The organism is Thiomicrorhabdus sediminis (assembly GCF_005885815.1).
GTDB lineage: Bacteria > Pseudomonadota > Gammaproteobacteria > Thiomicrospirales > Thiomicrospiraceae > Thiomicrorhabdus > Thiomicrorhabdus sediminis.
Map to the genome: position 1 here is coordinate 2,306,859 of NZ_CP040602.1, position 53,142 is coordinate 2,360,000.

The 53,142-nt window shown below is 45.2% G+C and carries 53 protein-coding genes and 2 rRNA genes (2 of these 55 running past the window's edge); 24 read left to right on the top strand and 31 right to left on the bottom strand.

Annotation, left to right across the window (positions count from 1 at the left end):
• Positions 1–56, top strand: the 3' end of a protein-coding gene (mtnN, locus tag FE785_RS10450) for a 5'-methylthioadenosine/S-adenosylhomocysteine nucleosidase (RefSeq protein WP_138565685.1). The gene continues 640 nt to the left of window position 1, outside the view; only the last 56 of its 696 coding nucleotides appear in the window; the start codon falls outside the window, past its left edge; its stop codon occupies positions 54–56.
• A gap of 95 nt (positions 57–151) precedes the next feature.
• Here mtnN and FE785_RS10455 read toward each other — a convergent pair whose 3' ends face one another.
• Positions 152–808, bottom strand: coding sequence for a DUF2238 domain-containing protein (locus tag FE785_RS10455; RefSeq protein WP_238696267.1), 657 nt, complete (start codon positions 806–808; stop codon positions 152–154).
• Between the two features lie 61 nt (positions 809–869).
• Positions 870–2,357: a putative bifunctional diguanylate cyclase/phosphodiesterase gene (locus FE785_RS10460; protein WP_138565686.1), complete on the bottom strand. Its 1,488-nt coding sequence runs from the start codon at positions 2,355–2,357 to the stop codon at positions 870–872.
• 151 nt (positions 2,358–2,508) lie between these two features.
• On the opposite strand from FE785_RS10460, the gene purT reads away from it, so the two are divergent.
• The 3 genes from purT (at position 2,509) to rpoH (ending at position 5,541) form a co-directional block, all read left to right on the top strand.
• Positions 2,509–3,699 carry a formate-dependent phosphoribosylglycinamide formyltransferase gene (gene purT, locus FE785_RS10465; RefSeq protein WP_138565687.1) on the top strand — a complete coding sequence of 397 codons (1,191 nt, stop codon included), beginning with the start codon at positions 2,509–2,511 and terminating at the stop codon, positions 3,697–3,699.
• 296 nt (positions 3,700–3,995) lie between these two features.
• Complete coding sequence (locus tag FE785_RS10470; protein WP_138565688.1) at positions 3,996–4,430, top strand: flagellar export chaperone FliS; 435 nt, start codon at positions 3,996–3,998, stop codon at positions 4,428–4,430.
• A gap of 220 nt (positions 4,431–4,650) precedes the next feature.
• On the top strand, positions 4,651–5,541 hold the full coding sequence (gene rpoH / locus FE785_RS10475; protein ID WP_420856743.1) for an RNA polymerase sigma factor RpoH: 891 nt from the start codon (positions 4,651–4,653) through the stop codon (positions 5,539–5,541).
• Between the two features lie 38 nt (positions 5,542–5,579).
• Here rpoH and FE785_RS10480 read toward each other — a convergent pair whose 3' ends face one another.
• From FE785_RS10480 to aroK, 4 genes are all read right to left on the bottom strand, one after another.
• Positions 5,580–6,701 carry an HD-GYP domain-containing protein gene (locus FE785_RS10480; protein WP_138565689.1) on the bottom strand — a complete coding sequence of 374 codons (1,122 nt, stop codon included), beginning with the start codon at positions 6,699–6,701 and terminating at the stop codon, positions 5,580–5,582.
• A gap of 120 nt (positions 6,702–6,821) precedes the next feature.
• Positions 6,822–7,715: a D-hexose-6-phosphate mutarotase gene (locus FE785_RS10485; RefSeq protein WP_138565690.1), complete on the bottom strand. Its 894-nt coding sequence runs from the start codon at positions 7,713–7,715 to the stop codon at positions 6,822–6,824.
• A 48-nt stretch (positions 7,716–7,763) separates the two neighbouring features.
• Positions 7,764–8,846, bottom strand: coding sequence for a 3-dehydroquinate synthase (gene aroB / locus FE785_RS10490; RefSeq protein ID WP_138565691.1), 1,083 nt, complete (start codon positions 8,844–8,846; stop codon positions 7,764–7,766).
• Positions 8,847–8,876: 30 nt separating this feature from the next.
• Positions 8,877–9,401, bottom strand: a complete 525-nt coding sequence (gene aroK, locus FE785_RS10495; protein ID WP_138565692.1) for a shikimate kinase AroK — start codon at positions 9,399–9,401, stop codon at positions 8,877–8,879.
• Between the two features lie 136 nt (positions 9,402–9,537).
• On the opposite strand from aroK, the gene gmk reads away from it, so the two are divergent.
• From gmk to FE785_RS10535, 9 genes are all read left to right on the top strand, one after another.
• Positions 9,538–10,152: a guanylate kinase gene (gmk, locus tag FE785_RS10500; protein WP_138565693.1), complete on the top strand. Its 615-nt coding sequence runs from the start codon at positions 9,538–9,540 to the stop codon at positions 10,150–10,152.
• Positions 10,153–10,200: 48 nt separating this feature from the next.
• The gene (locus FE785_RS10505) at positions 10,201–11,388 is read left to right on the top strand and encodes a DegT/DnrJ/EryC1/StrS family aminotransferase (RefSeq protein ID WP_138565694.1); all 1,188 of its coding nucleotides are present in this window, start codon (positions 10,201–10,203) and stop codon (positions 11,386–11,388) included.
• A 28-nt stretch (positions 11,389–11,416) separates the two neighbouring features.
• Complete coding sequence (locus tag FE785_RS10510) at positions 11,417–12,502, top strand: iron-containing alcohol dehydrogenase family protein (protein ID WP_138565695.1); 1,086 nt, start codon at positions 11,417–11,419, stop codon at positions 12,500–12,502.
• Between the two features lie 185 nt (positions 12,503–12,687).
• Positions 12,688–13,434, top strand: a complete 747-nt coding sequence (kdsB, locus tag FE785_RS10515) for a 3-deoxy-manno-octulosonate cytidylyltransferase (RefSeq protein ID WP_138565696.1) — start codon at positions 12,688–12,690, stop codon at positions 13,432–13,434.
• Positions 13,435–13,450: 16 nt separating this feature from the next.
• Positions 13,451–14,689: a 3-deoxy-D-manno-octulosonic acid transferase gene (locus tag FE785_RS10520; protein WP_168188961.1), complete on the top strand. Its 1,239-nt coding sequence runs from the start codon at positions 13,451–13,453 to the stop codon at positions 14,687–14,689.
• Positions 14,690–14,863: 174 nt separating this feature from the next.
• Complete coding sequence (gene rpoZ / locus FE785_RS10525) at positions 14,864–15,088, top strand: DNA-directed RNA polymerase subunit omega (RefSeq protein WP_138565698.1); 225 nt, start codon at positions 14,864–14,866, stop codon at positions 15,086–15,088.
• Positions 15,089–15,131: 43 nt separating this feature from the next.
• On the top strand, positions 15,132–15,449 hold the full coding sequence (locus FE785_RS11035) for an HD domain-containing protein (protein ID WP_275115348.1): 318 nt from the start codon (positions 15,132–15,134) through the stop codon (positions 15,447–15,449).
• A complete protein-coding gene (locus FE785_RS10530) occupies positions 15,425–17,275 on the top strand; it encodes a RelA/SpoT family protein (RefSeq protein ID WP_275115361.1) in 1,851 nt (616 codons plus the stop codon). The genes FE785_RS11035 and FE785_RS10530 overlap by 25 nt, the downstream gene beginning before the upstream one ends.
• Positions 17,276–17,382: 107 nt before the next feature.
• Positions 17,383–17,769, top strand: a complete 387-nt coding sequence (locus tag FE785_RS10535; RefSeq protein ID WP_138565699.1) for a RidA family protein — start codon at positions 17,383–17,385, stop codon at positions 17,767–17,769.
• 24 nt (positions 17,770–17,793) lie between these two features.
• On the opposite strand, the gene FE785_RS10540 is transcribed toward FE785_RS10535, so the two are convergent.
• Entirely contained in the window at positions 17,794–18,675 is an 882-nt protein-coding gene (locus FE785_RS10540; protein ID WP_138565700.1) for an HDOD domain-containing protein, read from the bottom strand.
• A 238-nt stretch (positions 18,676–18,913) separates the two neighbouring features.
• Between FE785_RS10540 and recG the strand changes: the two genes are divergently transcribed.
• The 3 genes from recG to FE785_RS10555 all read left to right on the top strand — a co-directional run bounded on the left by recG (position 18,914) and on the right by FE785_RS10555 (position 24,112).
• On the top strand, positions 18,914–20,998 hold the full coding sequence (recG, locus tag FE785_RS10545; protein ID WP_138565701.1) for an ATP-dependent DNA helicase RecG: 2,085 nt from the start codon (positions 18,914–18,916) through the stop codon (positions 20,996–20,998).
• 32 nt (positions 20,999–21,030) lie between these two features.
• Entirely contained in the window at positions 21,031–23,418 is a 2,388-nt protein-coding gene (locus FE785_RS10900) for an HD-GYP domain-containing protein (RefSeq protein ID WP_138565702.1), read from the top strand.
• Positions 23,419–23,500: 82 nt separating this feature from the next.
• Complete coding sequence (locus FE785_RS10555; protein ID WP_138565703.1) at positions 23,501–24,112, top strand: chorismate--pyruvate lyase family protein; 612 nt, start codon at positions 23,501–23,503, stop codon at positions 24,110–24,112.
• A 55-nt stretch (positions 24,113–24,167) separates the two neighbouring features.
• On the opposite strand, the gene FE785_RS10560 is transcribed toward FE785_RS10555, so the two are convergent.
• Both FE785_RS10560 and FE785_RS10565 read right to left on the bottom strand, forming a co-directional pair.
• Positions 24,168–25,370 (bottom strand): methyl-accepting chemotaxis protein, encoded by a 1,203-nt coding sequence (locus FE785_RS10560; protein WP_238696268.1) that lies wholly within the window; start codon positions 25,368–25,370, stop codon positions 24,168–24,170.
• Between the two features lie 109 nt (positions 25,371–25,479).
• Positions 25,480–26,445 carry a hypothetical protein gene (locus tag FE785_RS10565; RefSeq protein ID WP_138565704.1) on the bottom strand — a complete coding sequence of 322 codons (966 nt, stop codon included), beginning with the start codon at positions 26,443–26,445 and terminating at the stop codon, positions 25,480–25,482.
• A gap of 66 nt (positions 26,446–26,511) precedes the next feature.
• On the opposite strand from FE785_RS10565, the gene FE785_RS10570 reads away from it, so the two are divergent.
• A complete protein-coding gene (locus tag FE785_RS10570) occupies positions 26,512–27,018 on the top strand; it encodes a hypothetical protein (protein WP_138565705.1) in 507 nt (168 codons plus the stop codon).
• Between the two features lie 18 nt (positions 27,019–27,036).
• Here FE785_RS10570 and ubiA read toward each other — a convergent pair whose 3' ends face one another.
• From ubiA to mnmG, 17 genes are all read right to left on the bottom strand, one after another.
• Positions 27,037–27,885 carry a 4-hydroxybenzoate octaprenyltransferase gene (ubiA, locus tag FE785_RS10575; RefSeq protein ID WP_138565706.1) on the bottom strand — a complete coding sequence of 283 codons (849 nt, stop codon included), beginning with the start codon at positions 27,883–27,885 and terminating at the stop codon, positions 27,037–27,039.
• 13 nt (positions 27,886–27,898) lie between these two features.
• Positions 27,899–28,159, bottom strand: a complete 261-nt coding sequence (locus tag FE785_RS10580; RefSeq protein ID WP_138565707.1) for a hypothetical protein — start codon at positions 28,157–28,159, stop codon at positions 27,899–27,901.
• Positions 28,160–28,166: 7 nt separating this feature from the next.
• Positions 28,167–29,534 carry a bifunctional UDP-N-acetylglucosamine diphosphorylase/glucosamine-1-phosphate N-acetyltransferase GlmU gene (gene glmU / locus FE785_RS10585; protein ID WP_138565708.1) on the bottom strand — a complete coding sequence of 456 codons (1,368 nt, stop codon included), beginning with the start codon at positions 29,532–29,534 and terminating at the stop codon, positions 28,167–28,169.
• Between the two features lie 356 nt (positions 29,535–29,890).
• Positions 29,891–30,325, bottom strand: a complete 435-nt coding sequence (locus tag FE785_RS10590; protein WP_138565709.1) for a F0F1 ATP synthase subunit epsilon — start codon at positions 30,323–30,325, stop codon at positions 29,891–29,893.
• A gap of 6 nt (positions 30,326–30,331) precedes the next feature.
• Entirely contained in the window at positions 30,332–31,714 is a 1,383-nt protein-coding gene (atpD, locus tag FE785_RS10595; RefSeq protein ID WP_202978355.1) for a F0F1 ATP synthase subunit beta, read from the bottom strand.
• A 28-nt stretch (positions 31,715–31,742) separates the two neighbouring features.
• Entirely contained in the window at positions 31,743–32,606 is an 864-nt protein-coding gene (gene atpG / locus FE785_RS10600; RefSeq protein ID WP_138565711.1) for a F0F1 ATP synthase subunit gamma, read from the bottom strand.
• A gap of 15 nt (positions 32,607–32,621) precedes the next feature.
• Complete coding sequence (gene atpA, locus FE785_RS10605; RefSeq protein WP_138565712.1) at positions 32,622–34,163, bottom strand: F0F1 ATP synthase subunit alpha; 1,542 nt, start codon at positions 34,161–34,163, stop codon at positions 32,622–32,624.
• 15 nt (positions 34,164–34,178) lie between these two features.
• Positions 34,179–34,715 (bottom strand): F0F1 ATP synthase subunit delta, encoded by a 537-nt coding sequence (locus tag FE785_RS10610; protein ID WP_138565713.1) that lies wholly within the window; start codon positions 34,713–34,715, stop codon positions 34,179–34,181.
• Positions 34,716–34,725: 10 nt separating this feature from the next.
• Complete coding sequence (locus tag FE785_RS10615) at positions 34,726–35,196, bottom strand: F0F1 ATP synthase subunit B (protein WP_138565714.1); 471 nt, start codon at positions 35,194–35,196, stop codon at positions 34,726–34,728.
• A 56-nt stretch (positions 35,197–35,252) separates the two neighbouring features.
• Positions 35,253–35,543: a F0F1 ATP synthase subunit C gene (gene atpE / locus FE785_RS10620; protein WP_028485619.1), complete on the bottom strand. Its 291-nt coding sequence runs from the start codon at positions 35,541–35,543 to the stop codon at positions 35,253–35,255.
• Positions 35,544–35,697: 154 nt separating this feature from the next.
• Positions 35,698–36,498 carry a F0F1 ATP synthase subunit A gene (gene atpB, locus FE785_RS10625; protein ID WP_138565920.1) on the bottom strand — a complete coding sequence of 267 codons (801 nt, stop codon included), beginning with the start codon at positions 36,496–36,498 and terminating at the stop codon, positions 35,698–35,700.
• 23 nt (positions 36,499–36,521) lie between these two features.
• Entirely contained in the window at positions 36,522–36,884 is a 363-nt protein-coding gene (locus FE785_RS10630; RefSeq protein WP_168188962.1) for an ATP synthase subunit I, read from the bottom strand.
• Positions 36,871–37,149 (bottom strand): AtpZ/AtpI family protein, encoded by a 279-nt coding sequence (locus FE785_RS10635; protein WP_138565716.1) that lies wholly within the window; start codon positions 37,147–37,149, stop codon positions 36,871–36,873. Before FE785_RS10635 ends, FE785_RS10630 begins: the two co-directional genes overlap by 14 nt.
• A gap of 254 nt (positions 37,150–37,403) precedes the next feature.
• Complete coding sequence (locus FE785_RS10640) at positions 37,404–38,273, bottom strand: ParB/RepB/Spo0J family partition protein (protein ID WP_238696269.1); 870 nt, start codon at positions 38,271–38,273, stop codon at positions 37,404–37,406.
• Positions 38,274–38,291: 18 nt separating this feature from the next.
• Entirely contained in the window at positions 38,292–39,059 is a 768-nt protein-coding gene (locus tag FE785_RS10645; protein WP_138565717.1) for a ParA family protein, read from the bottom strand.
• 51 nt (positions 39,060–39,110) lie between these two features.
• Entirely contained in the window at positions 39,111–39,749 is a 639-nt protein-coding gene (rsmG, locus tag FE785_RS10650; RefSeq protein ID WP_138565718.1) for a 16S rRNA (guanine(527)-N(7))-methyltransferase RsmG, read from the bottom strand.
• Entirely contained in the window at positions 39,750–41,645 is a 1,896-nt protein-coding gene (gene mnmG, locus FE785_RS10655; RefSeq protein WP_138565719.1) for a tRNA uridine-5-carboxymethylaminomethyl(34) synthesis enzyme MnmG, read from the bottom strand.
• A gap of 265 nt (positions 41,646–41,910) precedes the next feature.
• Between mnmG and FE785_RS10660 the strand changes: the two genes are divergently transcribed.
• From FE785_RS10660 to FE785_RS10685, 6 genes are all read left to right on the top strand, one after another.
• Positions 41,911–42,525: a hypothetical protein gene (locus tag FE785_RS10660; RefSeq protein ID WP_168188963.1), complete on the top strand. Its 615-nt coding sequence runs from the start codon at positions 41,911–41,913 to the stop codon at positions 42,523–42,525.
• A 190-nt stretch (positions 42,526–42,715) separates the two neighbouring features.
• On the top strand, positions 42,716–43,747 hold the full coding sequence (locus FE785_RS10665) for a porin (RefSeq protein WP_238696270.1): 1,032 nt from the start codon (positions 42,716–42,718) through the stop codon (positions 43,745–43,747).
• 10 nt (positions 43,748–43,757) lie between these two features.
• The gene (proV, locus tag FE785_RS10670) at positions 43,758–44,945 is read left to right on the top strand and encodes a glycine betaine/L-proline ABC transporter ATP-binding protein ProV (protein WP_138565721.1); all 1,188 of its coding nucleotides are present in this window, start codon (positions 43,758–43,760) and stop codon (positions 44,943–44,945) included.
• A gap of 21 nt (positions 44,946–44,966) precedes the next feature.
• Positions 44,967–46,094 (top strand): glycine betaine/L-proline ABC transporter permease ProW, encoded by a 1,128-nt coding sequence (proW, locus tag FE785_RS10675; protein WP_138565722.1) that lies wholly within the window; start codon positions 44,967–44,969, stop codon positions 46,092–46,094.
• Positions 46,095–46,098: 4 nt separating this feature from the next.
• The gene (gene proX, locus FE785_RS10680; RefSeq protein ID WP_138565723.1) at positions 46,099–47,079 is read left to right on the top strand and encodes a glycine betaine/L-proline ABC transporter substrate-binding protein ProX; all 981 of its coding nucleotides are present in this window, start codon (positions 46,099–46,101) and stop codon (positions 47,077–47,079) included.
• A gap of 163 nt (positions 47,080–47,242) precedes the next feature.
• Positions 47,243–47,866 carry a hypothetical protein gene (locus tag FE785_RS10685; protein ID WP_138565724.1) on the top strand — a complete coding sequence of 208 codons (624 nt, stop codon included), beginning with the start codon at positions 47,243–47,245 and terminating at the stop codon, positions 47,864–47,866.
• A gap of 79 nt (positions 47,867–47,945) precedes the next feature.
• Here the strand turns inward: FE785_RS10685 and FE785_RS10830 are convergent, their stop codons facing one another.
• The gene (locus FE785_RS10830) at positions 47,946–48,083 is read right to left on the bottom strand and encodes a hypothetical protein (RefSeq protein WP_168188964.1); all 138 of its coding nucleotides are present in this window, start codon (positions 48,081–48,083) and stop codon (positions 47,946–47,948) included.
• A gap of 270 nt (positions 48,084–48,353) precedes the next feature.
• Between FE785_RS10830 and FE785_RS10690 the strand changes: the two genes are divergently transcribed.
• Positions 48,354–49,247, top strand: coding sequence for a helix-turn-helix domain-containing protein (locus FE785_RS10690; protein WP_138565725.1), 894 nt, complete (start codon positions 48,354–48,356; stop codon positions 49,245–49,247).
• Between the two features lies 1 nt (position 49,248).
• Here the strand turns inward: FE785_RS10690 and queF are convergent, their stop codons facing one another.
• The 4 genes from queF to FE785_RS10710 form a co-directional block, all read right to left on the bottom strand.
• Positions 49,249–50,076 carry an NADPH-dependent 7-cyano-7-deazaguanine reductase QueF gene (gene queF, locus FE785_RS10695; RefSeq protein ID WP_138565726.1) on the bottom strand — a complete coding sequence of 276 codons (828 nt, stop codon included), beginning with the start codon at positions 50,074–50,076 and terminating at the stop codon, positions 49,249–49,251.
• A gap of 5 nt (positions 50,077–50,081) precedes the next feature.
• Complete coding sequence (locus FE785_RS10700) at positions 50,082–50,483, bottom strand: hypothetical protein (protein WP_138565727.1); 402 nt, start codon at positions 50,481–50,483, stop codon at positions 50,082–50,084.
• 240 nt (positions 50,484–50,723) lie between these two features.
• Positions 50,724–50,838, bottom strand: a 5S ribosomal RNA gene (gene rrf, locus FE785_RS10705).
• A gap of 133 nt (positions 50,839–50,971) precedes the next feature.
• Positions 50,972–53,142, bottom strand: a 23S ribosomal RNA gene (locus FE785_RS10710) (it continues 697 nt past the right edge of the window).

Sequence of the window (53,142 nt, forward strand, 5' to 3'; positions counted from 1 at the left end):
AGCAGGCAGCGACCCATTCCGCCAAAGTCATTATGGAAATGCTGAATCGCATCTAATGCAAATGCATTAATAAAAAGCCCGGTTTAAGCGGGCTTTTTTATAAACCCGCCAAAACTGTCTTGGTCACAGCCCAGACACTTCAAAGCGAACTTTAACGCTCGGCCAGATCACCTCGCTTTAATTGCTGAATTTGTCGAATAATCGGCTGGTAGAACAAGATAATGGCGACCATAGCGCCGAATAACGCCATTGCCATATCCGACTGGGTATCCCAGACATAGCCTTGGGTTCCCAAAAAAGACTCCGCCGCCTGCTCGGATAACAAAGCAACCCACCATTCGATTAATTCATAAAAAGCACTAATTGCCAGGGCAATACAAACACTGAAAAAACGAATCCAAGCGGCACTCTTGACCACTTCCAGACGAATCAGTATTTCTATCGCCAACATGGCCGGCACAAGCCCCTGGAAGAAATGACCGAGCTTGTCGTAGTTATTACGCTCGGAGCCCATCCATATAGCGATGTCATCAAATAAAGGCACCTCTGCATAGGTGTAATGACCACCAATCATCAAGACAATGCAGTGCAATAAAATAAACAGATATAACAATGGCGTTAACGGAAACTTTTTTCGGCTTAAAACAAGCAGGAACAGGGCGATAATTGCCGGCAAAACCTCTAAAAACCACGTATAGCCATCAAAAGGCTTATATGCCGACCAGCTAAATACGCTGAAAAAGATAATTAACCACAACCAGTTGATCATGGATAAAGAAAGAATTGAACTGTGTTGTTTTGAATTCATGGAGGCTCCACAGGAAGCATAAAAACCGCTATCCATTGTGCCACAGATGAAAGGCTTTGACTTAAGCAATCATCTCGGCAAATGCTTCACTATTTACCGGCTTACCCCAATATTCACCTTGTCCCATGGCGCAGCCGGCCTGCTGAACCATGTGCAACTGCTGGGCATCCTCCAAACCATTGGCAATAACACAGATATCCAAACTTTTAGCCATCATTACCAAAGCACTCAACCATTTCGATTGCGCATGCGCCACATCCAACTTAAGCTCTTGTACATTGAGCTGAGCCAATAAAGCGATATCAATCGGTGACGAAGCAATATCCGTCAACGTAATTTGAAAACCTGCATGACTCAACTGCATCAACACCTTAATCAATTGTTGGTCACTGTTTAGCTCCAGCGCTGAAAACTCGAGTTGGATCTGTGCCGGGGATAACTTGAACTTCTCAAGGCGTTGATTCATTAATTCAAGTAAATCGTTTTCTTGCCATAACGCCTTTACCACCGGTACCGATACCATCAAAGCATCTCGGCCTTTTGACCACTGCTGAAGATAGAACAGGCCAGAATCCAATAACCAAAGCCCCAAGCCATAATGTGCATTGGATTGTTCCAACTCGGCTGTCCAGCAATTAAGACGAGGATTGTCCAACTCACTATTTCGCCAATAAGCGGTTACGCTGGCACCAACGACTTTGTTGCCATGCAAATCAATCTGCGGTTCAAATAACAGCTCTATCTGATTATCGCTAACCGCCTGCTCAAGCTCTAACACTTGCGCGCTTTTTGCGGGAACCGCCCCCAAGTCACTATAGAAACGGAAGGTCTTGCGGCCACGATGTTTTGAATCATAAAGCGCCTTATCGGCATTCTCGATTAATTCAGCAGACGTGACCCCATCGCCCGGATAACGAGCCACGCCGATACTGGTAGAAACCTCGACATCCTTACCTGATAATAAGTAAGGACGGCCGACTTCATCAATAATGCGTTGGCAAATACTTTCCACCAATTCGCGGTCTTCTACATCGGCCAATAGAATCACGAACTCGTCGCCGCCTAAGCGACTGACAATATCACCTTCACGAACCGCAGAAATTAAACGCGCTCCGACATTCCTTAATAATTCATCACCGATTTGATGACCGCATTGGTCATTGACCAACTTAAAACCGTCTAAATCCAAAAACAACAGACTAAACTCGGCACTCTCATTCCGGGCATTGATAACCAACTTTTCCAAGGTGTTATGAAAATAGGCGCGGTTAGGCAAATGCGTTAAAGCATCGTAGTTTGCCTGACGAAACAGTTCACGAGTACGCTGCTGCACCTGCTGCTCGACCAAGCTTTGGATTTGTTCGTCCAAATCACCGGTGTGCGAAAAGCGGTTTTGCAGTCCACGCATTAAATTTTTAACGCTAAAGCCCTGTGGTCTTTGATGACGCTGCCAACTGCTTAATGAACGCGTCTGCTCGGATTCAAGCAAACGCGCCACATCACTTGCCGACTGACGTTCCGTTTTGACTGGATTGCTAAGTTCTAACATAGGCTACCCTCTTCGACCTTTTTCCTTGATCTTGCCACCGGGTTTAATTCAGTGTAAAAAATGGAAATACCGTATAATTAAAGTTTCGTATAATTCTGCCGTTAAACTGGCCTTATAAAATTTCTATTCGTCTTAAAGCAAAGGAGATGCCATGTCTGTTATTGGTACCCCATTTTCCCCTACAGCGGTTCGTGTTTTATTGTGTGGTGCCGGAGAACTCGGTAAAGAAGTCGCAATTGAATTACAACGTTTTGGTGTTGAAGTCATTGCTGCCGATCGCTACGCCAATGCCCCAGCCATGCAGGTTGCAGACCGCAGCCATGTTATTGATATGCTTGACGGAGAGGATTTAAGACGCATTATCGAATTGGAAAAACCGCATATGGTGGTGCCGGAAATAGAAGCCATTGCCACAGACACCTTGGTCGCCATGGAACAAGAAGGCATCAAGGTGATTCCCACCGCACGTGCCACTAAATTGACAATGAACCGTGAAGGTATTCGCCGTCTTGCCGCTGAGGAACTCGGCCTACCAACATCCGCCTATGAATTTGCTGACCAGTTTGACGACTTTGCTGCCGCCGTGGAACGTATCGGCATGCCCTGCGTTGTTAAACCGATTATGAGCTCTTCGGGAAAAGGTCAAAGCGTCATTAAAAGCGCAGCCGACATTGAAAGTGCATGGCAATATGCGCAAGAAGGCGGGCGCGCTGGAAAAGGCCGCGTGATTATCGAAGGTTTTGTCGATTTTGATTATGAAATCACCTTATTGACAGTTCGCCACCGTGACGGCATTAGCTTCTGCTCACCGATTGGCCATTACCAGGAAGACGGTGACTACCGTCAATCATGGCAACCTGCAGCAATGACCGAAACCGCATTAAAAAGCTCACAGGAAATTGCTGAAAAAGTCACCATGAACCTATGTGGTGAACAAGGACGCGGCATTTTCGGTGTTGAACTCTTTGTCAAAGGAGACAATGTCTATTTCAGCGAAGTTTCGCCTCGCCCACACGATACCGGCCTGGTGACTTTATTATCGCAAGATCTATCCGAGTTCGCGCTGCATGTCAGGGCGATTCTTGATTTGCCGATTCCAAACATTGTGCAGCATGGACCTTGTGCTTCAAGCGTTATTTTGCCGACCGGCACCTCCATGCAAACCAGCTTTAGCAATCTGTCAGAAGCGCTGGCAGAACCGGATACACAAATCAAACTTTTCGGTAAACCGGATATTTCCGGGCGCCGCCGCATGGGGGTTGCCATTGCTCGCGCAGAAACCGTTGAACAAGCGCTTGAAAAAGCCAAAAAAGCCGCTAATGCGGTTCAGGTCAGTTTTTAACTGCAAACTTACCCGTAAACATAGCCAATAAAACATTTTTTGCCGCTGTTAGAAATTTGACAGCGGCAATTTTTTACCCAATTCCCGCACCTTCCAAAGCCCACTTCTAAAAACACAAGCAACCCTATGTTTTCCCTATAAATCAACAAGATAAAAATACATCTCTTTTTATTTTAAGAAAATGGCACAGCTAATGCTGTACGGCAGACAAAGCAAAAACTTAAGTGTGAATGTCATTGTTGATCGCACGAAGAGTTTAAAACTTAACAGCACGCTAAACCACAAGGGAAACCAACATGACTTTGAATAACACAACAGCTGAATCAGTAAAGGCACCAATTCTTGAAGAATATCATCGCAACCAGGAAATGGAATCTCACCTAAAAGAAAACCCATATAAAACTGTTTTATTGCTATTGCAAGGAGCGGTCGATAAAGGTAACTTGGCAAAGGTTTGCCATCAAAGCCAGGCACTGGTGGAAAAGGGCTTCCACCTAGGCCGTATGACTACTATTCTGGATGCATTACGTGACCGTTTACACCTGTCTGAAAATGCGCCGATCGCGTTCGATTTGGATGAACTGTATCGTTATGCCGATCAAAGCATTCAAGAAGCGGTTTTTGAAAAAAACACCTTTTATCTAGATAGCGCAATCGAAATTCTTACCGAACTGCGCGACGCTTGGCTGACTATGATGAAGCAGGCCGGAGAATTAAGCGATAACGACTAATCACGACATCAGCAACGATCTTTCTTTTTAACCGGGCACTGCCCGGTTTTTTTATTGTCCACTACCCCCACAACGCTTATCATAAGATTCATTAAAACCCTTTTTTATCAGCTATTTAGGCAACAACAAATAGAATGATTAAGAAACCATGAATCTATTAGCACTCTCAAATAAAGAGTGCTAAAATAGAATTCATTAAGTTATTTGTTTAGGAGTTGAAATGATGTCAAAAAAGATCAATCAACAAGTCAAAGCCTCTCAAAGTTTGCCAGCATTAGCCAGCAACCCGGCTAATCTGATTCCTGGGCAGAATTTAGAGACTTATCTGCAAACCATACAAGCGATTACGCCACTTAACGCGGAAGAAGAACGCACCTTGGCGGAAAAGCTTTATTATGAAAAAGATGTTGAAGCCGCTCGCCATTTGATTCTTGCTTCTTTACGTTATGTAGTGCCGGTAGCACGATCTTATAAGGGCTACGGCTTGCCGCTCGGAGATATTATCCAAGAGGGTAATATCGGCCTAATGAAAGCGGTTAAGCGCTTTGATCCCGCAGAAAATGTACGCTTAATGACTTTTGCCGTACATTGGATTCGCGCCGAAATCAATGAGTATGTCATTCGTAACTGGCGTATTGTCAAAACCGCAACCACCAAAGCACAACGCAAACTGTTTTTTAAACTGCGCAGCACTAAGCGCGCGTTAGAATGGTTTAGCGATAAAGACGCCGATCAGGTTGCGCAAGAATTGGGTGTAAGCAAAAAAGACGTTCTGGAAATGGAAACACGTCTTTATGGTAAAGACCTGCCGGTTGATATGCGCGAAGAAGACGACAATGAAAATACCACCTTCCCGGTATTGATCTCGACGGAAGCTGATCCGGAAACCGCTATCCTGCAACAGGATCATGCCGATTATGAGCTAACTCGCATGCAAAATGCTCTGGCAACCTTGGATGATCGTAGCCGCAGCATTCTACAGCAACGCTGGCTAAGTGAGAAAAAAGTCGGTTTAAAAGAACTTTCTCAGCAATTTGGCGTCTCAATGGAGCGTATTCGCCAAATCGAGCAACAGGCACTGAATAAGCTTAAAGGCCAACTTACGGCATAACCACTCCTGCAAAAGAGAGCTTAACCGCTCTCTTTGCCTTATAGGCTAACCGCTTCGACTTGACTGTAGTCGAAATCCTCTTTGAACTCCTCTTTGATCTCCAGCACCCGATCCTTGTTGTTCAAGAACGCATCAACACATTGTGGGTCGAATGCGATGCCTTTTTGATCCTGTAAATACTCAAATACGTCATCAACAGGCAACGCAGCACGATAAATTCGGTCTGACGCTAAAGCGTCGAATACGTCGGCAACGGTGACGATCCTTCCTGCTAAAGGAATCTCCTCTCCGGACAAGCCATTGGGGTATCCAGACCCATTCCAACGTTCATGATGAGCAGAAATCACATCTCTTAATAAATCGACATGACGCAGATTGAGAAAATTGAAATTATTGATAATGTGATCGAGCATATTCAAACCTTCAACCACATGGGTCTGCATCAAACGATATTCTTCGTCATTAAGCTTCCCGGGTTTGAGTAGAATCCTGTCGGGAATTGCCACTTTGCCTATATCATGCAGAGGAGCATAACGCGTCATATATTCGATATATTCATCGGTTAAATCGAATTTATCGGCCAGTTCCGTGGCAATCAACTGCGTATAACGTGCCACACGAATAAGATGCTTGCCGGTTTCCGAATCGCGGATATTGGCAATATCCTTGGTGGTATTCACCATTCCGATTAATGCCATAACTGGCAAAGTCTCAGAAATAATCAGCGATTCAATCAAGCGCGAATACGAATGCAGATGACGAACCAGGGATTCAGTGAAATAATTTTCTTCGTCGGCATCAAAAAACACAAAGCCAAGCAGCTTATTGCCCATATAGAAAGGTTCTGTATAGCTGGCCTTAAAATGTTTGGCAACAACCTTGGAATGTTCGCTATAACCTTCCCGTATCGTTGACATATTTTGCAAAACCCTGCATTCACCGCTATCGGCAAGCTTGAGCAAAGACGGCACTTGGGCGAGGGGAACAGAATAATGATTAAGCAGATTCATATCGGGAGACGATTTGACAAAAGTATGTAACTTATCGGTCTGCTCATCATAAAGCGCTACGGCAATTCTGGCGATGCTCGGCCATTGCTCTCTAATATCGTCATGAAGCTGAAACAACTCTTCGCTAACCGTCTGAAAACGTCTTATCATCACCTAAGCCTTGAATATTGAAGCTTGTCTCTTAGGTCGATTATAACTTCCAGAATCAAAAGCTTGCATCAAAAAAATTGATGGTCAATACGAGTTCGGTTAACAAGCGCTAGCGGATAATCAAGCCAGCTCCAACATGGAATATTGAACGCTTAATACATGCTGCTCGTTAGGTAACACTGTAATAAAGTTATCTAGAACATTGCCACTTTCAACACAGACAAACTGCGTCCAGGCGTCGTTATGAATATCGGCAAACCCCTTGACGATATCTGCACCGGGATTCCAGACTACGCTTGAAGAAGCATTACGCTTGGCAATCTTGATTTGACGTTTATTATCGTTGTCGACTAAAAACACATTGCCTGTTTGGTTCAAAAACACCGAGTCTCTCGGTGGAGTCAATACCAATGGCCGTGCTTGCAATTCAGCCGAACTGTCTTCGACCAATTTATTGAGATGAGTCGAACCTTCTATACCTCTAATCTCAAGCCCCTCAGGAGCAAGGTTAAAATAGGTATGGAATGCTTCGGTGATGCTTAAGGTTTGATCACTCAAATTATGGGTGGTTAGGGTGAGAATCAGTGTTGGACCGATTTCAATGGTCAGCATGAGGGAAAATTTATGCGGCCATATTGCCAAAGTTTCCTCAGATGAATGGCAGACAAGAGATATTCGCGTCTCTCCGGTATCCAAGGTTTGCACCGTTTCCAGTTGCCAAGTCATATTACGCACAAAACCGTGTGCCGGCAAACTCGAATCACGCGCTTGGCCAAACCAAGGCCAGCAAACAGGAATGCCGCCTCTGACCGGCTTGGAACCGTCAAAAACCGCTTCACCGCTTACCCACAACAGCTCATGCTGCCCATGAGGCGCATAGCTCAATACCGATGCGCCATGAGTCGTGATCACCGCCTTGGCAAAATCATTATCGATTTCGATAATCTCAATACCGTGCTCTTGATTCAGCGCGACACCTTCAATCTCTTTGAGTTGGGAATAGATTTGACTCATAGCCCCCTCCGATTACTTAATCTGTGCGACGCGTCTCTCAAACCAGCCTCAACGCCACTCTGTTAAAGTTTGCTCTAGCAGGGCCGCCGGATAATCACTGGTGACATAGGCTTCGCCAATTCGTTTTAATAAAACCAAGCGAATTTTACCGGCCTGAACCTTTTTGTCTCCAGCCATTAAATCAAGAAACTGCTTATTATTCATCTGCTTAGATGATGGCGGCTTTATAGGTAATTTAGCACGCTCAAATATCTTCGCAATACGTACTTCATCTGATTCAGAAAGTAATCCCATTAACTTAGACAAGTATACCGCCTGCATGGTACCGGCGCTAACTCCCTCTCCATGAAGCCAATTGCCATATCCCATTCCGGCTTCGATAGCGTGGCCAAAAGTATGGCCTAAATTGAATAAAGCTCTTAATCCGGCCTCTTTTTCATCCAAGGCGACAATTTTTGCCTTGTTCTGACAAGAACGCTCAATCGCTTCCGATAAAGTTTGCGGGTCTCGCGCCAAGAGCTTTTCCAAATGCTCTTCAAGCCATTCAAAAAACGGCTCATCAACAATCAAACCGTACTTGATCACTTCGGCCAAGCCTGCTGACAGCTGGCGGTCTTCCAGAGTATTCAGGGTATCGGTATCAATCACCACGCATTGCGGCTGATGAAAGGCACCAATCATGTTTTTACCCATCGGGTGGTTAACCCCGGTTTTGCCGCCGACCGAAGAATCGACCTGCGACAATAGCGTGGTAGGCATTTGAATAAAATTCACGCCACGCTGGAAAGCGGCCGCGGCAAATCCGGTCATATCACCGATCACACCACCGCCTAGCGCAACCAAAGTACAGCTACGGTCAAAACGTTTACCGATTAATTCATCAAACACCAAATTCAATGTTTGCAGATTCTTATACTGCTCACCATCCGGCAGCACTACCGAATGGACATCAAACTCGGCAAAGGCCTTTTCGCAAGATTCCAAATACAACGGCGCAACCGTGGTATTGGTCACAATCAATACCTGTTTGCCTTTTACATAAGGCTTGACCAACTCGGCCTGCCCCATTAAGCCTTGACCGATAAAAATCGGATAGCTTCTTTCATCTAAATCAACATGTAATGTCTTCACAACAATCTCTTTAATTTTTCTGCACAGTGATCAAATCACTTGCTGTTCATTTAAACGCTCTATCACCTGTCTGACTACTCGGTGAACCGGTACCTGCTGGGTTTCAATCACCAAGTCGGCCATTTCCAAATACCAAGGTTCACGTCGCTGCATTAGCTCATCCAACACCTTTTGCGGATTATCGGTTTGCAGTAACGGACGATTACGATCATGACGGGTTCGAGCCAGCAACGCATCTACCGGTGATTTCAGGTATACAACAAAGCCACGACTGCGCAGATTCTGACGATTCGATTCGGTTTCGACCGCGCCACCCCCGGTGGCAAGAACCACCTGTGAGCGCTGCGTCAATTCATCAATCATACCGGCTTCACGGCTGCGAAAGCCTTGCTCACCTTCAATATCGAAAATCATCGGAATCGTGGCTCCGGTACGCGCTTCGATTTCATGGTCACTGTCGACAAATTCGTAATGCAGTTTTTCTGCCAACAACTTGCCTACCGTGGACTTTCCAGCCCCCATGGGGCCAACTAAAAATATGTTTTCTTTATGCATGAACGCTATTGTAGCGGAACTGATATTAATTTAGCTATCAACTCTGCTAAAATAGCGCATCATATTTAATAGTTGTTGAGAATTTATTAGCCCAAAATTAATCTGTGGCTAATCGCTAAGCATCAAGGAAATTCAGATGAAAGGTTCTTTATTTGTAGTGTCTGCGCCATCCGGAGCGGGAAAGACCTCTTTAGTTGCCAAATTAATTGAAAAAGATCCTGCCATTGTAGTGTCTATCTCCAGTACCACTCGTGATAAACGTCCTGGTGAAGAAAACGGCGTTAACTACCACTTTTTAAGCGTAGACGAATTTCAGCAAAGAATTGAGCAAGGCGACTTTCTAGAGCACGCTCAGGTGTTTGATAATTTTTACGGCACCTCAAAAAGCAGCGTTGAAAAACAACTGGGTGCCGGTAAAGATGTCATTCTTGAAATCGACTGGCAAGGTGCACAACAGGTTCGCAAATTGATGCCGGAAACCATCTCGATTTTTATCTTACCGCCGTCTAAACAAGAGCTGCGTCGCCGCTTGACCGGTCGAGGTACCGATAGCGAAGAGATTATTGAACGTCGAATGGCCGACGCGGAAAGCGAAATGTCTCACTATGCAGAATTTGATTACATCGTTATTAATAATAATTTCGATATCGCTTTAGAAGAACTCAATAGCATTTTTAAAGCTCAGAGACTGACACAACAGCGCCAGTACAGCAGCCATAAAAACTTGATTCATGGACTGTTTGAAAACTAACCAAACGTAAACTACCCAACACGCATTAGAAATTTTTTAGGAGTGGCCATGCCGGGCTTTGAACTTTTTGACGAAACTGAAAAACAACAGATTGATGAAGTAATGGAAAAAGGTTTCACCTTCCGTTACAACTTTGATGGCATGCGCAATGATGTCTGGAAAGCGCGTGAACTGGAAAACATGATTTGTGAAACCCTCGATATCAAGCATGCTCATTTGGTTTCCAGTGGTACCACCGCCTTAACTACAGCCTTGGCCGCCGCAGGAATTGGTGCCGGCGATGAAGTCATTGTGCCGCCGTTTACCTTTGTTGCCAGTGTCGAAGCGATTGTCTTGGCAGGAGCCATTCCGGTATTTGCCGAAATTGATGAAACCTTGACCTTGTCTCCTGCAGGTATCGAAGCGGTGATTACACCAAAAACCAAAGCGGTCAACTTTGTTCATATGTGCGGTTCTATGGGACATATGGATGAAATCAAAGCGATTTGCGACAAACACAATCTAGTACTGCTGGAAGACGCTTGTCAGGCAACCGGTGCAACCTATAAGGGCAAAGCATTGGGCAGCATCGGCCAAGTGGGAACCTTCTCATTTGATTCGGTGAAAACCATCTCTTGCGGAGAAGGCGGTGCGGTGTTGACCAATGATGAAAGCATCTATAACAACGCTCACATGTACTCCGACCACGGTCACGACCATATCGGCATGGATCGCGGTGCCGAAAGCCACCCGATTATGGGTAGCAACTACCGTATTTCGGAAATGAATGCCGCAGTAGGTGTCGCACAATGGAAAAAACTGGACCGCATTCTGGAGATCCAACGTCGTAATAAGAAAGCTTTGAAAGACGCACTTGCTCAATACCCGGAAGTTTCATTCCGGGTTTTACCAGACGAAGCCGGTGATAACGCCGGTTTTTTGAGCATTATGCTACCGACGGAAGCACGTGCCCAAGAAGTGACTAAAGCTTTGGGCGAAGCTGGTGTTCCAGCGGTATTTTACTGGTACGGCAATAATTGGCATTACTTGAAAAACTGGAAACATATCCATGAAATGAAAAGCTGTGCCAAGCTACCAATTGATTTAGTCGCCGATCGTCCGGATTACAACAATGTACAAACACCGCAATCCGATGCTATTATGAGCCGCACCATCTCGATGCTAATCCAATTGTCTTGGTCTGAACAAGACATTCAAAGCCGTATTGATGCGTTTGCAAAAGTTTTTAAGAAATAACCCTTTACCGATAGTAGGAAGCTGAACAATGAAATTCCGTAACTTTAAAACCGTCCCTAAAATGATTTTTGGTCGTGGTTCCTTTGACCAACTGGACGATGTTCTAGCCGACGAACGCAACTCAAGTGACGATTTTGTCGTCTTTCTGGTTGATGAAGTTCATAAAGATAAGCCTTTAGCGCAGCGCATTCCAACTATCGGTAAAGACATGCTGATTTGGCTGGATGTTACCGATGAACCGAAAACGACTTATGTCGATGCCTTGACCGAGCAGGTTCAAGCTTATGCCAAAGACAACGCTAACGGCAATAACCCGGTCAGCGTTGTCGGCATCGGTGGTGGTTCATCGCTGGATTTAGGTAAAGCGGTAGCCTTGATGCTAACCAATGAAGGTGGATCGGCCTCTTATCAGGGTTGGGATTTGATTAAGAACCCGGCGGTTCACCATATTGGTATCCCGACTATCTCAGGTACCGGTGCTGAAGCATCACGTACCACTGTATTGACCGGCCCTGATAAGAAATTGGGGATGAACTCGGATTACACCGTTTATGATCAGATCATTATGGATCCGGATCTAATCCAAGGCGTTCCAAAAGACCAGTGGTTCTATACCGGTATGGATTGTTATATCCACAACATCGAAGCCCTTAACGGCACTTACATCAATGAATTTGCCCGCGCTTTTGGTGAAAAATCACTAGACCTTTGTAATGAGGTTTTCCTACAAGACCACCCGGATTCAGATGAAAAACTGATGATGGCGTCTTATATGGGTGGACAGAGTATCGCCTACAGCCAGGTAGGTGCTTGTCACGCGCTGTCTTACGGACTTTCCTATGTAATGGGTTATCACCACGGCATCGGTAACTGTATCGCGTTTGATGTCTTGGACGATTTCTATCCGGAAGGCGTTAAGGTATTCCGTGAGATGATGAAAAAACACAATATCACGCTACCCAAAGGCATCACCAAAGACTTGAGTGAAGAAGATATGGAAAAGATGATCCGTACCGCTTCCGGTTTAGCGCCGCTTTGGGAAAACGTTTACGGGCCAAGCTGGAAAGAAAAGGTAACACCGGAACTTCTGCGCTCCCTATACTCAAAAATGTAATTTTTAGCTGGTGCTTTTTAGGTTTTGGCGGTGTTGTTGAATCGGTCATTGAGTATTACTCAATTCCCTTTTCAACGCCTAGCCAAATTCCTAAAAATCACCGCTAAAAAAACTTGTTAGTGGCTAAAGGCTAACTCTCAATTTCTAATCCACTTTTCATATCCACAACTTTTCGAGTCAATTTCATGAATACTTACGTTTTTATTCCTGCACGTTTTGGTTCTTCACGCTTACCGGGCAAGCCGTTGAAACTGATTGATGGCAAACCGATGATTCAGCATGTTTATGAACGAATTTCGAAAGCAAAAGGCTTAATGGGCGTTTATATTGCCACCGATGACGAGCGCATCAAAGAGGTGGTCGAAGGTTTTGGCGGTAAAGTGGTGATGACTCCAATAGAGGCGGCATCAGGCACTGATCGTATTGCAGCGGCGGCTAATGCCTTGGGGTTAAATGATGACGATTTGATCGTCAATGTGCAAGGTGATCAACCACTGGTTCATCATGAATCGATCGAAGACGTTATCGCGCCTTTCTTAGCCGATGATTACGATGGCAGCTTTGAAATGAGCACATTGTCTTTCAAGATCGTCAATGAAGCGGAAATCACCAACCCGAAAGACGTTAAATTAGTTACCGACTATAATGGTTTTGCCTTGTATTTCTCTCGTGCCACCATTCCTCATGGTCGCGACTACTGGGATCACGATAGCTTCAAGCACTTAGGTGTCTATGCCTATAGCAAACGTTTTGTCGATATCTTCAACGCTCTACCAATGGGACGCTTGGAGGACATTGAAAAACTCGAGCAGCTCCGTGCCTTGGAATATGGTCATAAGATCAAAGTGGTAGAAAGCCAATACGATTCTCCCGAAGTTGATCTTCCAGGAGATATCGCGATTATGGAAGCTTTACTCCAAGCCGGCCATTAAGCCTGGAGTTGTCAGAGTGATTTATCAGCTGTTAATTCGTATACTGAGCCCGCTGATTGCGTTGGCAATTATAGTGGACGCTTATAAACGTAATGGTGGCTGGCGCTTTATTAAGCAACGCTTTGGTTTTGCCTATACCAAACCGAATAAAAACGCCGATAAAGTCCTCTGGATTCATTGTGCTTCGATTGGCGAGGTCAATGCCGCTGCGCCACTGATTGAACAGCTGCTCAACAACACACCCGATCAAGCATTACTTGTCAGTACCAATACACCAACAGGCTACCAATATCTGAAAAGTCGCTTTGCCGATGGTGTCCTGCATGTTTACTGTCCACTAGATTACCCTTATGCCATTAAACGCTTGTTAAATAGTTTTGCGATTAGCGAACTCTGGGTTATGGAAACTGAAATCTGGCCGAATCTATTTAAAATTGCCTCTCAACAGCGCATCGTCATTAAGATTCTTAATGCGCGCCTGTCGCACAAAACCCTGCAAGCACCGAGCTGGTTAAAAAACCAATATCGTCAAAGCCTGTCTCGAGTTAGCCGTATCCTGGCTAGATCTGACGAAGAACGCGAACACTTTATTTCCATCGGTGCCGATGCGAAAAAAATCGAAGTCTTAGGCAACCTGAAATATGCCAATCGACCGGAAAACAGTGCCACTGCCAACAAAATAGGTCAACCCTATATTGTACTGGCATCCAGCCATGACCCGGAAGAAGCTGAAATCAGCAAAATCTGGATAGCTTTGCAACGCCCGGAATTGCTGGTTATAGCACCAAGACACAGCAAACGCGCAAAACAAATTGCCCGACAGCTTGGCGAACAGCAGATTAGCTCGGTTTTTTATAGTCAGATCCTTGCCCGAAGCAAACCATTACCGACAAAAAACCAGGTATTGATTATTGACCGGATGGGGCAATTATTATCTCTATTTAGCCAAGCCAAACTGGTCATTATGGGAGGCAGTTTCGTTGCCAAAGGTGGCCATAATATACTTGAACCGGCCAGTTTTGCCCGCGCCATTATCACCGGTCCGGACATGTCTGATTTTATTGATGAAACCTCGCAACTCTTAACTGATAATGGACTAATCCAATGTCAGGATTATGCCCAATTGGAACAACAGCTTAAAGCCTTAATTGATAATGAAACCGCGCGTAATGAGCTCGGCAAAAATGCCCAAGAATCGCTAAAAAAACAGACTCAAATATTACCGAATTATCTTCAAGCGTTAGGGCTACAATAACGTAGTAGGATAAAACTGCCATCTAAACCAAAGCGCAAATTGACAAGTAATCGGCTCAATTCCTCTCACAAATCAGTGAAAACATCTCAATCAAGCAAAAACAGTATAAATTTTTGATTTCATTTCAGTTAAAATAACTCTTTGCCTTAAATTTTATGCACAGGAAACAAAATTATGGCTCGAGTAACAGTAGAAGATTGCCTTGAACAGGTAGAGAACCGTTTTGAATTGGTTATTTTAAGTGCTAAACGTGCACGTCAGCTTGCTAATGGTGCTGAACCAACTCTAGAATGGGATAAAGACAAGCCAACAGTTATGGCTCTGCGCGAACTAGCGGAAAACACCATTGATGGTAAAGTGGTCATGGATGATCCTGACACACCACCATTCTTCAACTAATTCGCCTCTAATTAACTACTAGAGAGACGCTTAATTAGCACAGATGGTCACACCAAACTCATTACAAGGACTGATTGATAAAGCCTCGGCCTACCTATCCTACGAACAGGTCGAGCTGATTAAATCCGCCTATGAGTTTGGTGCGCTTGCCCATCAGGGTCAAACCCGCAAATCGGGGGAAGACTACATCTGGCACCCGGTCGCCGTTGCCGAAATCCTTGCCGAAATCCAACTCGATAAAGAAAGTCTGATTGCTGCAATCCTGCACGATGTAATTGAAGACACTCCCTATAGCAATCGGATATTGCCGAACGCTTTGGAGAGAATGTTGCCGAAATTGTCGATGGCGTCACCAAACTAGGTAAACTCGAATTCGACAACCCGCAAGAAGCGCAAGCGGAAAACTTCCGCAAAATGATTCTCGCCATGGCGCGTGACATTCGCGTTATTCTTATCAAGCTGGGTGACCGCTTGCACAATATGCGCACCTTGGGCGTGATGCGCCCCGATAAGCAACGCCGTATTGCCCATGAGACCTTGGATATATTCGCACCAATCGCTGGACGGTTAGGGATTAACGCCATCCGAATCGAGCTCGAAGACCTTGGCTTTAAAGCCATGCACCCTTTGCGCTTTGCGGTACTGGAAAGTGCTGTCAAAAAGGCACGCGGCAATCGTAAGGAAGTCATTGAACAGATTAGCGAGACCCTACAGAAACGCCTTCAGCAAGATAAGATTCCGGCGCAGGTTATCGGTCGAGAAAAACACCTCTACAGCCTTTACAAGAAAATGCGTAACAAGCGCCAGAGCTTTAACGACATTTTGGATATTTTTGCCTTCCGCATTATCGTCAATACCGCGGATGAATGTTACCGGACTCTAGGCTGTGTGCATTCGGTTTATAAACCTTTGCCACAGCGCTTTAAAGACTATATCGCGATCCCTAAATCGAATGGCTATCAGTCATTGCACACCTCTTTAAACGGTCCTTATGGCGTACATCTTGAAGTACAGATCCGTACCGAAGAGATGCACGAGGTTTCAGAGCATGGTATTGCCGCCCATTGGCAGTATAAACAAGGCAATGAAGACAATGAAACCACTACATCCTATGTCGATGTGCGCGCTCAGGAGTGGGTGAAAAACCTGCTGGAGATTCAGCAGAGCGCGGGGAATTCTCTAGACTTCTTGGAAAACGTCAAAATCGACTTATTCCCGGATGTCATCTATGTCTTCACTCCTAAAGGCGAGATTATCACTCTGCCTACCGGCTCAACCCCAGTAGACTTTGCTTATGCTGTGCATACCAATATCGGTCACAGTGCGGTCGGTTGTCGTATCGATAAACGCCTAGTGCCTTTGCGCACGCCTCTGGAAAGCGGCAAAACCATTCATATCATTAAGGGCAGCGAACAGCAGCCTAATCCATCATGGTTGAATTTCGTTAAAACCGCCAAGGCTCGTTCGCAGATCCGTCACTTTATGAAACATCAACAAAAAGGGGATGCGGTTAATCTGGGCGAACGTATGCTGAGTAAATCACTGCGTAAATTCAATATGGCCTATGAAGGCTTAACCGATGAAATTCGTCAGCACCTGATCGATACTTTAAAACTGCATGACTGGGAACAGCTGTTGATCGAACTTGGTTCAGGTAACCGCATGTCACCGTTAGTGGCTAAACAGATTCACGATATTGTGCTTGGCACCGATGATGAAATCGTACCGAAAAGCGATAACCCGGAACTCGCTCTACCTATTACCGGAACAGAAGGTATGGCGGTTCAATTTGCCAACTGCTGCCACCCTATTCCAGGAGATGAGATCATCGGCTTTATCAGCACCGAAAAAGGTCTGGTAATCCATCGTGAAAGTTGTCGCAACATCCGCAATATCAAAAACCAACCGGATAAATGTCTGGATGTGCAGTGGGACGAACAAGCCAATCAGAACACTTTCCTGGTAGAAATCCAGTTGGAAGCGAAGAACCAGCGCGGCACCTTGGCAACCGTTGCCAATGAAATCGCCAAAACCAATACCGATATCGAACGCGTACGCTCCGAAGACAAGGATGACAGCTACAGCCTGATGCACTTTGTTATCAATGTACGCGACCGAATTCATCTCGCCATGGTCATGAAGCACCTGAAACGCCTGTCTATTGTGGATAAGATCCACCGCATCTAAGTTTTCTCCAGCCATCGCAAGACAATTCCATTGGTGTTCTATAGCTCTGCAAACCGGCAAAGTTTTGCTAAAATGGCCGCATCAACCACTTTTGTAAAGGAAATCTTATGCGCGAAATCATCGCAACCGATAAAGCACCTCAAGCTATTGGCACTTATTCACAGGCTGTCAAAGTGGACAATACCGTTTACCTTTCAGGACAGATCGCTTTGATTCCGGAAACCATGAAACTCAAACAAGGCGAAATCAGTGAGCGCATTCATCAGGTATTTAAAAACTTGACTGCGGTTTGTGAAGCAGCGGGCGGAAGCTTACAGGATATCGTTAAGCTGAATATCTTTTTAACCGATATGAGCCACTTCGCCACCGTAAATGAAATTATGGCACAGTACTTCCAACAACCTTACCCGGCACGTGCTGCGGTAGCCGTAAAACAACTACCCAAAGATACCGACGTGGAAATGGACGGTGTCATGGTTCTATCTGCTTACTAAGCCAAAAATGCGAGTGCCGTTTTATCAATAGGCGGCACTTTCGGTCATCGACTCTTGCCACATCTTCTGATTCGATGACTGCAAATCGGCAGTGAACTTCTTGACCTTCTGTTGTGCCCGAGCGCATTGCAGATGCGTTAAATCCAAATGCTGCATTGAATTGACCGCCAAATCCTTCACTTCATTGGTGATATAACGTTGACTTTCGGTTTCGGCAACCACCATTCTTGCCACATTCAGCAAATGATTTAATTCATAGGCCTTGTTTAAGCCCTTGTCACATTTTTCAATCTCTTTATTCTGAAACAGAATACCGCAGTAGATAGAGTTCTTTACTCGCCATTTCTTGGCGACATAAATACCAATATGAGCATTGGTTGTACCAAAGGTTTCCATTTCAAGCTGCTCCGCCTTTGAAGGATAGGTCAAGCTATTCAGATAACAACTCTTGGCACGCTGTGCAGAGTAGTCATGCAATACCACATAGCCGATGTTATAAACTAAACCATAGAGGTAAGCATCACTGACCGGAAAACCTTTCATATTGCCCGCCAGTTCAGCCATCGCCGTTGCCATTTTAATGGCATGGTTAATCATTAATTCGGAATCGCTATGGCTTTTAAAACTAAATTCGATTGCTGAAGAGAAAAACACGGTGAAGACGCCTTTGGTGCCGAGAATACTTACTGCTTGCTTTGCAGAAGTGACCTCTTTTTTAGTCATAAAAGAAGCCACCGCTAAAAACTTGGTAAAAAGCTTGGGGTTGCGCTGAATACAAGAAACAATCACATTGACATCCGGCTCGGGTTTTAAGGATTCATTTTGTAAAACCGTTACCTCATTAGAAATTTTCGGAAGTTTCACCTTGTTGATAATCGACATCGCAATAGTCAGTTGCTGTTTCATGGCCTGCCATCTCTCCAATCAGAAATCTTAGTTGAGCAAAATAATTGATATCAATAACTTACGAAACGCAATTAAATCAAAATATAATTACAATTCCTATCAAATTAATATATAAATATTTTTATGCATCCCCAAACTTGAATCGGTTTGCGTAAAAGTCATTGTTAATCTACAGTTTGTTTTTAGCCATTAGGGCTCGATTTGCTACAATAACAGCAACTATTCAAGGCACCATGCGATGCACATTACAGATGATTTAACCTCTTTAAAAGGGGTTGGCGACAAGTTGGCGGAAAAACTGGCAAAGCTTGGCTTGGCTTCGGTTCAAGACCTATTATTTCATCTGCCTCTGCGCTATCAAGACAAGACCCGTGTTATCCCGATCGCCGATCTGTTGTTTGGCCAAGATGCGCTCATAGAAGGCGAAATCATCAGTCAGCACATGACCAAAACGCGCAACAGCAGCTTGCTTGTCAAAATTGCCGATGCCAATGGTCAAATCCTAAGCTGTCGTTTTTTTCACTTTCACTACCGACAGGCCCAACAATTCAAACGAGGCCAAATGCTAAGAGCTTATGGCGAAGTCCGTAACGGGCCAACCGGTCTTGAAATGGTTCACCCCTCTTACCAGCTGTTCAATCCCCAAAACCCACCGCCACTGGAAACTACCTTAACCCCGGTCTACCCGACTACCGAGGGCTTGGGTCAAGCCAGCTTATTAAAGCTGATCGATCAGGCGCTTGAATGCCTTAAAGAAAATCCTCTAGCGGAAATACTGCCGGACGAGTTGCTAAACGACTTAAAACTTCCCGGCATTAATCAGGCTTTACTGACTTTACATAAACCGCAAGCCAGTGATGATTTATATCTGATCAAAGGTTTTCAGCATCCAAGCCAACAGCGTTTGATTGTGGAAGAGCTGCTCAGTTCACAACTGGCATTACAGCTTATGCGCCAACAAGAAAAAGCCCACGGTGCGCCAAGCTTTGCAACCAGTCCGAGTTCAGAAAAACTGCTACAGCAACTGCCTTTTGAATTGACTTCCGCACAGCAACGCGTCTTGAATGAAATCAGCGATGATCTAAGCATGCCCCACCCTATGCAGCGTCTGGTTCAAGGCGATGTCGGCTCTGGAAAAACCGTTATTGCCGCACTGGCAGCGCTTTATGCCGCCGATAATGGCCATCAGGTGGTTGTCATGGCACCAACCGAGATTCTTGCCGAACAACACCTCAACGCATTTCTTGAGTGGCTCGAACCGCTTAATATCAAAGTCGCCTGGCTAAATGGTCGCATGAAGGCGGCGGAAAGACGCTATCAAATGGCTCTTATCGAGTCCGGCGAGGCGCAAGTTGTCATCGGAACCCATGCTTTATTTCAAGATGCGGTGGTATTCAATCAACTCGGCCTGGTAATTATCGATGAACAGCATCGCTTTGGGGTCCATCAACGTCTCGCTCTGCAGCAAAAAGGGAAAAAATTTGATGACAATGGTGAAGAAATTCATCCCCACCAACTAGTGATGACCGCCACCCCTATTCCGAGAACCTTAGCGATGACGGCTTATGGCGATCTGGATCTATCAATTATTGATGAGCTGCCACCGGGACGCAAACCGATTGAAACCGCCGTCATCAATAATGAAAAGCGCTTTGAGATCATGCAGCACCTTTATGCAAAATGTAAACAAGGGGTACAAGCCTACTGGGTATGTCCGCTTATCGAGGAATCTGAACTGTTGCACGCTCAAGCAGCCGAAGTCACCGCCACGCAATTCAGCGACAACTGGCCTGACTTGCGGATTGGCCTGGTGCATGGCCGCCTCAAAGGCGAAGAAAAAGCGCTGGTGATGAACGCTTTCAAAAACCACCAATTGGATTTACTGGTTGCCACCACCGTTATCGAAGTCGGCGTTAATGTTCCCAATGCCAGCCTGATGATTATCGAAAACGCCGAGCGCCTTGGGCTGGCACAATTACACCAATTACGAGGCCGGGTTGGTCGAGGTGATTTACAAAGTCATTGTGTGTTGCTCTATCAGGCACCTCTTTCGGAAACTGGTAAAGCGCGTTTGAACATTATGCGCGACAGTAATGACGGCTTTGTCATCGCCGAGGAGGATCTGAAAATCCGTGGCCCGGGTGAGATACTGGGCACCCGTCAGACAGGTGGTCTGCAGTTCCGCATTGCTGACCTCAAACGCGATGCGAAGTGGATTCCCACAGTACAGAAGTGGGCGCAGATCCTGAGCCAATCCAATCGTTACAATAATCCATTGCAAGCACGTTGGATCGGCCATAGAATGGATTATCAACACGCTTAAGAGAAATGAGGTTTAGCCTGATGGAGGGTTAAATGAATTCCACGCCTTTCAAAGTCAAACTGATTACCTACTTTTTCAGTTTATTATTGCTGACTGCCGGCAGTTTGATTTATCTGCAATATTATTTTAGTGAAAAACTCGCCATGCAAGCTGGTGACCAGGCATTTGAATCCATTCTCAATAACCTCCATGACTTTCAAAAATCACAAGACCGGCAAAGCGAAGCCTTTCTCGAAATCATCTCAACCTATCCTCAGTTATCCCAACCGGTAAGCTTGGATGAGGAATACCCGTTACAAACCCCGTTTATTAAGATCTTAAGCCAGAACCTTAACGCCTATGCCATCTATTGGGCTAACCTCAAAGGAGACTTTTTCGAGGTTATCAATATGCACCACTCTCCGTTGCTATATAAACAGCTGAAAGCACCACTGAATGCGCGATGGGGAATTATAAAACTCAGTCAAGACAGTGATTTCAAAATCAAACACTATATATTTTTGGACTCAAATTTGAATAGTATCGCCACAAGAAATGAAGCCACCGACTACAAAGCCTATCTTCGCCATTGGTTTGTCGGCGCGCAAAATAACCGTGGTGTCACTCGTTCCGCCCCCTATCTTTTTCAGCATTTACAGCTCTATGGCATCACCTATTCGAAATTCATCCGATCCCAACAGGTCGTTGTAGCGGTTGACTACACTAACAGTGAAATTGAAAACCTGCTTAAACAAGCCAAACCATCAAAAGACAGCTACATATTTATGTTTAACGAGAATGCCGAACTCCTAATGGATTCAAACGGCAATCGTGAAACTGCCGAAAAAGTGAATACCAGTCTACAACTCTATGAACAGCTTAAACCTCTGCTAAACAAGTCCAGCGGTGCGAAACCGCAAGAAATAACGGTTAACAACCGCCGCTACCTAGCTCGATTTGTCAATACAGACGCCCAGCAGGAGCACCGCCTGAACTTGGCCATGCTGATACCGATGAACGACCTTACAGAGCCCTATCGCGCACAAATTCAATTATCACTATTGGTCGCGCTGATTATTCTGCTTATCCTGATACCGCTGATATTTCTATTTGCCCGTAATCTGACACGCCCTATCGAAGCATTGATGAATGAAAACTACAAAATCCAACACCGCCAATTCGACCAAGTCAAACTCATAGAGACTCCAATTAAAGAACTCGACCGTTTATCGCGTTCCTTAGTCGAGATGTCGAACAGTATTCAGCAATACCAATACTCCCAAACCAAACTATTGGACTCCATTATCAAACTGGTGGCGGATGCTATCGATGCCAAGTCCCCTTACACTGGCGGACATTGCAAACGGGTTCCCGAACTGGCCTTTATGCTCCTTGATGCCGCTAACACCGATAGCAAAACCTTCAAGGATTTTCGTTTTGAAGACCCAGACGAGATTCGCAGTTTTCATATTGGCGCCTGGTTACATGATTGCGGCAAAATCGTCACGCCTGAACATGTTGTGGACAAAGCCACCAAACTGGAAACCATCTATAACCGTATCCATGAAATTCGCACCCGTTTTGAAGTCCTCTGGAGAGACGCAGATATCGTCTATCTGCAAGCCCGCTTAGATGGAGAAAGTACCGAACTTGCAGAGCAACAACGCCAAGCAACTCGTGATCGACTCCAAGAAGAGTTTGCCTTTATTGCCAGTACCAATATTGGCGGTGAATTCCTAGATGAACAGGACCAAGAACGTCTCAAGAAAATCGGCAAGCAAACTTGGCAACGCCATTTCAATAAAAATCTCGGGTTATCCGAGGAAGAGCAGTTACGTTCCAGCCCAGACAATCATCTACCCGCCACTGAGAGCTTACTGGCAGACAAACCTGAACACTTTATTAACCGCTATCATTTTGATTATGAGGATTATCAAGCTCATGGTTTTAAAGAACCTGTACCCCAATACCTATACAATTTAGGGGAGTTAACCAACTTAGGCATTGCCAGAGGCACACTTAACGATGAGGAACGATTTAAAATCAAAGAACACGTTATGATGACGATTAAGATGCTGGAAAAATTACCTTTTCCGCAAGAGTACAAAAACATCATTCGCTATGCCGGTACTCATCATGAAACCCTCGATGGCAAAGGTTATCCTCGACAACTGGCGGCGGAAGATTTATCCATACCCGAACGCATTATGAGCATAGCCGATATTTTTGAGGCACTGACCGCCGCCGACAGGCCCTACAAACCCGCAAAAACCCTTTCTCAGGCCTTGCAGATCATGTCATTTATGCGAGATGATAATCATATTGATGCGGACTTATTTGCCCTGTTTATCGAAAGCGGTGTCTACCTTGAATATGCACAGGCCTATTTACAGCCAGAACAAATCGATGAGATAAATCCAGCAGACTATATAGAGAAATAGCAGGTCAATTGATTATCGTCACTAGGGAGTCGCTAAGCATTGCAGTACAATAAACACGTTTATTGCAAAGCAACCCTTTTTTATGACCAACACCCGTATTGCCAAAATCAAAGCGCTACTAAAACAAAAAGCGCAGCATATCTCACATGCCAAATCGGCATTCTGGAAACCAGCAAGTCTATTACAGCGCTTGCAACCAACACCAGAAATTGCCGACTGGCTGAAGACCAAACAGTCATTAACGGCACGTATTCGCCAATTGTGTCCGAATATGAAGGTGATTGTTTTATCTGAAAAGATGGAAAGGCCTTTGTTAGACGAGGCCAAGGCCTTGGGTCTGCCTTTTGATGATAATGCCTGGGTACGCTGTGTCTTGCTGCAGTGCAATCAACATAGCTGGGTCTACGCTCGTACTGTGATACCAAACCTCGATATGGATAACCCTTGGCATCAACTGCAACATCTCGGTGACAAACCACTTGGTGAAGTATTATTTGAACAGAGCAATATCGAACGCAGTAATTTCGAATTTTGCAGCCAACCTATTTCAGAGTGGCCCTATCTGGCAGAAAATGTGAACTACCCAAATCTTCAATGGCGTAGTTTTGGCAGACGTTCTTTGTTTACTAAACAGCAAAACCCGCTATTGCTGACAGAAGTATTCCTACCAGCTCTGTTTGAAAAGCAGAAATAAAAAAAGAAGCATAAAGCTTCTTTTTTATTTTGTAAGTTTCATTTTCAGTCAAGCGCTATTTGGTTTTAAATTGACCAATCAGCTTACTTAGCTGTTCTGAGATCTCACCAACCTGCGCACTTGACTGCATTGTTTGGGCGGCACCATTTGCCACCTGTTCGGCAACCGCACTTATCTGCTCAACATTTGAACTGACTCTTTGTGCCTGCTCACGCTGCTTATCCGAAGCGCCGGAAATCTGTGAATTCATACGATTGATATTGCTCACCGCCGTCTCAATCGCTTTCAGGGATTCACCGGCCTCATGGGCATGCCCAACAGTCTGAGTAGCTTTTTCACGACCTTGGTTCATCGCTTCCACCGCTTGCTGGGAAGCCACTTGCAATTGTGCGATGGTTGCTTCGATTTCCGTGGTCGATTCCTGCGTACGGCTGGCAAGAATGCGCACCTCATCGGCAACCACGGCAAAGCCGCGGCCATGCTCACCGGCACGAGCCGCTTCAATCGCCGCATTCAAAGCCAAAAGGTTGGTCTGCTCGGCAATATCCTTAATCACATCCAACACGCTACCGATGGTTTCGCTGTCACGTTCTAATCGCTTGATGACATCAGCTGCATTGGCAACCTGATCGGCCAGGTTACTGATTGACTCAACCGTCTGATTCACGACATTAGTGCCTCGTTCGGTGGCAATATTCGCCTCATTAACCGAGTTCAAGGCATCTTGAGCATGGTTCGACATTTCCATCACGGCCTGATTCATACTCTCGACTGCCGTTGCCACATGCAAGGTATCTTGCTTCTGACGCTCAACGCCATCCTGTGTCATTTGTGTTTCTTGAACCATATCGGCGGAAGCGGAATTCAATTCTGTCGATACATCGGCAATACGGTTAATCATCAGTCGAAGATTGCCCGCCATCATATTGAAACTTGATGCCATATCACCTATAAAATCAGCACTTTGCAGACCACAGGTATGCGATACATCATTTTGACTGATTGCATTGGCCACCTCACCAATACGCTTCAAACGCTGCAAAAGCATTTTATTTAGCAACCAGAAGTTAAAAAGTCCGATACTGATCCCGGCAATAATACAGGAGATAATAAACCATATCAGCATGCCGTCTTTCCACTCGACAAACAGATTGGCAAATACCGGAAACAGCACACCCATGGAAAAACCAAATGCCATAAATGCTAAGAAAATATTTCTTAGGATACTGGGTTTACTGAAATCAAATGAAATCATCATGTTAACGCCTATTAATTATTCTTGAATTTAGGGGTATGGGTGAATCAGCAATAACCGTTCCAAATTTTCAGTACAAACTGATTTTATGCTTTCTGACTTAAAATAGAGGCTATCTAGGGTCGTAAAAATGCATCTCTAATTGTAAACGGATACGATAGTTGGGCTGATTAAAATTATCAATGCGGTCAAAATATATTTGCGGTTCAATTTCTCCAAATAACCAGTCCTGATAGAGTCTTGAGCGCCAATTAGCGCCAAAACTAACGGTCTGCAAAGCCTCATCTCTATCATGTAGCCACCATTGGGTATCAATATAATATGCGGCGGCAGTATTGGATGAGGTCTGCTCCAACCAAAGAAATGCCTGATTAAAAAACCACTCACGGTTATCATGCCAATAAGACAAGCCCGATTGTGAACGCCATAATGTTTCTGGATTATAGTGATAATCAAATATTTGTTCCGTCTGCCATGAGAAGCCGCGATATCTTTCCAAATAGAGTTGACTCGTTGATCGACTTAACAGTCGTTGCGCCAGTTCATATTTATAACGTTGCAGATAGTTGATATAAGGATTGGGATCGATAATATCGCGAAACTTGAGACCCGACTCTATATGACTGAAGCTGTTTTCACTGTAATCGAGAAGATAACGTGCGCCAAGCTGATTCTCACTTTCAGATTCAAGTGGTGATTGACGACTATCTCTCACACCGGTTTCGGTTGGCGATTGCGTCAGCTCTTCCCGCCAGTTGTCAAAAATTAGCTTCCAGCGATGATTGGTTTTCGGCAGTTCAATCTCAGCCTTGATATGTATATTCTGACTGAGGTCACCTTCATCCCAAATGAATGGTGTATAGAGAACTACCCGGTTACCTTTCTGTATCGAGCTTTGCGAATCATCTCCGAGAAAATCATCAATCTCTTCACCAAAACTCTGTACATAGCTACCAACCCATGCCTGAGTTTCACTGACGGGTAGCATATAGTCATTAAAATAGCTGTCCTCAAGCCAGCTTGGTTGCGGGCGACTTTCATCCGCCCAAGCTAAAGGAAAGATAAGGCAAACAGCCACAGACAAAGCTCTTATAATAGATACTCTATTCGAGTGCTTTTGTAGCGGTAAACCAGACAGGTAACTATGAGCAATAAAATTAATCAAATTCAAGCCTCTTACAACCCTTCTGAGGACAGAATACTCTTAAAAATCAAAACCGACAATAACCAAGAGTATCTGGCGTGGATCACGCGTCGTTTTATGAAGCTGTTATTGCCTATTCTGCATGGTAAGCATCCTACTAATGGTAAAAACCTGTTTGATAGCGCAACCAATGAAATGCAACAAATGGAAAAACAGCAATCGCAAATGCTTGGCGATTACCAAAGTGCTTATGAAACACCCGATAATCCTCAATACCCGCTTGGAGAAATCCCCATATTGCTGGTAAAGATAACTTTCAAGGATATTCAAGGAGAGAATGGCAAATTGATTTTTGAACCGGAACAAGGTCCGGGCGTTGTTTTGCCATATCGTGCCGATCTGCTCGGGCCGCTGATTAAGGTTTTTGCTCAAGCGATGGAAACGGCGCAGTGGAATATGGAAATGGAAGAGATCTGGCAGATTCCTGCCGAAACGGTTTTACAGTAATAAAGCCGATAGTTATGGTTAATTCAATTCAATGGCAATAGCGATTAACAGAATTAAACCAATCCAATGATTCTGCAGAAACACCTGAAATGCCTGTTTTGGGTCTCTGTTAGCCAAACGCCTTAAATCATTGGCAAACCAAACGGCAACCATCATCAAAGCGCCAAAGTAGACTTCAGCCAAATTAAACAAAACACCCACCCAAATCAGTAAGCCAAGCATCACTAGCTGGAAAAAACCGACACCCCACAATAGATACTCACCAAATAAAATGGCAGTCGACTTAATACCGATTTTTTTATCATCTTTAAGATCAGCCACCGCATAAGCGGTATCGTATATCAAAGACCAAACCATTGTTGCGGCAAACAGAGGCCATAATGTCCATGGCACACTGTTGGATGCAGCTGCAAACGCCATAGGTATCGCCCAGGCAAAGGCCGCGCCCAAAAACGCTTGCGGCCAATGAGTCAGGCGCTTGGTAAAAGGGTAGAGAATCGCTAAAAAAACCGCACCTAATGACAACCAGATGGTTAATTGATTCAGCGTTAAAACCAGACCAAACGCGATTAAGCAAAGAAAAACAAAAAAGGCCAGTGCCTCTTTACTGGATAACACACCGGTGGCCAAAGGACGATTACAGGTACGCTCGACATGGCCATCAAAATTACGATCGGCAAAATCATTGATCACGCAACCTGCCGAACGCATTAGAATTGCCCCGGCAATAAATACCACTAACAGATAAATATCCGGAAAACCGTCTGAGGCTAACCACAATGCCCATAAAGCTGGCCACAGCACCAAGTAGATACCAATAGGGCGGTCAATTCGTGTTAGAGAAATATAGGCTTGGATTTTAGACATGATTAAATTTAGATTAAGCCGCTAACTTTGACAGTAGATCCTGAACTTCAGTTTTTGCCGCAGTCGTTACCTCTAATTGAGCCTGAACCTCACCCTGACGGTCAGCGTAATTAAGTACAACTTTTTCTGCATCACTCTTTTGCCAAACGATGACATAACCATAGGCCAGCAATTCAGTCTGACCGACATCCTGGTGAGTGATAGGCCAATCATTTTCGGCCATTAATTGTTTAAAAGCATCACACTGCTGACCAGTAATTGCTAGAAAATGCATAGTAATCCTATTGTTTCTTTTCAGGTTTTTGCCAACCCTTGATGGTTAGCTGTTTTGAACGCGACAAACTCAGCTCATCTGCAGGGCAGCCTTTGGTAATGGTAGAACCGGCACCTATGGTGGCATTGTCACCGATTTCAACAGGCGCGACTAGCTGAGTGTCTGAGCCAACAAAGACGTTGTCACCAATCACAGTTTGGTGTTTGTTGACGCCATCATAATTACAGGTAATGGTACCGGCACCGATATTACAGCCTTCACCCATAATGGTGTCGCCAACATAACTCAGATGATTCACTTTGGAACCGGTGCCGATTTTTGCTTTTTTGGTTTCGACAAAATTACCGATACGAACCTTATCCGCTAGCTCCGTACCCGGACGTAAACGTGCATAGGGACCGATATTAGTCGATGCACCGACAACACAATCTTCCAAATGACTAAATGGATGAATTTCTGTATTAGCACCGATGGTGACATTTATTAAAATACAGTTAGCACCAATCTTAACACCATCGGCTAATACGACTTTACCGGCTAAGATCACATTAACATCAATTTCTATATCCTGCCCCAACGCTACCGTACCCCGGACATCCAAACGACTAGCATCAATCAAGGTTGCACCTTGAACCATCAAATCATCGGCGATGGATAACTGGTATTGTCTTTCTAACGCTTGCAATTGACGCTTGTCATTAACACCCAATACTTCCATTTCGCAGGCCGGTTGTGTGGTTTGCACTGCAAAACCGTCCGCAACACACATGGCGATAATATCGGTAAGATAAAACTCGCCTTGAGCATTGTTGGATTGAAGTTGTGATAACCACAGTTTTAGCTGTTTACCTCTAGCTGCCAAAATACCAGTATTCACCTCTTGAATCTGTAATTGCTCATTACTGGCATCTTTTTGTTCGACAATTGCCTGCACGGCCAAGTGATTATCACGCACTATACGACCATAACCGGTTGGATTATCTAAATTGATAGTGAGCAATGCCAACGGATGCTGCTCTGTGACTAACTCCAATAGGTCTTGAAGCGTTGTTTTGGCCGTTAAGGGGACATCACCATATAAAACCAACACCGTATCATTATCGGCAATTTCAGGCACAACCTGTTGCACGGCATGACCGGTACCCAATTGTTCTGTTTGAGCCACGAAATCAATATTTTGGCCAGCCATACGCTCTTCAACCAGGTGAGACTGATGTCCAACCACAGTCAATACCTGTTTGGCATCTAATAGCTTTGCAGTATTTACCACATGCTGTAATAAGGGTTGACCCGCCAAAGGCTGCAATACCTTAGGTAATGAAGAACGCATGCGAGTACCTTTCCCCGCGGCCAAAATAACGACTTTTAATGCCATAGAAAATTCCAAAAATGCTTGAGCAATAAATAATTGCCATCAATTATATCGAGAAATAATAGTGTCTTTAAATAAGTTCTAGATTTGTTCAATGGTTCGAAGAAAAGCGGAGTGTGCAAATCGCACATGAGCATTTTCTGACAACCCAGTGGATAAATATAGGGCTTATTTAAAAACACTAAAAAATAATTTGCAGATTATTTATTTTGGTAGTGAGACAAGATCAAGGCGGCATAAATGAGCTTAGTAACCTAAGCGACATGTTGCCAACGCAGAGATTGGCCACTAACGGAATCAATAATCGCAAAGAAAAAAAAAGCGGAGTAGAAACTCCGCTTTTTTAATTAGGGTAACAATTAAGCCAACCCAGTCTTATGCAATCGATCACGAAGTTTCGAGATCGATTGAATTTGAGCAACTGCTTCCGCCAACTCAATTTGAGCACGGGCGATATCTGTTTCAGATTTCGCATTAGCCATTGCTTCTTCAGCACGCTGCTTAGCGGCTTCAGCTTCTGCTTCATCCAAGTCAGCCGCACGAATCGCAGTATCGGCAAGAACCGTTACTACGTGGGGCTGAACTTCGATGATGCCGCTGTTGACGTAGAAGATACCTTCTTCATCACCACTGACAACACGTACTGTTCCAGGCTTCATAGAGCTTAGAAACTGGGTGTGGTGAGGCATAATGCCAACCTCACCGTCGGCAGCCTGCGCAAAAAGCATCTCAGCTTTACCTGAGAAAATTTCACCTTCTGCACTAACAATATCTACTTGCATTGAGACTGCCATAACTAATTACCCTTGATATTTTTTCGCTTTTTCAAGAACTTCGTCGATGTCACCAGCGTACATGAATGCTTGCTCAGGAACATCATCAAGTTCACCAGAAGCGATCATCTTGAATCCACGGATAGTTTCTTTCAGTGGAACATAACGACCGTCTTCACCAGTGAATACTTTCGCTACGAAGTAAGGTTGAGAGAAGAAACGCTGCATCTTACGAGCACGTGCAACCAAGTTACGGTCTTCTTCTGAAAGCTCATCCATACCTAGGATAGCGATAATATCTTTAAGTTCTTTATAACGCTGCAAAGTCTGCTGTACGTTACGCGCAACTTCATAGTGCTCTTGACCAACAACTTGAGGGTCTAGCTGACGAGAAGTTGAATCTAGCGGATCGATCGCAGGATAGATACCCTGCTCGGCGATACCACGGTTCAATACAACTGTCGCATCCAAGTGAGCAAATGTTGTCGCTGGAGCAGGGTCTGTCAAGTCATCAGCAGGAACGTAAACGGCCTGGATAGATGTGATAGAACCTGTCTTGGTAGAAGTGATACGCTCCTGAACCTGACCCATCTCTTCAGCTAGGTTAGGCTGGTAACCTACCGCAGACGGTAGACGACCTAAAAGCGCAGATACTTCAGTACCAGCTAGTGTGTAACGGTAGATGTTATCCACAAAGAATAGGATATCACGACCTTCATCACGGAAGTACTCAGCCATTGTTAAACCAGTCAAAGCAACACGTAGACGGTTACCTGGTGGCTCATTCATCTGACCATATACTAGGGCAACCTTATCAAGTACCCCAGACTCTTCCATTTCATAATAGAAGTCGTTACCTTCACGAGTACGCTCACCAACACCAGCGAATACAGAGTAACCACTGTGCTCGATAGCGATGTTACGGATAAGCTCCATCATGTTTACGGTTTTACCAACACCGGCACCACCGAATAGACCAACTTTACCACCCTTAGCGAATGGGCAAACAAGGTCGATAACCTTAACACCTGTTTCTAGAAGTTCCTGAGAAGCCGCTAGCTCGTCAAACGCTGGAGCTGGACGGTGGATAACCATTTTCTCATCTGTTTCTACTGGACCAGCCATATCGATCGCGTTACCAAGAACGTCGAAGATACGACCTAGTGTTGCTTTACCAACTGGTACAGCGATTGGCTCACCAGTGTTAGTAACAGCCATGCCACGCTTAAGGCCGTCAGATGAACCCATCGCGATACCGCGAACTGTGTTATCACCAACCTGCTGCTGAACTTCGATTGTTAGATCTAGTTCATCAACTTTTAACGCGTCATAGATTTTTGGTAAATCAGCACCTTTGAATTCGACGTCAACAACCGCGCCGATAACCTGTACTATTTTTCCACTCATAATCTTTAACCTTTTATTGAAACTTTCAAACTTAAACGGCTGCTGTACCAGCAACAATTTCTGAAATTTCAGCTGTGATCGCTGCTTGACGTGCCTTGTTGTAAGACAGCTTCAATTCATTGATCATTTCACCCGCATTGTCAGTAGCGTTCTTCATCGCGATCATACGAGCACCTTGCTCACATGCTGCGTTTTCAACTACTGCACCAAACACAGTTGCTTCAACATAACGGCGCATCAATGTATCAAGAGCCGTTTTCGCATCTGGCTCATATAGGTAATCCCAATGAGCTTCGCTGCTGTTGTCTTCAGCTTGTAGAGGAACTAATTGAGTCACAATCGGGCTCTGAGACATCGTATTGATGAACTCGTTAGAAGCTAGATGAACTTCATCCACTTCACCCGCATCAAACTTGTCTAAAACAACTTTGATGGTACCCACTAGGTCCTCAAGGTGTGGAGTATCGCCTAAGTCTGAAACGGTTGCGACAACGTTACCACCGTAAGAACGGAAGAATGTTTTCGCTTTGTTTCCAACTAGGGCAAGTTCAACCTCAACACCTTGCTCTTTCCATGCCTTAAGCATTGGTAGAGTCTTACGGAATAAGTTTGAGTTTAAACCACCACATAGACCTCGATCAGAAGAGACCACGACCAATGCAACACGCTTCACTGTTTCACGCACCTGAGTATAAGGGTGCTTATACTCTGGGTGTGCAGCGGAAACGTGATCGATCACTCTCTTCACTTTTTCGACATATGGTAGGGTCGCCTGCATACGAGCTTGCGCTTTACGCATTTTAGACGCCGCCACCATTTCCATGGCTTTAGTGATTTTTTTGGTATTTGTTACGGACTTAATTTTTGCCCGTATTTCTTTACTACCGCCTGCCATGGCCTACTCCTTTGCTTAGAAAACGCCGTTTGCCTTGAATGATTCACAACAAGCTTTAACGCCTGCAATGATTTCATCATTCCAGTCACCCTTAGCATTGATAGCATCGGCAACTGAAGCGTGTTCAGAGTTTAGGTGTGCATGTAAACCAGCTTCGAATGCTAGAACCTTTTCAACTTCAACGTCGTCTAGGTAACCTTCGTTAGCGGCATACAAAGAAATAGCCATTTCAGCAATAGTAAGAGGTGAGTATTGCTTCTGCTTCATTAGCTCAGTTACACGCTTACCACGCTCCAACTGTGCTTTAGTCGCCGCGTCAAGGTCAGATGCGAACTGAGCAAAAGCTGCCAATTCACGGTACTGAGCCAAGTCAAGACGAATACCACCACCAAGCTTCTTGATCGCTTTAGTCTGAGCTGCACCACCAACACGTGATACAGAAAGACCAGCGTTAACCGCAGGACGGATACCCTGAGAGAACAATGAAGTCTCTAGGAAGATCTGACCATCAGTGATCGAGATAACGTTAGTAGGTACGAAAGCAGATACGTCACCCGCTTGAGTTTCAATAATAGGAAGAGCAGTCAAAGAACCAGTCTTACCTTTTACTTCACCGTTTGTGAATCTTTCTACGTAATCTTCGCTTACACGAGCAGCACGCTCAAGTAGACGTGAATGTAGATAGAAGATATCACCAGGGAATGCTTCACGTCCTGGTGGACGACGAAGTAGCAATGAGATCTGACGGTAAGCCTGAGCTTGTTTTGTAAGATCATCATAAATAATCAAAGCATCTTCACCACGGTCACGGTAGTACTCACCCATTGCACAACCAGCGTAAGCCGCTAGGTATTGAAGTGCAGCAGGATCAGAAGCGTTAGCAGCAACGATAACAGTGTTTTCCATTGCGCCGAATTCTTCTAGTTTACGAGCTACGTTGTTAACTGTAGAAGCTTTTTGACCCATCGCAACGTATACACATTTCACGCCAGTATTCTTCTGTGAAATGATCGCGTCGATTGCGATAGCTGTTTTACCAGTCTGACGGTCACCGATGATCAACTCACGCTGACCACGACCAACTGGGATCATAGAGTCGATAGACTTGATACCAGTCATCATTGGCTGATCAACCGACTTACGGTCGATAACACCAGGAGCGATACGCTCGATTGGTGAAGTTACTTTAGCGTTGATAGCGCCTTTACCGTCGATCGCACGACCAAGACCATCAACAACACGACCCATCATTTCCGGGCCAACTGGTACTTCAAGAATCTTACCAGTACAAGTAACTTTTGCACCTTCAGAGATGTGCTTATATTCACCTAGGACTACCACACCTACAGAATCACGCTCAAGGTTAAGCGCCATACCGAAGGTAGTTTCGTCGAATTGAACCATCTCACCGTACATTACATCTGAAACACCGTGGATCAGAGCGATACCATCAGCGATGCTAACGACTGTCCCTTCGCTGCCAGACTCAGCTGCACCTTCAAAACCTTTGATACGGTCTTTGATCAGGCTGCTGATTTCAGAGGCATTCAATTGCATGTTTGTTCCTCTCCATTATTGGGCGATTGCTGCGCCAAGTTTGTTTAGTTGCGTTAATGCTGAACCATCGATAGCCCAGTCGCCAACCACGATTTTAATACCTGCGATTAGTGACTCGTCTACTTCATAGTTGATTTCTACTTCAGCATCAAACTTAGCATTTAAAGCAGCACTTAATTTTTTCTTCTGCTCGACTGTTGGTTTACGCGCTGAAATTACAGTGGCGCGAATACGTTTCTCTTCAGCAGCACGTAGATCTTCAAATTGATCAGCTACTTCTGGTAACGCCTTCAAGCGCTTGTTTTCAGCCATAGCGGTAAGAAGGTTTTTACCTTCAGCAGACAAACCTGAATCCATAATGCCTTCAAACACAGACACAACATTATCAGCTGTGTACTTAGGGTTTTCCAGCATAGCTTGCATAGCGTCATCACCAGCGATAACAGCCAAGTTTGCAAGTTGTTCAGACCAGTCAGCCAGCTTTTGCTCATCTTTAGCTAGAGCAAATACCGCTTCCGCGTATGGTCGTGCAATTGTCATTAATTCTGCCATAGAGTTATCCTTAGATCTGTTTAACTAAGGTTTCAAGCATATCGTTGTGCGTAGCAGCATCGATTTCTTTAGCCAAGATTTTCTCAGCTCCAGAAATTGCAATTGCCGCAACTTCTTTACGAAGATCTTCTCTAGCACGACTAACTTCTTGCTCTATTTCTGCTTGGGCGGAAGCTTTAATACGGTCAGCTTCTTCAGCAGCTTTTACTTTCGCATCTTCTACGATTTCAGAGCTACGTTTTTCAGCTTGACTCAGTACGTTTTGAGCTTGAGCTTTAGCTTCTTTCAAAACTTCTTTAGCTTTTTGTTCAGCTAGCTCAAGTTCATGCTTACCTTTCTCAGCGGCAGAAAGACCGTCAGCGATTTTCTTCTGACGTTCTTCCATTAACTTAGAAAGCGGCCCCCACAGCACCTTGTTCACAAACCAGATCAGCGCGATGAAAGCGATAATCTGGATGAGAAGCGTTGCATTAATACTCACAGTGGTTACCTCGCCATTCGTTATTAATTAATAAGTACAAATTAGACTACCGGGGATTAAGCACCCAAAGCAGCTGTCATAGCACCAACGAATGGGTTAGCGAATAGGAACCACATTGCGAAAGCAAGGATAATGAATGGGAAAGATTCCATCAAACCTGCGAAGATGAACATGTTAGTCATCAATGCTGGACGCATTTCAGGCTGACGTGCGATACCTTCAAGAGTCTTAGAACAAATTAGACCCCAACCAATAGCTGAACCTAAACCAGCCGCAGCCAAAATTACACCTACACCAATTGCAGTTGCAGAATAGATATCAGCAATCATAGTAGCAGTTACTTCCATCGATTTTCTCCAAAGTTTTAAAGTTAAAAAATTAAAGTTAATAAAAAAGCTTTTTACTTAGTATTCGAATCACCAAGTAGGTGCGCTTAAACCCTTTGGTGGCCGTCATATCGCTACAACGACCGCCTATTCCTTCTTTGCTATTCGAGATGGACTAGTGACCTTCGTCGTGCGCCATTCCCAAATAAACAATAGTAAGCACCATAAAGATAAAGGCCTGCAGAGTGATTACCAACAAGTGGAAAATCAACCAACCCAGATCCAATAGGACTTGTAATGGTGCCCAGAATAGGGCAGCGGCACCCACTGCTAATGTTCCACCGATCAAAGCGATCAATAGGAATACCAATTCCCCTGCGAACATGTTACCGAACAAACGCAGAGCAAGTGATAGCGGTTTAGAAACCTCTTCGATCAGCGTCATCACAACGTTAACTGGTACGAAGAACTTTCCGAAAGGGTGGAATAGGAACATCTTGATGAAGCCTACTACACCTTTAATTTTGATGTTGTAATACAGGATCAACGCGAATACTGTTGCTGCCATAGCAAGCGTCGTGTTCAAGTCTGTGGTAGGAACCACTTTCAAGTAAGCGTGTGAATCACCTGTTACCAACTGGAATAGGTAAGGTAGAAGATCTACAGGGATCAAGTCCATGAAGTTCATTAACCAAACCCAAATAAAGATAGTTAAAGCTAAAGGAGCGATTAGAGGGTTGTGGCCAGGGAAGGCATCACGCACGTTAGTCGCAACGAAATCTAAGATTGATTCCACAAAGTTCTGAAAACCACCCGGTGTTCCAGTTTCTAATTGTTTACCTAGTCGCGCCGCTACAAAAACGATTAGCGCTCCAAGCAAAACACTCACAACGATGGTATCGACGTTAAACGTCCAGAAACCTTCGCCAATAGTATTGTTGGTCAAGTGGTGTTGGATATACTCGACCGTACCCATTTTCTCAGCCAATGGTCTACTCCTTAGTCAGTCAAACGTCTTTTACCTTTTAAATCGAAAAGCTTGGCCAATTGCATGACGACAAAGGTCAATACAACCGGTAAAGCTTGACTCTCATCAAGGAAAGACAGCCCTAAAACAAACAACACAGCTAATAGAACGAATCTAATCACTGCACTCATATATAAAATTAGTATTCCGCTTTTTGGGTCTTCTTCTGCGCGCTTATTCGCTTTCTCAAAGGTATAGTTCAGCATCCATAGATTCACTAGGCCGATGAACATACCGTAAGCCGCACCCACTGCGTGACCTAACAGACTGTAAACCATTACCGCCAACAACCCGATAACAACCTGAATTTTCACGGCTTTATCAAGCGTTTTCATGATCTTTTTTCTCTTCCTTAGGCGGAGGATCCAATCTGCTGGTTAATTTGTGTACTTTCTGCAAACCGCCGATAAAGCCAAGCACCGCACAACTCAAAAGGAAAATGGGTGTGGTCTCGAACAGCTGGTCTAGCACATAGCCAACCAAAAAACCGGCAATCAGCATCGATGTGAAAATCGATCCTGCGCTAAGCAACAGGTAATTCAAAGCCGGTGACGGCTGATCACTCTGTTTTTGTTCCGATTTCTTATGAGAATCGCTCATTGGTTGGCAAACTCTATTAATGTTACTTTCTAGGCGAGTTAACTTCAACCTAGGCGGTCGCACATGATAATGTTTTATGAGGTCAAAAGCTAGACTTTATAGAGGTAAATTTCTGCTTTTTTGCACACAAAAAATTCTACACACCTACATAATGTGATGTTCAAATTTCAAAACACTATATGTTTATAAATTCAAGAATTTAGCCTTATATAAAATTTACTTAACTTTTTTATAAAATAAATTTCGGTACTACGTTATTTTAATAAGGCAAGTAGGCGTTCAAGATCTTCATAGTTTTTATAAGGGATCTCTATTTTCCCGCGACCATTTTCACGATGGTTAATTTTAACCTTGGTGGCCAGTTTTTCCGCCAGTGAGGACTCATGTTGTGAAACGGCATCAATGTTCGGAATCTGCTTTTTCTTGGTTTGTTTAACCAACTTATTTGGCATCAACACCTGTTGAGCGGCCTCTTCCATTTCGCGTACCGACCAACCTCGATCAACCGCTTTACCAGCCAGGTCTTTCTGTACATCTTCCGGCAGACTGATAATCGCTCGTGCATGCCCCATCGACAATTGGCCATCATGCAACGCATCCTGAATATTTTGTGGTAATTTCAACAAACGCAGTAGATTGGATACCGCAGCACGAGAACGTCCTACCGCATCGGCAACGGCCTGCTGGGTCAAATCAAACTCTTTCAGCAGACGTTTTAAACCGATCGCGGTTTCGATCGGATTCAGGTCTTCACGTTGAATATTTTCGATCAATGCCATCGCCAGAGTCGCCTGGCTATCGGCTTGACGAATAACCACCGGCACCTTATCCAAACCGGCAAGCTTGGCGGCGCGCCAACGGCGTTCACCGGCAACAATCTCATATTTGTCGGTACCCACCAAGCGGACAATAATCGGCTGCACAATGCCTTGAACCTTAATCGAATCGGCTAATTCCTGCAGCGCTTCATCACTAAACTGGTGACGCGGCTGATATTGTCCAGGCTGCAATTGCTCAATGGCAATCTTTTCAATGCGTAAATCGGCTTGACTGTTTTCCTGCTTCTGCTTCGCGCCCAACATGGCGTGAATGCCGCGATTACCCATTCCAGAACGTTTTTTCACCGTAAGGTCCTCTTATTTTTATATCTGTGTTTTACGAATAATTTCATTGGCCAGTGCCAGATAGGCAATAGCACCATTTGATGACGGGTCATAATCGATAATCGACTCGCCGTAACTCGGCGCTTCTGCCAGGCGGACATTGCGCGGAATGATGGTTTGCAGCACTCGCATGCCGAAGTGGCTGACCAGCTCATTGGAGACGTCATTCGCCAAATTATTTCGACGATCATGCATGGTGCGCAATAAACCGTCGATATGCAGTGTCGGGTTCAGATGATTGCGCACGGTATCGATGGTATCCATCAGCGCTGACAAACCTTCTAGCGCAAAGAATTCACACTGAACCGGCACCAGAATCCCATCGGCACTCGCCAAGGCGTTCAAAGTCAACATATTCAAGGTAGGCGGGCAGTCGATAATAATCACATCGTAATTATCACGAATCTTCTTTAACGCTTTACGCAAGCGTTTTGGCCCCATATCTTCTTCAAGCAAAGTGACTTCTGCGGCAGTCAGATCGCCGTTTGCCGGCATTAAATCAACATTCGCCTGTTCGACGTGGACAATTGCCGCCTTAGGTTTGATCTCACCAACCAAGACCTCAAATACCGAAGCATTGAGCTGGTCTTTATCGACACCGATGGCAACTGTAGCGTTACCTTGCGGGTCGAGATCGATTAACAGGACTTTTTTTTCTAAGCGACCTAATGCAGCCGCGAGATTGACACTACTTGTGGTTTTACCCACACCACCTTTTTGGTTTGCCACTGCAATAATTCTTGCCACGTTGTATTGCCCTGTATCCTTAAAGCCGTTTCATTAATAGTTATTGCTGGTTTAAGCGTTGTTCTGCTTAACCCCTTTTATCAGCATGCGCTTTGCATCCAAGTTTGGCACATGCAGATCAATTACCTGATCGATTTTTACGATTTTCGGTAACTGAGTCAAATCTTCAAAATCCTTTTGCGCTTTCATCGCCCACCAGTTACCGCCATCAGGCATCAGGTGCTGCGTCCAATGCAACATATCGGCCATTGCCGCAAATGCACGGGAAATAACGCCGTCATACAATGCCTCAGGCTGATATTGCTCAACTCGGCTATGAATCACCTTGACGTTATCGAGCTTCAATTCAGCCTTTACCTGAATTAAAAAACGCGTTTTTTTGCTATTGGTATCAAGCAAATCAATCTGCTTTTCCGGGTAGCAAATTGCCAAAGGCACCCCCGGCAAACCGCCCCCTGTACCAACGTCTATGATACGTTGGCCGCTTAAATGCGGCACCACGGCAAGGCTGTCCAGCAGATGCTTAATCAGCATCTCCTCTGGGTCGCGAATTGCTGTCAAGTTATACACCTTATTCCACTTTTGTAATAAGGTCAAATACTGCAATAATTGTTCGACCTGATGTGCAGTTAAAGGCAGTTGCAGAGCTTTCAGGCCGTCTTCAAGAAGGGCTTTTAAATCAGTAGTCATTTAAGCGGACTTTTGTGAACGGAATTTTTTAATCTCAATCAGCAAAATCGAAATCGCTGCCGGTGTAATACCTTGAATACGGCTCGCCATACCCAAATTTTCCGGCTGGTGATCACGTAACTTCTGTTTCACTTCATTCGACAATCCGGAAATTTTGTCTAAATCCAAGTCCGGCGGAATTTTCACAGATTCCGAACGCTTCATTTTATCGATCTGCTGCATCTGACGGTCGATATAACCGGCATATTTGGCTTGGATTTCAACCTGATCGACTACTGCCGGATCCGCTACCGCCTCACCAAACACCGATAAGGTCGCCATTTCGTTATAAGAAACATTCGGGCGCTTCAATAAGTCAAATAATGTCTGCTCTTTACTCAGAGGCAAACCCATAATCGCTTCGGCTTGTTTTGCTTCGGCATGCGCCGGGTAAATCCAGGTATCCTTTAAACGCTGAACCTCGAGCTCGTACTGTTCTAATTTGTTTTCGAACATAGACCAACGATCATCGTCAATCAAGCCCATTTCTCGGGCAACCGGTGTTAAGCGCTGATCGGCATTATCTTCGCGCAGCATCAAACGATACTCTGCACGGGAGGTAAACATTCGATAAGGCTCATTAGTCCCCATGGTAATCAGATCATCGACCAATACACCCAAATAAGCTTCGTCACGGCGAGGATACCAGCCCTCTTTACCCTGCGCACGCAAACCGGCATTGATACCTGCCAAAAGTCCTTGAGCACCGGCTTCTTCGTAACCGGTAGTACCATTGATCTGACCAGCGAAATACAAACCGTTGATGGCCTGCGTCTCCAAAGTTGGCTTTAACCCGCGCGGATCGAAATAATCATATTCGATGGCATAACCCGGACGCATGATCTTGGCATTTTCCAGACCATCCATCGACTGGACGATTTGCATCTGCGTTGCAAACGGCAGGCTGGTGGAAATACCATTTGGATATAACTCATTGGTTGTCAGCCCTTCCGGCTCGATAAAGACCTGATGCTTGTCTTTATCGGCAAAACGCATCACCTTGTCTTCGATAGACGGGCAATAACGCGGCCCGACACTGTCGATTTCACCCTGATCGGAATACATCGGCGACTGATCCAGCGAAGCCATAATCGCATCGTGGGTGCGCTGATTGGTATAGGTGATATAACACGGAATCTGCTGCGGATGCATAGACGGTTTACCCATAAACGAGAAGACCGGCACCGGATCATCACCAGGCTGTTCCTGCATTTTGGAGAAATCCACCGTACGTGCATCGATACGTGGCGGCGTACCGGTTTTTAAGCGACCGACCGGCAAATTCAAATCGCGCAAACGCGCTGCCAAACGGTTGGCTGGCTCATCACCAGCACGACCACCTTCATAATTCTGTAAACCGATATGGATGCGTCCGGCCAAAAAGGTTCCCACCGTCAACACCACTTGCTTGGCAAAAAACTGCAACCCCATTTTGGTCACCACACCCGTTACCTGATCACCATCGGTAATCATGTCTTCGACCGGTTGTTGAAAGATGGTCAGGTTAGGCTGGTTTTCCAAACGGGTACGAATTGCCTGGCGGTAAAGCACACGATCGGCCTGCGCACGGGTGGCTCGAACGGCTGGACCTTTGGAGGCATTGAGGATACGAAACTGGATACCAGCTTCGTCGATCGCCATCGCCATGGCACCCCCCATGGCGTCAATCTCTTTAACCAGATGGCCTTTACCGATACCGCCGATTGCCGGATTACATGACATCTGTCCCAGCGTGTCGATATTATGAGTCAATAACAACGTCTGCTGCCCCATGCGCGCGGCCGCCAATGCCGCCTCGGTTCCGGCATGACCACCACCGACAACAATCACATCATAAGTTGAAAAATTCTTATCCATCTACATACTCACAATGAAGCCAGAACTTCAATCGGGCGGCAATAAAGATTGCTTCGCCATGGTTTTAAAATTTGATTTTTATCCGCTTTTGCCATCGCAAATCTCTAAGATTCTGTTTTAGCAGGATTTATTCAACCCTCGCCAACCGGCAAAAATAAAAAAGTTAATGGCTTATTTTATCATAAGGGCAACCGAAATAAGAAAGCTTGCTCGACTAAATGGAGTTAAAATTAAACTCTCAACCACTTAATACCGGAGGCGCACCATGAAAATGTCTCTAACCACAAAACTGATTGCCGCTAGCGTTATTGTTCTAGGCTTACTCAGCGCTTGTGATACCACTCCACCCAAGTATATGATGGATATTCAGGCGGGTGAGCGATTTATTCTGACACAACCGCTGAACATCGCCGCTAACAGCGCACGCAGTTATATTCAAAATGGACAGATACTGGGCTCGGCAGGTTTCAATCAGTTCCGTCCACATTGTCGCTTGGAGGTGCGTAGCCTATCCGAACAAGCAACAATTATTCAACCCGATGTTTTTAACATTACTCAAGTCAAAATCGGCGTTGAAGCCATCGCTGGCAATAAGCGGCCACTGACGGGTCAACAACTTGCCCTGTTGGCTTGGTCAAATATGACAATGTTTAGCGCCACCGCTCACGCGGCGTCAGACAGTGATAACGATGTCAGCATTGAACCGACCATGGATTTTGTCGAACTCTACCTCTCCTCAAGCAAACAGCCTGACGTATTTCGTTTGACATGCGCCGGTTCCTTAAGTGACGGCGATGCCTTTGATGCGCCGCATAGCTACCGTCCCGAACGCCAGCAAATCAATCGGATTCTGGGAGATATCGGTCAAATACAGCACTGATAGGTTCTGTTTAACTGTAACCATAAGAAATTTTTGTATCTTTACTCAATCAGGCTCTAGCCGCATCACAGTAGTAGCTAGAGCGTTTTCCCAGTAACTTATCAACCCGCTCCTGGTCGGCACGCCCCTTGAATCTGTTTTTTTACCTATGTTAGGGTGAAAAAGGACGAATTTTTAATTAGGGATACTGATGCTGAAGAAAACACTCATTACCAGTGGGCTAATGTGCATAACTGCCATGGCAATGGCGGAAAGCTCGGCCGATCTCTATGGTTCGATCCGCACTCAAATCGAAAACGTACAGGTCGATCAAGCCAAAGCCGGTGAAGACAAATCCTATAGCGGCATTCGCGATGCCTATTCCCGCTTTGGCATTAAAGCCAGTCACCTATTAAAAAACGGCATTACGTTAAATGCCAAAATCGAGATTCCTTTCAATACCCAACGCTTGAGCATGGAAGATCCGTCGTTTTTTGAAGGCTTTTATAAAGACAACAGGGATCCGCGACTCTATCAGATTGGCGCATCAGGCGATTGGGGCTCGGTTACCATCGGTAAGCAATGGTTGGCCTATTACAACAATATCGCCTACCCGGTAGATTATTTCAGCTCATTTTATTCCGGCTTTGCCACCCATGCCACGGTACGCCGTGAAGCCATGACCTATAGCTCACCAAGCATCAACGGGTTTAATGCCACGCTATCAATGGTCGACATGACCGATGGCAATAACACCAGCTATCTGGATACCAACCAATACGCCTTGTCATATGCCAATAATGGCTTCAATGTGGCTCTTGCCTATCAAGACTCGATAAAAGGTTCTGCCGATATTCTTGGTGCCTCATTAAGCTTTACCACCGGCCCTTGGCGCTTTGCTACCAAGCTCGAGCAACTCAATTCTCCAAGCGGTACTGCAAACCCGGACCCTCGAATCTATAATCTCTATGCCTCATACCAGCTCAATAACTACACCTTTAAGGCGCATTATGCCAAAGGTGATGAATCGGCAGATGGCAGCTCATTCTTCCAAGGCAATAGTTATCACCTCGGCGTGGACTATCAATACACCAAAAACTTCAAAGTTTTTCTCGAATACTTCTTTGAAGACCACGGTTATGCCATCTATACCCCCAATACCGAAACATTTGATGTCTTAGCCGGCTACCACACACAAACAGACGGTTCCGTTTTTACCATTGGTGCCCGCTACGACTTCTAAAGAGCAATTAATGAAAACTGTCAAACTCAAGGCCGAAAATCTTTATAAGGTTTTCGGTGACCAACCGAAAAAGGCTTTGGCGCTGATTAACCAAGGCCTCGATAAAGACCAGATTTTTGCCCAAACCGGCCATACCCTTGGCGTCAACAAAGCCTCATTTGAAGTCTATGAAGGTGAGATCTTTGTCGTCATGGGCTTATCCGGTTCCGGAAAATCGACCTTGGTGAGATTACTGAACCGTTTGATTGAGCCCACCGCAGGTCAGATTTATATCGATAATCAAGAGATCAGTCAGATGTCGGCGAAACAACTTCGCCAGATACGTCGAGAAAAGATCTCGATGGTGTTTCAGTCGTTTGCCTTATTACCGCATATGTCGGTCGTCGATAATGCCGCCTTTGGCTTAAGCCTTGATGGCTGCGATAAAAAAATGGCTCTTGTGAAAGCGATGCAAGCACTTGAGCAGGTGGGACTTGCCGCCTATGCTCACTCTTATCCGGCCGAACTTTCCGGTGGTATGCAACAACGTGTCGGTATAGCCAGAGCACTGGCGACCGGTTCTGAAATCATGTTAATGGACGAGGCCTTCTCTGCTCTGGATCCGCTAATCAGAACCGAAATGCAAGATGAACTGGTCAAATTACAAGAAAAAAACCGCCGCACTATCATCTTTATCTCTCACGATTTGGATGAAGCGATGCGCATTGGCGATCGCATTGCCATTATGGAACACGGCAATATCGTGCAAATCGGCACACCTGAAGAGATTTTGCGCAACCCGGCCACCGAATATGTCGAATCCTTCTTTAAAGGCGTCTCCATGAGTGAGGTGCTAAGTGCCAAACACCTCATCAATAAAAAGTTTTTCTCGGTTCCTAAAAAAGACAGCCAGGGCACCCAAACCATCAGTCGTCTGCTTAACGAATCCGACTATGACTATGCTTATTTGACCAATTCGGAGAAAACGCCTATTGGCGTGGTGACCATGGAAAGCCTGCACAACGCCAGGCAATCCACCGATAGGCTCGAAGACGCATTTTTGGACGGTGTTAGCTGCATAGATGCGGAAACCCCGATTAATGACATTATCGGTACCATGGCTGAAGCGCCTTGCCCTTTACCTGTGGTGAATGAACACAAACAAATGATTGGAATCATGACCCGTGCCAAACTGTTGAAAGCACTGGATCCAAACTAAGAAGCCAGATTAGGAATAGATATGTCCGATAGTAACCCTTGGGCTAGCGCCAGTGACCAGCCAGCCGAAGACAGCGCAAATACCACCCCGTGGCAAGCTAAGGATGCGAACAATAATGCCGCCGACAGCAATCCTTGGGGACAAAACAATGCTGCCGAATCTACAGGCAATGATAGCTCAAACTGGCTGAATGAAGCCTCTCAAGTAGATACCAGCAATCAAACGTTCTCACTGAGTGATCCTTTTGCGGAAAAACTTATTCCGTTTGATATCTGGGTTGAAGACGGCCTGGAATGGCTGGTAACCAATTTCCGCGACTTCTTTCAAGCGATCCGCCTACCGGTAGACTGGACCTTAAATTCATTAGAGGCTTTTTTGCTATCGTTGAACCCATGGGTAGTGGTGCTCTTCTTTACTTTGTTCGCTTGGCAAATGGGGGGTCGTAAGCTTGGTGCCATGAGCGCCATTTCACTGATCATCATCGGTTTTTTGGGCGCCTGGTCGGAAACCATGGTGACTCTGGCACTGGTATTTACCGCAGTGTTGTTCAGTTTGATTATCGGTATACCCTTAGGTATCTGGATGGGTAAGTCGGATCGGGTCAAAACCTTTTTAATGCCGGTGCTCGATGCCATGCAGACGACCCCGGCTTTTGTCTATCTCATACCGATAGTAATGCTGTTTGGTATCGGTAATGTACCCGGTGTGGTGGTAACGATTATTTTCGCCCTGCCGCCTCTGGTCAGACTGACCAGCCTCGGTATCCGCCAGGTACCGAAAGACCTTATTGAAGCCGGACAAGCGTATGGTGCCAGCCCGATGCAGATGCTTTTCAAAATCGAGTTACCTGTGGCTAAACCGACCATTATGGCGGGAATCAACCAGAATCTTATGTTATCACTGTCGATGGTGGTGATCGCTTCCATGATTGCCGTAGGCGGGCTGGGACAAATGGTGCTGCGCGGTATCGGTAGACTGGATATGGGATTGGCTGCTATCGGCGGGCTTGCCATTGTGCTGTTGGCCATTATTCTCGATCGCATTACCCAATCAATGGGACAACCTCCTAAAGCCGCAAACATCCGTTGGTATCAACGAGAGCCACTGGCTTGGCTGAGCCAAATATTCACAAAAGAAAACAAAGGTTAGCACAATGAAAAACAGATTATTTTTGGCAGCGACTGCCGCCGTTGTTTCGACTCTCTCGCACACTGCGCTTGCCGCTCAAGTTACCGGTTATCAAAGCCCTATTGCCGAAGAAACCTTTCAGACCGAGATCGTTAACCGCGCTTTGGCCGAGCTGGGTTATCAAATCAATGATATCAACGAGGTCGACTACGCCGTGGGCTACAAATCCATCGCTCAAGAAGCCGATTCAGACGATATCAGTTTTATGGCGGTGAACTGGGCTCCTCTGCATGAAAACATGTATAAAAAAGCCGGTGGCGATCAAGTCTTTTTTCGCCAAGGCAATTATGTCGAAGGCTGTGCTCAAGGCTATCTGATTGATAAAAAGACCGCCGATAAATACCACATCAAATATATTAACGATCTGAAAAAGCCGGAAATTGCCAAGTTGTTTGATAACAATAACGACGGTAAAGCCGATTTGGCCGGTTGTAACCCGGGCTGGGGTTGCGAGAAAGTGATTGAATACCAGCTTGATGCCTTCGGTCTGCGCGATACGGTACAACACAATCAAGGCCAATACTCGGCAATCATCTCCGAGACCATTACCAATTTTAAGCAAGGCAAGCCGGTGCTTTACTATACTTGGACGCCATATTGGGTTTCAGGCATTCTTAAACCGGGTAAAGACGTGACTTGGCTTCAAGTAACACGCACTGCGCACCCGGTCACCAAAGACACCTCCTTGGCGAATGGCGCAAACTATGGCTTTAATATTAATGCCATGCGCATCATTGCCAATAAATCGGTTGCCGAAAAACACCCTGATGCCGCTAAACTGTTCTCGGTAATGACACTGAATGTCAACGATGTCTCGGCGCAAAACCAGTTGATTAAGAACGGACAAAACACACCAGAAGACATCAATCGCCACGTTAGCGCTTGGATCAATGCCAATAGACAGCAGTTTGATAGCTGGATTGCACAAGCCAAAGCAGCAAAATAATAATTCATTTTTACTGAACCCATTAAGCGCGCCATGACCGCGCTTTTTTGGTTTAGTTATTGCCCCTCGCTGTTAAGCGTCCGTCTGTTTTATAATAAAGCTAATCTCTATCCAAACCGATAGCCTTAATCACACTCCTCTTTTACTGACAGGAGTAACTTCGATGCAAAATGTCTCTGTAAAGACCTTGTTTTTTGTCCTCACTTTATTTGGTTTGAGCCTGCTATCTGCTTGCAGCTCTCAACCCATCAAACAGTATTCGGGAATTTATTTAGGCGACTATCTTGTCTTGAAACGCAGCCTGAATATTCAACCCGGCAGCGCCAGAGTATTTATTCAAAACGGCCAGATCAGCAGTAAAGGTTTCAACCGCTACGATCAGCATTGCCGCATTGAAGTCAAACAACTCAGTGAGCAAATGCAGATCGTGCCACCGGGGCGCTACAGAATTGATAGCATCCATATCGATGAAGAGCAAATTGCCGCCAACAACAATCTGAACCTAGCATTGAATACCCATTTTGGCATCTTTACCGATTTTCACGGTGTTGGTGGCTATATGGGCATAGGAATAGGCGCGGATCCATTCTATAGAACCGAGACCATGGACATGGTACACCTATATCTGAGCAACCCCAATTATGCAAACATCCTCCGTCTAACCTGTGCCGGCTCTTTAAGCGATGGCAATATCATGGACGCGCCGCATAGCTACCGCCCGGATTTGGCATCCATCAATCAAATTTTAGGTTATATCGGCTATATCGAAACTCACCAGGGTAAATAAAAAAACCGTAGCCTCAATTTCTCAAAGCTACGGTTTTTAGTTGATTAGGGGTTAATCAAATATCAATCGCGCAGATAAACTAACCTTTGGCGCTATCTTGTTGACTGATTGAGGTAGAAGCGGATTCAAGTGTGCAATCCCACATCCAATCGGCGGCATGAGCGACGCCGAAAGAGGTACTGAACATGAAAGCGCAAATCAGAGCTAACTTTTTCATGGCGTTCTCCTTTTAAATACAGTTGCTGCAAAACGCAGTTCCTATATTAGAAAACTCTGCACAACTCCATAAGGGCAAATGCAAACAGTCGATGTTCTATTAATTGCCTAGGCACCTTGAGAACGCAAGCATTCCGATAGATAGCTATAACCATAAAGGCTCAAAGCGCCATCACTAGTTCGTATCCATTTGCCTATATATGCTAATTGTGCAATGGTTACCAATTGTCTAATATCTATAGATAACCTAACCTTTGTTAAGGAGGGGGGTATGCTGCTATTTGGTCAATACCTAAAGCAATGCCGTGAACAAATACCTTTATCACAGCGTCAACTGGTCAACCGTCTTAATGATTATGATGATATTTTCCAATCTCTCGATAACACTACCCTGAGCCGTTGGGAACGCTCTATCAATCTGCCTTCACTAATCAAACAAACTCGTTTAACGGCCTTTATCGCTGAGCAATACCAGCGCCTGTTCCCATTTATCGCTGAGCAGCCCTACCATGAAATAGCCAAACTACTGCATAGCCAGTTTTTTTGCTGTTCAAATCATCAAAGCCAACTGGTGGTGAAATGCCCGATTGATCAAATCGACCATCGCGACTTCATTATTCACCCGATTAACAGCTCAGCGCATCAAACAGCGGCAATCAACCATAACCTACATATCTATTCACAAATCCATAGACGTCAATTGAGCCTGCAACAACACCAGCAATTGTCACAACTAGCGGCAAATACCTTTTTGGTATGTGATTATTATGATCAGTACCTAGGGCACCTGTTTCTGCTCAAACTAACACAACAAAGCTATCAGCAGATAATCAACTTTGAACGACCTGAATCAAGTTTGAACAAGGCCGACATTGCTCCGGCAGAGGAGCCGGGCTATTACTATATCTTCGGTTTGTTCAGTCTAGGAATTGCCGTGGCCAGTCTATTGATCTGCCATCTTTATGCATTGTTGATAAAAAACCAATTTTCAATCAAAGGAATCGGATGGTTGACGCATGGGCATGAACAGCGAGATTGGGCGGTTCAGATGGGTATGCAGCCAGCACTGAAATCTTCAACACGAAATCAAGGCTTGGTGTATCAGGCCGACTTACAAACCGTGTTGTGCAGTGAAAGGCTGATGAAATTGCTTTTTAAGCGATAACTTATTGACGCATGGTGCGGGAAATGTCGAATTCATCCTCGAAATTAGAACGGTATGGATTGATATCGAGTCCACCACGGCGCACATAGCGTGCATAGACAGTTAATTGCGTCGGTTGACAGTGCTTGCTGATATCCATAAAGATTCTTTCCACACACTGCTCATGAAACTCGTTATGTTCACGAAACGAGATAAGGTACTTCAACAGACTTTCAACCTCAATCTCCTGACCACTATAGCGGATTACCACAGAACCCCAATCAGGCTGTGCGGTTACCAGACAATTGGATTTTAATAAATGACTGTTAATCGTTTCCTGCTCGACCTTATTCGATAAAGTCTTCAATAAAGAAGCATCCACCTGATAGGCATCGACTGTAATATCCAGTTCATCGATATTTTCACCCGGTAAATCCCCGAATAGCAGTTCATGCCCATGCAGCGGTTTAAAATCAATGACCACAGGACCACCAGATGCCTCTGAAAGATCTTTTTCCATTAACTGGATCACTTCAGCCTCACCTGCAAAACGAGAGCCGTTAAAGCTATTTAAGTAAAGCTTAAACGATTTCGATTCGACTAAATTTGGCGAGTCCGCTTGAAAGGCGAATTCAGCGATGCGCACTACAGGCTTGCCCTTGGCATTTAACCAAGAGATTTCGTAACCGGTCCAAATATCCAAGCCAGTGAAAGGTAGATTCAACTCATCTATACCAAGTTCGTCACGTTTCTCCTTACGAGCAATAGGAAATAACAGCGAAGCGTCGTACTCGGCACAATAGGGCGTCGTTTTCCCCAATAAACTGTCTGTGGCTTTATTTGAACTCATAGCGATTAACCTGCTACATCAAAGTTACGTAATGCAGTTCTAAAGGCATTGAATGGATTCAATAGCGCATCAGCAATGACAATGGCAAAACCGATCCAATGAAAAAAAGTCGGCTCTTTACCGGTAACGAAATATAGGTAAGTCAGTAAGCCTGTTGCGAGGATAACGGTAAGTACTGCCCAAAACTGGTCGACAAAGAATGCGACAGGGCTGACATCACCTGATTTGAACATCTCGATAAATAATACCGCGACTGCACAGGTAATAAAGACATAGCCAAGAGTGCCTTCAAGGCTCACCTGAAAATATTCGGCAACTAATAAGAATACTATCAACAATAACATCCATGGAATCTTGCCAATCATTGATAAAGCGTTGTTACTTGACACATTAACTTCTGAACCCATATCACCTCCTGATTATTTATCGCTATTGTACTAAACAATACCAGAAAGGCCAGTAATCATAATCAGCGACGCTGACAGCACAATAGCAATCAAATTGCTATCGATACTATAGCAAGCATATAAGGGACCAGTCATGACAGAGTAATTAGAAGGAAACTCTAAATAGAGTTAGATTGATAAATAGCGGCCAAAAAAAAAACCGCGAACCCTCAATTGGGAACGCGGTTTTTTAGGATATAAGCTTGGCAATGACCTACTCTCACATGGGACCTCCCACACTACCATCGGCGCTGAGACGTTTCACTACTGAGTTCGGTAAGGGATCAGGTGGTTCCATCTCGCTATTGTCACCAAGCAATTTGGTGTTATGTGCAGAGCGATCTACACATAAAATTCTTGGAATAGAGTTGTTTAGGTTTGTATCCGAGTTTTACTCAAGGTATACCACAACATCGTCTTGTTCAATTAACAAGTCACTTTTGAGTTGTATAGTTAAGCCTCACGGGTAATTAGTACAAGTTAGCTTCATACATTACTGCACTTCCACATCTTGCCTATCAACGTCATAGTCTCTAACGGCCCTTCAGAAGACTTAAAGTCTAGGGAAAACTTATCTTGAGGCAGGTTTCCCGCTTAGATGCTTTCAGCGGTTATCCTTTCCGAACATAGCTACCCGGCAATGCAATTGGCATCACAACCGGAACACCAGGGGTTCGTCCACTCCGGTCCTCTCGTACTAGGAGCAGCCCCTCTCAATTTTCCAACGCCCACGGCAGATAGGGACCGAACTGTCTCACGACGTTCTAAACCCAGCTCGCGTACCACTTTAAATGGCGAACAGCCATACCCTTGGGACCGACTTCAGCCCCAGGATGTGATGAGCCGACATCGAGGTGCCAAACACCGCCGTCGATATGAACTCTTGGGCGGTATCAGCCTGTTATCCCCGGAGTACCTTTTATCCGTTGAGCGATGGCCCTTCCACACAGAACCACCGGATCACTAGAACCTGCTTTCGCACCTGCTCGACGTGTCTGTCTCGCAGTCAAGCACCCTTTTACTCTTGCGCTCATTGCACGATGTCCGACCGTGCTGAGGGTACCTTCGCGCTCCTCCGTTACTCTTTAGGAGGAGACCGCCCCAGTCAAACTACCCACCATACACTGTCCCTGAGCAGGATTCACTGCCCGAGGTTAGAACCTCAATAATATCAGGGTGGTATTTCAAGGATGGCTCCACTGCAACTGGCGTCACAGTTTCAAAGCCTCCCACCTATCCTACACAGATAGTATCAAAGTCCAGTGCAAAGCTGTAGTAAAGGTTCACGGGGTCTTTCCGTCTAGCCGCGGGTACGCAGCATCTTAACTGCGATTTCAATTTCGCTGAGTCTCGGCTGGAGACAGTGTGGCCATCATTACGCCATTCGTGCAGGTCGGAACTTACCCGACAAGGAATTTCGCTACCTTAGGACCGTTATAGTTACGGCCGCCGTTTACCGGGGCTTCGATCAAGAGCTTCGCTAATGCTAACCCCATCAATTAACCTTCCGGCACCGGGCAGGCGTCACACCCTATACTTCATCTTTCGATTTTGCAGAGTGCTATGTTTTTAGTAAACAGTTGCAGCCACCAGTTTATTGCAACCTCCAGACGCTTACGGAGCAAGTCCTTCACGTTAGGAGGCGTACCTTCTCCCGAAGTTACGGTACCATTTTGCCTAGTTCCTTCAGCCGAGTTCTCTCAAGCGCCTTAGAATTCTCATCCTGACCACCTGTGTTGGTTTGGGGTACGATTATTTATTACCTGAAGCTTAGAAGCTTTTCTTGGAAGCATGGCATCAATCACTTCGTCCAAAAGAGGACTCGTCATCAATTCTCAGCATAAAGTATCCCGGATTTGCCTAAGATACATGCCTACAATCTTAAACTTGGACAACCATCGCCAAGCTGATCTAGCCTACTCCGTCCCTCCATCGCAGTAATAAATAGTGCAGGAATATTAACCTGCTTCCCATCGACTACGCTTCTCAGCCTCGCCTTAGGGGTCGACTAACCCTACGTCGATTAACGTTGCGTAGGAAACCTTGGTCTTTCGGCGAGGGAGCTTTTCACTCCCTTTATCGCTACTCATGTCAGCATTCGCACTTCTGATACCTCCAGGACACTTTACAATGCCCCTTCGCAGGCTTACAGAACGCTCCTCTACCATGCGTGTAAACACGCATCCGCATCTTCGGTATATTACTTAGCCCCGTTAAATCTTCGGCGCAGGCCGACTCGATCAGTGAGCTATTACGCTTTCTTTAAAGGGTGGCTGCTTCTAAGCCAACCTCCTGACTGTCTAAGCCTTCCCACATCCTTTCCCACTTAGTAATATTTAGGGACCTTAGATGGCGGTCTGGGTTGTTTCCCTCTTGACTACGGACGTTAGCACCCGCAGTCTGTCTCCCATGATTGCACTTGCTGGTATTCGGAGTTTGCAATGGGCTGCTAACCCTTGACGGGCCGCTAGACCATAACAGTGCTCTACCCCCAGCAGTGAGACATGAGGCTCTACCTAAATAGATTTCGAGGAGAACCAGCTATCTCCGGGCTTGATTAGCCTTTCACTCCGATCCACAACTCATCCCCGCATTTTTCAACATACGTGGGTTCGGTCCT

Excerpts from the sequence above, each read along its gene's own strand:
- FE785_RS10455 (WP_238696267.1), bottom strand. The coding sequence starts at position 808 with ATGAATTCAAAACAACACAGTTCAATTCTTTCTTTATCCATGATCAAC.
- FE785_RS10460 (WP_138565686.1), bottom strand. The coding sequence starts at position 2,357 with ATGTTAGAACTTAGCAATCCAGTCAAAACGGAACGTCAGTCGGCAAGT.
- purT (WP_138565687.1), top strand. The coding sequence starts at position 2,509 with ATGTCTGTTATTGGTACCCCATTTTCCCCTACAGCGGTTCGTGTTTTA.
- FE785_RS10470 (WP_138565688.1), top strand. The coding sequence starts at position 3,996 with ATGACTTTGAATAACACAACAGCTGAATCAGTAAAGGCACCAATTCTT.
- rpoH (WP_420856743.1), top strand. The coding sequence starts at position 4,651 with ATGATGTCAAAAAAGATCAATCAACAAGTCAAAGCCTCTCAAAGTTTG.
- FE785_RS10480 (WP_138565689.1), bottom strand. The coding sequence starts at position 6,701 with ATGATAAGACGTTTTCAGACGGTTAGCGAAGAGTTGTTTCAGCTTCAT.
- FE785_RS10485 (WP_138565690.1), bottom strand. The coding sequence starts at position 7,715 with ATGAGTCAAATCTATTCCCAACTCAAAGAGATTGAAGGTGTCGCGCTG.
- aroK (WP_138565692.1), bottom strand. The coding sequence starts at position 9,401 with ATGCATAAAGAAAACATATTTTTAGTTGGCCCCATGGGGGCTGGAAAG.
- gmk (WP_138565693.1), top strand. The coding sequence starts at position 9,538 with ATGAAAGGTTCTTTATTTGTAGTGTCTGCGCCATCCGGAGCGGGAAAG.
- FE785_RS10505 (WP_138565694.1), top strand. The coding sequence starts at position 10,201 with ATGCCGGGCTTTGAACTTTTTGACGAAACTGAAAAACAACAGATTGAT.
- FE785_RS10510 (WP_138565695.1), top strand. The coding sequence starts at position 11,417 with ATGAAATTCCGTAACTTTAAAACCGTCCCTAAAATGATTTTTGGTCGT.
- kdsB (WP_138565696.1), top strand. The coding sequence starts at position 12,688 with ATGAATACTTACGTTTTTATTCCTGCACGTTTTGGTTCTTCACGCTTA.
- rpoZ (WP_138565698.1), top strand. The coding sequence starts at position 14,864 with ATGGCTCGAGTAACAGTAGAAGATTGCCTTGAACAGGTAGAGAACCGT.
- FE785_RS11035 (WP_275115348.1), top strand. The coding sequence starts at position 15,132 with ATGGTCACACCAAACTCATTACAAGGACTGATTGATAAAGCCTCGGCC.
- FE785_RS10535 (WP_138565699.1), top strand. The coding sequence starts at position 17,383 with ATGCGCGAAATCATCGCAACCGATAAAGCACCTCAAGCTATTGGCACT.
- FE785_RS10540 (WP_138565700.1), bottom strand. The coding sequence starts at position 18,675 with ATGAAACAGCAACTGACTATTGCGATGTCGATTATCAACAAGGTGAAA.
- recG (WP_138565701.1), top strand. The coding sequence starts at position 18,914 with ATGCACATTACAGATGATTTAACCTCTTTAAAAGGGGTTGGCGACAAG.
- FE785_RS10900 (WP_138565702.1), top strand. The coding sequence starts at position 21,031 with ATGAATTCCACGCCTTTCAAAGTCAAACTGATTACCTACTTTTTCAGT.
- FE785_RS10555 (WP_138565703.1), top strand. The coding sequence starts at position 23,501 with ATGACCAACACCCGTATTGCCAAAATCAAAGCGCTACTAAAACAAAAA.
- FE785_RS10560 (WP_238696268.1), bottom strand. The coding sequence starts at position 25,370 with ATGATGATTTCATTTGATTTCAGTAAACCCAGTATCCTAAGAAATATT.
- FE785_RS10570 (WP_138565705.1), top strand. The coding sequence starts at position 26,512 with ATGAGCAATAAAATTAATCAAATTCAAGCCTCTTACAACCCTTCTGAG.
- ubiA (WP_138565706.1), bottom strand. The coding sequence starts at position 27,885 with ATGTCTAAAATCCAAGCCTATATTTCTCTAACACGAATTGACCGCCCT.
- FE785_RS10580 (WP_138565707.1), bottom strand. The coding sequence starts at position 28,159 with ATGCATTTTCTAGCAATTACTGGTCAGCAGTGTGATGCTTTTAAACAA.
- glmU (WP_138565708.1), bottom strand. The coding sequence starts at position 29,534 with ATGGCATTAAAAGTCGTTATTTTGGCCGCGGGGAAAGGTACTCGCATG.
- FE785_RS10590 (WP_138565709.1), bottom strand. The coding sequence starts at position 30,325 with ATGGCAGTCTCAATGCAAGTAGATATTGTTAGTGCAGAAGGTGAAATT.
- atpG (WP_138565711.1), bottom strand. The coding sequence starts at position 32,606 with ATGGCAGGCGGTAGTAAAGAAATACGGGCAAAAATTAAGTCCGTAACA.
- atpA (WP_138565712.1), bottom strand. The coding sequence starts at position 34,163 with ATGCAATTGAATGCCTCTGAAATCAGCAGCCTGATCAAAGACCGTATC.
- FE785_RS10610 (WP_138565713.1), bottom strand. The coding sequence starts at position 34,715 with ATGGCAGAATTAATGACAATTGCACGACCATACGCGGAAGCGGTATTT.
- atpE (WP_028485619.1), bottom strand. The coding sequence starts at position 35,543 with ATGGAAGTAACTGCTACTATGATTGCTGATATCTATTCTGCAACTGCA.
- atpB (WP_138565920.1), bottom strand. The coding sequence starts at position 36,498 with ATGGGTACGGTCGAGTATATCCAACACCACTTGACCAACAATACTATT.
- FE785_RS10630 (WP_168188962.1), bottom strand. The coding sequence starts at position 36,884 with ATGAAAACGCTTGATAAAGCCGTGAAAATTCAGGTTGTTATCGGGTTG.
- FE785_RS10635 (WP_138565716.1), bottom strand. The coding sequence starts at position 37,149 with ATGAGCGATTCTCATAAGAAATCGGAACAAAAACAGAGTGATCAGCCG.
- rsmG (WP_138565718.1), bottom strand. The coding sequence starts at position 39,749 with ATGACTACTGATTTAAAAGCCCTTCTTGAAGACGGCCTGAAAGCTCTG.
- mnmG (WP_138565719.1), bottom strand. The coding sequence starts at position 41,645 with ATGGATAAGAATTTTTCAACTTATGATGTGATTGTTGTCGGTGGTGGT.
- FE785_RS10660 (WP_168188963.1), top strand. The coding sequence starts at position 41,911 with ATGAAAATGTCTCTAACCACAAAACTGATTGCCGCTAGCGTTATTGTT.
- FE785_RS10665 (WP_238696270.1), top strand. The coding sequence starts at position 42,716 with ATGCTGAAGAAAACACTCATTACCAGTGGGCTAATGTGCATAACTGCC.
- proV (WP_138565721.1), top strand. The coding sequence starts at position 43,758 with ATGAAAACTGTCAAACTCAAGGCCGAAAATCTTTATAAGGTTTTCGGT.
- proW (WP_138565722.1), top strand. The coding sequence starts at position 44,967 with ATGTCCGATAGTAACCCTTGGGCTAGCGCCAGTGACCAGCCAGCCGAA.
- proX (WP_138565723.1), top strand. The coding sequence starts at position 46,099 with ATGAAAAACAGATTATTTTTGGCAGCGACTGCCGCCGTTGTTTCGACT.
- FE785_RS10685 (WP_138565724.1), top strand. The coding sequence starts at position 47,243 with ATGCAAAATGTCTCTGTAAAGACCTTGTTTTTTGTCCTCACTTTATTT.
- FE785_RS10830 (WP_168188964.1), bottom strand. The coding sequence starts at position 48,083 with ATGAAAAAGTTAGCTCTGATTTGCGCTTTCATGTTCAGTACCTCTTTC.
- FE785_RS10690 (WP_138565725.1), top strand. The coding sequence starts at position 48,354 with ATGCTGCTATTTGGTCAATACCTAAAGCAATGCCGTGAACAAATACCT.
- queF (WP_138565726.1), bottom strand. The coding sequence starts at position 50,076 with ATGAGTTCAAATAAAGCCACAGACAGTTTATTGGGGAAAACGACGCCC.
- FE785_RS10700 (WP_138565727.1), bottom strand. The coding sequence starts at position 50,483 with ATGGGTTCAGAAGTTAATGTGTCAAGTAACAACGCTTTATCAATGATT.